This is a genomic window from Clostridium sp. JNZ J1-5 (assembly GCF_053901425.1).
Genome location: NZ_CM132773.1, coordinates 2,148,701 through 2,206,371, shown reverse-complemented (window position 1 = coordinate 2,206,371; position 57,671 = coordinate 2,148,701). Strand labels below are relative to the sequence as shown.

The 57,671-nt window shown below is 29.6% G+C and carries 55 protein-coding genes and 2 CRISPR repeat arrays (2 of these 57 running past the window's edge); of the genes, 23 read left to right on the top strand and 32 right to left on the bottom strand.

Translation table 11 applies throughout. The features are described from left to right. A protein-coding gene (gene ispF, locus ACWW38_RS10800) for a 2-C-methyl-D-erythritol 2,4-cyclodiphosphate synthase (protein ID WP_456257557.1) crosses the window boundary here: on the top strand, positions 1-165 show its end. It extends 309 nt beyond the left edge of the window; only the last 165 of its 474 coding nucleotides appear in the window; its start codon lies off the left edge, out of view; its stop codon occupies positions 163-165. 278 nt (positions 166-443) lie between these two features. Here ispF and ACWW38_RS10795 read toward each other — a convergent pair whose 3' ends face one another. The 5 genes from ACWW38_RS10795 to ACWW38_RS10775 are packed head-to-tail and all read right to left on the bottom strand — an operon-like array spanning position 444 to position 3,464. Then, positions 444-1,664 carry an FAD-dependent oxidoreductase gene (locus ACWW38_RS10795; RefSeq protein ID WP_456257556.1) on the bottom strand — a complete coding sequence of 407 codons (1,221 nt, stop codon included), beginning with the start codon at positions 1,662-1,664 and terminating at the stop codon, positions 444-446. Positions 1,665-1,679: 15 nt separating this feature from the next. Further along, complete coding sequence (locus ACWW38_RS10790) at positions 1,680-2,222, bottom strand: YeeE/YedE thiosulfate transporter family protein (RefSeq protein WP_456257555.1); 543 nt, start codon at positions 2,220-2,222, stop codon at positions 1,680-1,682. 20 nt (positions 2,223-2,242) lie between these two features. Continuing rightward, positions 2,243-2,470 carry a sulfurtransferase TusA family protein gene (locus ACWW38_RS10785; protein ID WP_456257554.1) on the bottom strand — a complete coding sequence of 76 codons (228 nt, stop codon included), beginning with the start codon at positions 2,468-2,470 and terminating at the stop codon, positions 2,243-2,245. A gap of 24 nt (positions 2,471-2,494) precedes the next feature. Further along, positions 2,495-2,722 carry a sulfurtransferase TusA family protein gene (locus ACWW38_RS10780; protein WP_456257553.1) on the bottom strand — a complete coding sequence of 76 codons (228 nt, stop codon included), beginning with the start codon at positions 2,720-2,722 and terminating at the stop codon, positions 2,495-2,497. Between the two features lie 37 nt (positions 2,723-2,759). Continuing rightward, positions 2,760-3,464 (bottom strand): YeeE/YedE thiosulfate transporter family protein, encoded by a 705-nt coding sequence (locus ACWW38_RS10775; RefSeq protein WP_456257552.1) that lies wholly within the window; start codon positions 3,462-3,464, stop codon positions 2,760-2,762. A gap of 342 nt (positions 3,465-3,806) precedes the next feature. Between ACWW38_RS10775 and ACWW38_RS10770 the strand changes: the two genes are divergently transcribed. After that, positions 3,807-4,703, top strand: coding sequence for a LysR family transcriptional regulator (locus tag ACWW38_RS10770; protein ID WP_456257551.1), 897 nt, complete (start codon positions 3,807-3,809; stop codon positions 4,701-4,703). Here ACWW38_RS10770 and ACWW38_RS10765 read toward each other — a convergent pair. Then, positions 4,700-4,918 (bottom strand): sulfurtransferase TusA family protein, encoded by a 219-nt coding sequence (locus ACWW38_RS10765; protein ID WP_456257550.1) that lies wholly within the window; start codon positions 4,916-4,918, stop codon positions 4,700-4,702. The two genes, ACWW38_RS10770 and ACWW38_RS10765, sit on opposite strands and share 4 nt — an antisense overlap. A gap of 127 nt (positions 4,919-5,045) precedes the next feature. Here ACWW38_RS10765 and rfbB point away from each other — a divergent pair, with 127 nt between their 5' ends. From rfbB to ACWW38_RS10725, 8 genes are read left to right on the top strand one after another with little or no spacing between them, the layout of a single operon-like run. Next, positions 5,046-6,035: a dTDP-glucose 4,6-dehydratase gene (rfbB, locus tag ACWW38_RS10760; RefSeq protein ID WP_456257549.1), complete on the top strand. Its 990-nt coding sequence runs from the start codon at positions 5,046-5,048 to the stop codon at positions 6,033-6,035. A gap of 16 nt (positions 6,036-6,051) precedes the next feature. After that, the gene (locus ACWW38_RS10755; RefSeq protein ID WP_456257548.1) at positions 6,052-6,792 is read left to right on the top strand and encodes a sugar phosphate nucleotidyltransferase; all 741 of its coding nucleotides are present in this window, start codon (positions 6,052-6,054) and stop codon (positions 6,790-6,792) included. After that, positions 6,789-7,955 (top strand): dTDP-4-amino-4,6-dideoxygalactose transaminase, encoded by a 1,167-nt coding sequence (gene rffA, locus ACWW38_RS10750; protein WP_456257547.1) that lies wholly within the window; start codon positions 6,789-6,791, stop codon positions 7,953-7,955. Before ACWW38_RS10755 ends, rffA begins: the two co-directional genes overlap by 4 nt. 1 nt (position 7,956) lies before the next feature. Beyond that, positions 7,957-8,694 carry a glycosyltransferase family 2 protein gene (locus ACWW38_RS10745; protein WP_456257546.1) on the top strand — a complete coding sequence of 246 codons (738 nt, stop codon included), beginning with the start codon at positions 7,957-7,959 and terminating at the stop codon, positions 8,692-8,694. A 14-nt stretch (positions 8,695-8,708) separates the two neighbouring features. Continuing rightward, on the top strand, positions 8,709-10,022 hold the full coding sequence (locus tag ACWW38_RS10740; RefSeq protein WP_456257545.1) for an ATP-grasp domain-containing protein: 1,314 nt from the start codon (positions 8,709-8,711) through the stop codon (positions 10,020-10,022). Between the two features lie 17 nt (positions 10,023-10,039). After that, positions 10,040-11,026, top strand: coding sequence for an ABC transporter substrate-binding protein (locus ACWW38_RS10735; RefSeq protein ID WP_456257544.1), 987 nt, complete (start codon positions 10,040-10,042; stop codon positions 11,024-11,026). Next, a complete protein-coding gene (locus tag ACWW38_RS10730) occupies positions 11,016-11,801 on the top strand; it encodes an ABC transporter permease (RefSeq protein WP_456257543.1) in 786 nt (261 codons plus the stop codon). Before ACWW38_RS10735 ends, ACWW38_RS10730 begins: the two co-directional genes overlap by 11 nt. Beyond that, positions 11,798-12,541 (top strand): ABC transporter ATP-binding protein, encoded by a 744-nt coding sequence (locus ACWW38_RS10725; RefSeq protein WP_456257542.1) that lies wholly within the window; start codon positions 11,798-11,800, stop codon positions 12,539-12,541. Before ACWW38_RS10730 ends, ACWW38_RS10725 begins: the two co-directional genes overlap by 4 nt. Before the next feature lie 58 nt (positions 12,542-12,599). Here the strand turns inward: ACWW38_RS10725 and ACWW38_RS10720 are convergent, their stop codons facing one another. Beyond that, positions 12,600-14,156: an ArnT family glycosyltransferase gene (locus ACWW38_RS10720; RefSeq protein WP_456257541.1), complete on the bottom strand. Its 1,557-nt coding sequence runs from the start codon at positions 14,154-14,156 to the stop codon at positions 12,600-12,602. 237 nt (positions 14,157-14,393) lie between these two features. Here ACWW38_RS10720 and ACWW38_RS10715 point away from each other — a divergent pair, with 237 nt between their 5' ends. Both ACWW38_RS10715 and ACWW38_RS10710 read left to right on the top strand, forming a co-directional pair. Beyond that, positions 14,394-15,344, top strand: coding sequence for a sulfurtransferase (locus ACWW38_RS10715; RefSeq protein ID WP_456257540.1), 951 nt, complete (start codon positions 14,394-14,396; stop codon positions 15,342-15,344). Between the two features lie 251 nt (positions 15,345-15,595). Next, positions 15,596-16,579, top strand: coding sequence for a rhodanese-like domain-containing protein (locus tag ACWW38_RS10710; protein WP_456257539.1), 984 nt, complete (start codon positions 15,596-15,598; stop codon positions 16,577-16,579). Between the two features lie 79 nt (positions 16,580-16,658). Here the strand turns inward: ACWW38_RS10710 and ACWW38_RS10705 are convergent, their stop codons facing one another. Together ACWW38_RS10705 and ACWW38_RS10700 are read right to left on the bottom strand one after the other, a co-directional pair. After that, the gene (locus ACWW38_RS10705; protein ID WP_456257538.1) at positions 16,659-16,874 is read right to left on the bottom strand and encodes a DUF2922 domain-containing protein; all 216 of its coding nucleotides are present in this window, start codon (positions 16,872-16,874) and stop codon (positions 16,659-16,661) included. Positions 16,875-16,898: 24 nt separating this feature from the next. Then, positions 16,899-17,120, bottom strand: coding sequence for a DUF1659 domain-containing protein (locus ACWW38_RS10700; RefSeq protein ID WP_456257537.1), 222 nt, complete (start codon positions 17,118-17,120; stop codon positions 16,899-16,901). Between the two features lie 217 nt (positions 17,121-17,337). Between ACWW38_RS10700 and ACWW38_RS10695 the strand changes: the two genes are divergently transcribed. After that, positions 17,338-17,721, top strand: coding sequence for a winged helix-turn-helix transcriptional regulator (locus ACWW38_RS10695; RefSeq protein ID WP_456257536.1), 384 nt, complete (start codon positions 17,338-17,340; stop codon positions 17,719-17,721). A 53-nt stretch (positions 17,722-17,774) separates the two neighbouring features. On the opposite strand, the gene ACWW38_RS10690 is transcribed toward ACWW38_RS10695, so the two are convergent. The 3 genes from ACWW38_RS10690 to ACWW38_RS10680 form a co-directional block, all read right to left on the bottom strand. Next, positions 17,775-18,122 (bottom strand): hypothetical protein, encoded by a 348-nt coding sequence (locus tag ACWW38_RS10690; protein ID WP_456257535.1) that lies wholly within the window; start codon positions 18,120-18,122, stop codon positions 17,775-17,777. A 15-nt stretch (positions 18,123-18,137) separates the two neighbouring features. After that, positions 18,138-19,184 (bottom strand): ParM/StbA family protein, encoded by a 1,047-nt coding sequence (locus ACWW38_RS10685; protein ID WP_456257534.1) that lies wholly within the window; start codon positions 19,182-19,184, stop codon positions 18,138-18,140. A gap of 281 nt (positions 19,185-19,465) precedes the next feature. Next, entirely contained in the window at positions 19,466-19,801 is a 336-nt protein-coding gene (locus ACWW38_RS10680) for a hypothetical protein (protein ID WP_456257533.1), read from the bottom strand. Between the two features lie 137 nt (positions 19,802-19,938). Between ACWW38_RS10680 and ACWW38_RS10675 the strand changes: the two genes are divergently transcribed. Then, positions 19,939-20,223, top strand: a complete 285-nt coding sequence (locus tag ACWW38_RS10675) for a hypothetical protein (protein WP_456257532.1) — start codon at positions 19,939-19,941, stop codon at positions 20,221-20,223. A 75-nt stretch (positions 20,224-20,298) separates the two neighbouring features. On the opposite strand, the gene ACWW38_RS10670 is transcribed toward ACWW38_RS10675, so the two are convergent. The 4 genes from ACWW38_RS10670 to ACWW38_RS10655 form a co-directional block, all read right to left on the bottom strand. Continuing rightward, the gene (locus ACWW38_RS10670; RefSeq protein WP_456257531.1) at positions 20,299-21,738 is read right to left on the bottom strand and encodes an alanine/glycine:cation symporter family protein; all 1,440 of its coding nucleotides are present in this window, start codon (positions 21,736-21,738) and stop codon (positions 20,299-20,301) included. A 104-nt stretch (positions 21,739-21,842) separates the two neighbouring features. Continuing rightward, positions 21,843-23,057 carry an MFS transporter gene (locus tag ACWW38_RS10665; protein ID WP_456257530.1) on the bottom strand — a complete coding sequence of 405 codons (1,215 nt, stop codon included), beginning with the start codon at positions 23,055-23,057 and terminating at the stop codon, positions 21,843-21,845. Positions 23,058-23,402: 345 nt separating this feature from the next. Further along, positions 23,403-24,293 carry an AEC family transporter gene (locus ACWW38_RS10660; RefSeq protein WP_456257529.1) on the bottom strand — a complete coding sequence of 297 codons (891 nt, stop codon included), beginning with the start codon at positions 24,291-24,293 and terminating at the stop codon, positions 23,403-23,405. A 136-nt stretch (positions 24,294-24,429) separates the two neighbouring features. Next, entirely contained in the window at positions 24,430-25,011 is a 582-nt protein-coding gene (locus ACWW38_RS10655) for a zinc dependent phospholipase C family protein (protein WP_456260452.1), read from the bottom strand. A gap of 355 nt (positions 25,012-25,366) precedes the next feature. Here ACWW38_RS10655 and ACWW38_RS10650 point away from each other — a divergent pair, with 355 nt between their 5' ends. From ACWW38_RS10650 to istB, 3 genes are all read left to right on the top strand, one after another. Further along, positions 25,367-25,951: a helix-turn-helix domain-containing protein gene (locus ACWW38_RS10650; protein WP_456257528.1), complete on the top strand. Its 585-nt coding sequence runs from the start codon at positions 25,367-25,369 to the stop codon at positions 25,949-25,951. A gap of 510 nt (positions 25,952-26,461) precedes the next feature. After that, positions 26,462-27,739: a CRISPR direct-repeat array (repeat unit 30 nt; unit sequence ATTTAAATACATCTTATGTTGATGTTCAAC). 162 nt (positions 27,740-27,901) lie between these two features. Beyond that, on the top strand, positions 27,902-29,374 hold the full coding sequence (gene istA / locus ACWW38_RS10645) for an IS21 family transposase (RefSeq protein WP_456260407.1): 1,473 nt from the start codon (positions 27,902-27,904) through the stop codon (positions 29,372-29,374). After that, positions 29,367-30,134: an IS21-like element helper ATPase IstB gene (istB, locus tag ACWW38_RS10640; RefSeq protein ID WP_456257365.1), complete on the top strand. Its 768-nt coding sequence runs from the start codon at positions 29,367-29,369 to the stop codon at positions 30,132-30,134. The genes istA and istB overlap by 8 nt, the downstream gene beginning before the upstream one ends. Before the next feature lie 68 nt (positions 30,135-30,202). After that, a CRISPR array of direct repeats spans positions 30,203-33,116; the repeat unit is 30 nt; unit sequence ATTTAAATACATCTTATGTTGATGTTCAAC. A 190-nt stretch (positions 33,117-33,306) separates the two neighbouring features. Here the strand turns inward: istB and cas2 are convergent. The 11 genes from cas2 to ACWW38_RS10585 all read right to left on the bottom strand — a co-directional run bounded on the left by cas2 (position 33,307) and on the right by ACWW38_RS10585 (position 43,913). Beyond that, complete coding sequence (gene cas2, locus ACWW38_RS10635; RefSeq protein ID WP_456257527.1) at positions 33,307-33,597, bottom strand: CRISPR-associated endonuclease Cas2; 291 nt, start codon at positions 33,595-33,597, stop codon at positions 33,307-33,309. Continuing rightward, positions 33,598-34,596 carry a type I-B CRISPR-associated endonuclease Cas1b gene (cas1b, locus tag ACWW38_RS10630; RefSeq protein ID WP_456257526.1) on the bottom strand — a complete coding sequence of 333 codons (999 nt, stop codon included), beginning with the start codon at positions 34,594-34,596 and terminating at the stop codon, positions 33,598-33,600. 9 nt (positions 34,597-34,605) lie between these two features. Beyond that, entirely contained in the window at positions 34,606-35,097 is a 492-nt protein-coding gene (locus tag ACWW38_RS10625; RefSeq protein ID WP_456257525.1) for a CRISPR-associated protein Cas4, read from the bottom strand. A 36-nt stretch (positions 35,098-35,133) separates the two neighbouring features. Then, a complete protein-coding gene (gene cas3 / locus ACWW38_RS10620; protein ID WP_456257524.1) occupies positions 35,134-37,737 on the bottom strand; it encodes a CRISPR-associated helicase Cas3' in 2,604 nt (867 codons plus the stop codon). A 51-nt stretch (positions 37,738-37,788) separates the two neighbouring features. Then, complete coding sequence (cas5b, locus tag ACWW38_RS10615) at positions 37,789-38,529, bottom strand: type I-B CRISPR-associated protein Cas5b (protein WP_456257523.1); 741 nt, start codon at positions 38,527-38,529, stop codon at positions 37,789-37,791. A gap of 2 nt (positions 38,530-38,531) precedes the next feature. Next, positions 38,532-39,530, bottom strand: a complete 999-nt coding sequence (locus ACWW38_RS10610) for a type I CRISPR-associated protein Cas7 (protein ID WP_456257522.1) — start codon at positions 39,528-39,530, stop codon at positions 38,532-38,534. A 1-nt stretch (position 39,531) separates the two neighbouring features. Next, positions 39,532-41,253: a type I-B CRISPR-associated protein Cas8b/Csh1 gene (gene cas8b, locus ACWW38_RS10605; protein ID WP_456257521.1), complete on the bottom strand. Its 1,722-nt coding sequence runs from the start codon at positions 41,251-41,253 to the stop codon at positions 39,532-39,534. A 12-nt stretch (positions 41,254-41,265) separates the two neighbouring features. After that, positions 41,266-41,973 carry a CRISPR-associated endoribonuclease Cas6 gene (gene cas6 / locus ACWW38_RS10600; protein ID WP_456257520.1) on the bottom strand — a complete coding sequence of 236 codons (708 nt, stop codon included), beginning with the start codon at positions 41,971-41,973 and terminating at the stop codon, positions 41,266-41,268. A 507-nt stretch (positions 41,974-42,480) separates the two neighbouring features. Continuing rightward, a complete protein-coding gene (locus ACWW38_RS10595) occupies positions 42,481-42,714 on the bottom strand; it encodes a DUF2164 domain-containing protein (protein ID WP_456257519.1) in 234 nt (77 codons plus the stop codon). Between the two features lie 18 nt (positions 42,715-42,732). Beyond that, complete coding sequence (locus tag ACWW38_RS10590) at positions 42,733-43,062, bottom strand: DUF6054 family protein (RefSeq protein ID WP_456257518.1); 330 nt, start codon at positions 43,060-43,062, stop codon at positions 42,733-42,735. Between the two features lie 20 nt (positions 43,063-43,082). Beyond that, positions 43,083-43,913 (bottom strand): CPBP family intramembrane glutamic endopeptidase, encoded by an 831-nt coding sequence (locus tag ACWW38_RS10585; RefSeq protein ID WP_456257517.1) that lies wholly within the window; start codon positions 43,911-43,913, stop codon positions 43,083-43,085. Positions 43,914-44,116: 203 nt separating this feature from the next. On the opposite strand from ACWW38_RS10585, the gene ACWW38_RS10580 reads away from it, so the two are divergent. Then, the gene (locus tag ACWW38_RS10580) at positions 44,117-44,785 is read left to right on the top strand and encodes a hypothetical protein (RefSeq protein WP_456257516.1); all 669 of its coding nucleotides are present in this window, start codon (positions 44,117-44,119) and stop codon (positions 44,783-44,785) included. A gap of 277 nt (positions 44,786-45,062) precedes the next feature. Beyond that, positions 45,063-45,251: an asparagine synthase gene (locus ACWW38_RS10575; protein ID WP_456257515.1), complete on the top strand. Its 189-nt coding sequence runs from the start codon at positions 45,063-45,065 to the stop codon at positions 45,249-45,251. A gap of 83 nt (positions 45,252-45,334) precedes the next feature. On the opposite strand, the gene ACWW38_RS10570 is transcribed toward ACWW38_RS10575, so the two are convergent. The 5 genes from ACWW38_RS10570 to hsdR form a co-directional block, all read right to left on the bottom strand. Continuing rightward, positions 45,335-46,546 carry a hypothetical protein gene (locus ACWW38_RS10570; RefSeq protein WP_456257514.1) on the bottom strand — a complete coding sequence of 404 codons (1,212 nt, stop codon included), beginning with the start codon at positions 46,544-46,546 and terminating at the stop codon, positions 45,335-45,337. Positions 46,547-46,567: 21 nt separating this feature from the next. Next, positions 46,568-47,812, bottom strand: coding sequence for a Fic family protein (locus ACWW38_RS10565; RefSeq protein WP_456257513.1), 1,245 nt, complete (start codon positions 47,810-47,812; stop codon positions 46,568-46,570). Between the two features lie 74 nt (positions 47,813-47,886). Then, the gene (locus ACWW38_RS10560) at positions 47,887-49,137 is read right to left on the bottom strand and encodes a restriction endonuclease subunit S (protein ID WP_456257512.1); all 1,251 of its coding nucleotides are present in this window, start codon (positions 49,135-49,137) and stop codon (positions 47,887-47,889) included. Positions 49,138-49,173: 36 nt separating this feature from the next. Then, positions 49,174-50,589 (bottom strand): N-6 DNA methylase, encoded by a 1,416-nt coding sequence (locus tag ACWW38_RS10555; RefSeq protein ID WP_456257511.1) that lies wholly within the window; start codon positions 50,587-50,589, stop codon positions 49,174-49,176. A 1-nt stretch (position 50,590) separates the two neighbouring features. Beyond that, a complete protein-coding gene (gene hsdR, locus ACWW38_RS10550) occupies positions 50,591-53,836 on the bottom strand; it encodes a type I restriction-modification system endonuclease (protein ID WP_456257510.1) in 3,246 nt (1,081 codons plus the stop codon). A 230-nt stretch (positions 53,837-54,066) separates the two neighbouring features. On the opposite strand from hsdR, the gene ACWW38_RS10545 reads away from it, so the two are divergent. The 4 genes from ACWW38_RS10545 to ACWW38_RS10530 all read left to right on the top strand — a co-directional run. Further along, entirely contained in the window at positions 54,067-54,936 is an 870-nt protein-coding gene (locus ACWW38_RS10545) for a GDSL-type esterase/lipase family protein (protein WP_456257509.1), read from the top strand. A gap of 76 nt (positions 54,937-55,012) precedes the next feature. Further along, entirely contained in the window at positions 55,013-55,519 is a 507-nt protein-coding gene (locus tag ACWW38_RS10540) for a DUF4358 domain-containing protein (RefSeq protein ID WP_456257508.1), read from the top strand. Between the two features lie 28 nt (positions 55,520-55,547). Then, the gene (locus ACWW38_RS10535) at positions 55,548-56,954 is read left to right on the top strand and encodes an MBOAT family O-acyltransferase (protein WP_456257507.1); all 1,407 of its coding nucleotides are present in this window, start codon (positions 55,548-55,550) and stop codon (positions 56,952-56,954) included. A 24-nt stretch (positions 56,955-56,978) separates the two neighbouring features. Continuing rightward, positions 56,979-57,671, top strand: partial view of a DHHW family protein gene (locus tag ACWW38_RS10530; protein ID WP_456257506.1) — the 5' portion only. It continues 420 nt past the right edge of the window; 693 of the gene's 1,113 nt are visible here — the first part of the coding sequence; the start codon lies at positions 56,979-56,981; its stop codon lies off the right edge, out of view.

Here is a 57,671-nt window from a genome sequence, read left to right as displayed (position 1 = left end):
AAAATGGCACCTTATATCCCTAAAATGATAAAAAATATATCTAGTACTTTACAAATTGATGATAACTTAGTTAATGTTAAAGCTACCACAGAAGAAGGGCTTGGTTTCACCGGAAATGAAGAAGGTATATCAAGTCAGAGTATATGTCTGATTAATAAAAAATAGGCTATGTTTTAAGAGATTTTTGATTTCGTATAATATCGAAAATAATTCTAAATTTAGTATAACAATTATAGCTAAACTTTCATTAACTCGCAAAGCTCAGACAAATGAAAGTTCTTAACGCTACAATGGTTATACTAAATAAGAATTATAATTTCTCATCATAATGAACTCAACAATCTTTAAAACAGCCTTAACCTACTAATGGACTAATGGAAAGTTTTAAATGAATGTAGAAATCAACATTCATTTAAAACATATCCAATAAACTACCTATTCCCTTAAATTTGTTCTAATATGCTTTCTTTAGTTAAATTTTCTTTTATAACTTTATCTACTTTTCCATCTTTAATAGTTACTACACAAGGGAACTCTTTAACTCCTAGCCTATCTGCTATTCCAGTTGATTTATAGATATCAACTTTATTAACTCTTATCTTACCTTGGTTTTCTCTTTCTATACATTCAATTTGTGATAAGCATTCTATATCTTTTGGATCTATAGCATTGTATATATATATAAGTCCTGGTATATCGCCCTTCATTATTTGCTCATTGAAAGCTTCACTTTCAGCAATATACTTCTCAGCTGCAAAACCTGCTATAGCTCCATCTCCAACTGCAGTTGCTACTTGTTTTAAGAATTTGTCTCTTACATCACCAGCAGAGAATACTCCTGTAATATTAGTCTCCATCTTCTCATTAGTTACGACGTAACCTCTATTTGTTAGCTCAAGTTGATCTTTATATATTTCAGTATTTGGTATATATCCAATGAATTCAAAACATGTATCAATTTTTACAGGTATTTTTTCGTTTGTCTTAACATTTTTAAGTACGACTTTTTCCAATCTTTCATTTCCTTGGAATTCATCTACAACAGTGTTCCATATAAATTCCATCTTAGGATTAGCAAGAGCTTGCTCTTTAGCAATTTCATTACAGTCCATTTTTCCTTCATCATGTAATACAGAAACATACACCTTATTTGCAAATTTAGTTAGAAACATTCCTTCTTCTATAGCTGCATCTCCACTACCTATAACTAGAACATCTTTTCCTGTATTAGCTGCAGCATCACATGTTGCACAGAAAGAAATACCCTTATCAAATAGGAAGCCCTCTTCCCCCTTAGCTCCTGTAACTCTTGGTCTTCCACCTGAAGTTACTATAACAACTTTAGCTTCATAGTTCGTCCTAAATGTTTCAACTACCTTTGTTTCACCATCAAGCTTAACTGATTTTACATCTGTTAATTTAAATTTTACTCCGAATTTTTTGGCTTGTTGTTGAAATAGGTTCATAAGTCCTATACCAGTTGTTCCTTCTGGGAATCCTGGGTAATTTTCTATTTCATTAGTATAAGTTGCAAGTCCACCTACTAGGGCTTTTTCTATCAATAAAGTTTTTAATCTCGCTCTTCCACAGTAAATACCAGCAGTTAAGCCCGCTGCTCCCCCACCAATAATTACTACATCATATTGTTCAACTCTTTTTTCCATAACCGCCCTCCTAAACTACATAAAGAATTTAACTAATAGTTTACTTCCAATCATAGCTCCTAAAAATAAGAATAATCCAAATACCCATCCTGATAATGAAAGGGATGCTATTCCACTATATAAAGCACCTATATTACAACCGAAACTTATTCTTGCACCATATCCCATAAGCAATCCACCTATAATAGCAGCAACTACTTGTTTTTTTGATTTTATCTTTTTAATTTTGAATTGAGAAGCAAGTAATGTAGCCATTAATGCTCCTAAAATTATTCCTAAGTTTCTTATGGAACCAGGATCATTTAAAAATCCACCATTTAAGGTAGCTTGAGCTCCTGGAGTGCTAAAGTAATACCATTTATCAACGTTCCCGCCTACTGCTCTATAGAGCCAAGCTCCCCAGTTTGCAAAGGCTCCTGATACCCCCCAAGGATTTCCAGTGGTAGCTAGGGTAACTATTTGGAAAACAGATAACAATATAGCTCCAATTACATATGTCCATGCATTTTTAAACCAACTTTTATAAAACTTATTCTTTTCTAACTTCTTAAAGTCCAAAGTTACACCTCCTAACTAGGCTATTTAACTTTTTCTATAATAACTTCCCATTCGCCATCATCAACTTCTTCTATTTCTACATTGTGTCCTTCTTTTCTAGCCCATTCTGGTACGTTTTTCATTGCACAGCTATGATCTATTTGAACTACTAATACATCTCCTAATTCTAATTCTTTTAATTTATTTTGAGTTTTTACTAGAGGCACTGGACAAGCTTCTCCTAAACAATCTAACATTACTTCTTTCATTTCTATTCCTCCTTAAAATCTATCTTATTTATTTTTTTCAATTATAACTTCCCATTCACCATCATCAACTTCTTCTATTTCCACGTTATATCCTTCTTTTCTAGCCCATTCTGGTACGTTCTTCATTGCACAGCTATGATCTATTTGAACTACTAATACATCTCCAACTTCTAATTCTTTTAATTTGTTTTGAGTTTTTACTAAAGGCACTGGACAAGCTTCTCCTAAACAATCTAACATTACTTCTTTCATTTTTATTCCTCCTTAAATATTAAAATTAAATTTTTTACTATTCTTCTGAACTTTGATTTCTATATTCCCATTTATCTGCAACAATATATAAAACAGCTATTACTATAAGTTGAACTGCTACTGCACCAATCCATCCAAGTATATCTGGTAAAAATATTGATTTACCCTTTAGCATAAAGTTTAGTTTCCACCATCCAAAATCGTGAGCACCCCATAATGATCCTACAATGAAGAAGAATAATGATAATATTTGCATTGTAAATCCTTCTCCAACTCTCATTAAAGTTCCTGATGCACATCCTCCTGCTATAACCATACCGATACCAAACATTATTGCTCCAACTACTGTAGCAAAGCTTATAGGAACTACATAACTTTGTCCAGGTATTGGAAGTCCCTTAGAAAATGCTCCATACTTTATAGCTGTAAATCCTATTGTAGTTACTGCAAATGCAATAAGTACTGCTCTTGTTACTGAAGTACTTCCTGTTAACGCAGGATCTCTCATAGAAGCTGTAAAACAAAATCTTGATTTTTGAAGAATAAACCCAAAGCAGATACCTGTAACCCAGAACAAACCTAAACTTGGTGAAATATTAGATAAGAAGATACCTATTCCGATGACTACTACTAATGCTATAATTCCATAAGGAATTTGACTCTTCTTAGGTTTTCTAGTTCTTGTTCTGGATGACGTTCCTGATCTTCTTATTGAAGTCTCATTGCTATTTACTTCTGCCATAACATCACACTCCTCACTAGAATTCGATATAATTTTAACAATCTCTTCGATATAATTTTAGCATATAAAGTACAAAGTTAAGTATCTGAAATCGTTATACAATATCAAAATAAATTATAGCACATACCTTGATATAAGATTTTTTTATAGCAAAACATATGTTATAATTATTTTGAAATCAACATTGTTATAAAAGTAACAATGTTAATTTAATTAATATTGTTCAAGAAATTCATAATTAAGTAAAAATAAATGAATATTATTATTCTTAAGAAGGATTTTTCCAAAATAAATCTAAATCTTAATTATATGTTAATAATAAAGATTAAAGGATGGTGCTCTATGCATATTGAGTGTTTTAAGTATTTTTATGAAGTAGCTAACACTAAAAGTATTTCAAAAGTTGCAACTAACTCTCATATATCTCAGTCTGCACTAAGTCAACAAATACAAAAACTAGAAGATACTCTTGGTCATAAACTATTAATACGTAGTAATAAAGGCGTTGTTTTAACTGAACAGGGTAAGATTGTAAAAAAACATGTAGAAATTATGATGAAAACTTATTATAAGATGTTAGATGACTTGAGTAATTTAGATAAAAATAAAAAGACTATTCAAATTGATTCTTGTTGGACTTTGTCTACCTATGCTCTACCTTGTACTCTGTATAAAATGAAAAAGAAGTTCCCCAAGCACAACTATAGCTTAACTTCAGATTTTTCTGATACCATAGAGCAAAATGTACTAAATGATATTCATGATTTAGGATTTATATATGGTAAGCCTAGAGATGAATCTTTAGAATTTTATAAAGTAGCTACTGATGAGCTAGTATTAGTTGCTGCATCAAGCTTTGATGTACCGAAAAAAATTAAACTGAAAGATTTATTAAGATATCCTTTAATTATGCTAAATGATAAATTAGATATTGTTTCAACATTAAATGAACGCTTAAATGAAATTGGATACAGTTGTAATGACATAAATATTTTATTCAACCTTGATAGTGCTGAATCTGTTAAATCTTCTGTACTAAAGGGACATGGACTAGCTTTTCTTCCTTATTTGTCACTTAAAACTGAACTATATAATAAACAGATTAAATTAATATCAATTGAGGATGCCCCTATTTATTATGATATATATCTGATTTATAAGAAAAACATCTGCAATTCAACTTCAGTAAAAGAGTTTATAGAATACTTTAAAAAAATAGGTTATAAAAGTTTTTGCTAAAGCTTAGTAACTACAATTTCCCATACACCATTAATTACTTCTTCAATTTCAAAAATAACTTTTTTGTTCTTAAGAAAATTTGATAGTTCTTCCACAGTACAACCATGATCAGTTATAACTTTAAAAGATTCTTTAGCTTTTGTAGATTTAAGTTGTTGCTGAGTTTTTATCACAGGTACGGGACAAATTTCTCCTAAACAATTTATTTCTTTCATATTTTCACCTCATTTAGATTGAAAATAATAATTATTTAATATATTTATATTGTAACATTATTAAATTAATTATCAATTATTAGTTTTGTTGTAATTAAATCTTATAAATGTGAATGTGAGGATAACAATGAGCACTTACTTAATTACTGGTGGAGCTGGTTTTATAGGTTCTAATTTTATTAAATATTTATTTACCAATTACAAAGATATAAAAATCATAAACATTGATAAACTGACCTATGCAGGAAATCTAAAAAATTTAAATTGGCTCAATTTAAATTATAATTATACATTTATTAAAGAGGACATCTGTAATAGAACCTCCATACATGATATTTTTGATATTTATAAGCCAGATTATGTAATAAACTTTGCAGCAGAATCTCATGTAGATAGAAGTATCCAAAAGTTAGATAGTTTTTTAACCACAAATATTCTTGGTACAGAAGTATTGATGGAGGCATCCCTAAAATACAAGGTAAAAAAATTCCTTCAAATTTCAACTGATGAAGTTTATGGCTCCATAGAAACTGGATACTTTACAGAAGACTCTACTATAAAACCTAATAATCCTTATGCTGCAACTAAAGCCTCTGCAGATTTATTAGTTCAATCTTATTATAATACCCATGGTATACCTGCTTTAATAACCCGTTGCACTAATAATTACGGACCTAGGCAGCATAAAGAAAAATTAATTCCTATGATAATCAGTAATTGTCTAAGTTCCCATTCAATTCCTATATATGGAGATGGGAAAAATATAAGAGATTGGATTTATGTATTGGATCATTGCAGAGCCATAGACTTAGTACTTAATAAAGGAACTTTAGGGGAGATTTATAATATAAGTGGAAATAATGAAATCTCAAATATAGAAATAGCAAACTTAATTATTGAAAAATTAAACAACCTATTTCCATATAAGAATATAGACAATAGTTTAATAAAATATGTGGAAGATAGAAAAGGTCACGATAGAAGGTACGGAGTTAGCTCAGAAAAAATACGAACTCAGTTAGGGTGGAATCCAGAATATGGTTTTAGTAACTCTTTAGAAAAGACAATAAACTGGTATGTTAAAAATAGCGTAAGTTATAAAATTAATTCATACTAAACTTTGGAGGAATAAAATGAAAGGCGTTATATTAGCCGGAGGTAAAGGAACTCGACTATATCCATGGACTAAAAAAGTCAATAAACATCTGCTTTTTCTTGGAAATGAACCTATGATTTTTAATCCCATAAAACAATTAATTTCCTCAGGAATTCAAGATATATTAATTGTTACAAATAGAAATCATTTAGATTCTATGGTGGAAATCTTGACAAATGAAAACAATTTTTCCTGTAACTTTACTTTTAAGATCCAAGAAAACCCTAAAGGTATAGGAGATGCCCTTCTCCTAGCAGAAGACTTTGCTAAAGGAAATCCTATTACTGTTATTTTGGGTGATAATATAACTTCTCATAGCATAAAAAAATATGTCCAAAACTTCAAACTTCAAGGTACAGGCTCTAAAATACTTATAAAAAGAGTTCCTGATCCCTATAGATTTGGAGTAGCTACCCTAAGAAACAATAGAATTGTTAAGATAGAAGAAAAGCCTTCAAATCCTAAAAGCAATTATGCTGTAACTGGAATTTACATGTATGACAATCAACTTTTTGACATTTTGAAAAGTTTATCTCCTTCTTTTAGAGGAGAATTAGAGATAACCTCTGTAAATAACTTTTACTTAAACAGAAATCAGCTTACCTATGACATCTTGCATGGAGAATGGGCTGATGCTGGTACTTTTAGTTCCTATGCCTTTGCAAATAAACTCCTTTCGAGTATAAATAATAAAATCTTAGATGGTGATAAATTATGAACATTCCCTATAATAAATTGTACTTTTCAGGAAAGGAAATTGAATATATAAAAGATGCTATGGAAAGACAGAGTTTAAGTGGTGATGGATATTATACTAATCTTGTTACTTCTTCTTTAGAAAAGAACTTTAACCTAAACAAAGTATTAATGACCACCTCTGCCACTCACGCTTTAGAAATAGCCTTAATGCTAATTGATCTAAAGCCCGGAGATGAAGTTATTATGCCTTCATTCACCTTTCCTTCAACAGCCAATGCAGTCATGCTTCAAGGTGGTAAACCTATATTTGCAGAAATTAAAAAAGAAACTTTAAACATAGACCCAGAAGATATTAAGCATAGGATTACTCCAAGAACTAAGGCTATAATTCCAGTTCACTATGCTGGTGTAAGCTGTGACATGGATGAAATTATGTCTATTGCAAACAGACATAACCTTTATGTAATTGAAGATGCTGCACAAGGTGTTAATTCTAAATATAAGGATAAATTTTTAGGTTCCATAGGCCATATTGGATGCTTTAGTTTTCATGCTACTAAAAACTACATCAGCGGTGAAGGCGGTGCTTTAGCCATAAATTCTGAGAAGCTTTCCGGGGACAGTCCCTTAAGCTATTTAATTGATAAAGCTGAAATAATACGCCAAAAGGGTACTAATCGACATAGATTTATACGTGGAGAAATTGATAAATATTCTTGGGTTGATGTAGGCTCTAGCTACTTACCATCAGATATTTTGATGGCTATATTATACGCTCAACTAGAAGAAATAGATGAAATTAGAAATAAAAGAGAAATAATATACTACTATTATGCTGAAAAGCTATCAAAACATTTAGACAGAGGAATTATAGACAGCATATCTTATATTCCTCCTTACTGTAGTTCCAATTATCACTTATTTTATGTGATATTTCATAGTGAAACCATTAAAAACGCAGTAGTATATAAACTAAAACAGAGAGGAATAACTGCCTTAACACACTTTGTTCCTCTACACAGTTCTCCCATGGGAGCGAAACTTGGCTATTCCCCTTCTGATTTTAAAAAAACTGATAAACTGGCTAACTGTCTTCTTCGCTTACCCCTTTACACTTCTATGACTTTAGAAGAAGCTAGTTATGTAATAGAATCTCTAGAAGAAATTATAAAGGAGCTTTAAAATGAAGCCTAATATATCTGTAGTAGTTCCAGTTTATAATAGTGAATATTCTTTAGATGAATTGTGTGGAAGGCTTATATATATCCTTAGGCAAATGTGTTTTAGGTACGAGCTCCTTCTAGTTGATGATGGAAGTAATGATAAAAGCTATAATAAAATGCTGGAACTCCATAAAAATAATAATCATATAAAAGTAATACAGCTTAGAGGAAACTTTGGACAGCAAAATGCTTTAATCTGTGGCTTTCATTACGCTGTTTTGGACTACGTAGTGACAATGGATGATGATTTACAGCACCCTCCAGAAGAAATTCCTAAACTTTATGAAAAAATTCTTGAAGGTTATGACATAGTATATGGAATTCCTATAAAAAAGCAGCATTCATCCTATAGAAATCTTGGAACTAAAGCAACTGATTTATTATTTGATAAACTCTGCTCTAAACCTCACAATATAAAGGTTAGCAGTTTTAGAATTATGAAAAAAGAACTTGTTCAGAGAATCATATTGGACAAGACATCCTTTGTATATTTATCCGCCATGACCTTTAAAAATACTAATAAGGTAGCTAATGTATATGTAAATCACAACTGCAGGAAATATGGAAAATCAAATTACACATTTCTTAAATTATTTAAGTTATACACTAAGCTATATATCTATTATTCCTCTTGTTCATTATTTAAGATTTTTAAATCCAAAAGATCTCAATTTATAGTAAAAGATATCCAATTATAAAGGAGGAATGCTCTATGAAGTTATTAATTTTAGGTGGAGGCCACTGTCAACTTAACGCTATTTTAAGAGCCAAAAATCAGGGACACACCCTTATAGTTTCTGATTATTACGATGATGCTCCTGGCAAAAACTTCTGTAACCATAAGGAACTTATAAGTACTTTTGATATAGATGGAAATATCCAAGTGGCTAAAAAACATAATATTGATGGAATACTTACCCTAGGGACAGATCAGCCAGTTTACACAGCTGCTAGGGTTCAAGATACATTAGATCTTCCTAAGCTTATAGATGTACCTACTTCAAAAGCAGTAACCAATAAAAAAGTGATGAAGACTATTTTTAAAGAAAATAATATACCAACTACTAACTTTGTTTTTATAAAGAAGAATTTTTGTGAAAATGAATTAAGCCATTTAAACTTTCCTATAGTGATTAAACCATTAGATAGCCAAGGTCAAAGAGGAATTTATAAACTGGATTCTGTAGAAGAAATTAAAAAGTATTTAGATAGTACCTTAAGCTATTCGAGAGAAGAGGAAATTCTAGTTGAAGAATACTATGAAAATGATGAAATTACAGTAAGTGGATGGGTAGAAAATGATAATGTTCATGTGCTTACAGTTACAGATAGAGTTACTTATGATAGCTACCCTCACATAGGGGTTTGCACCGCTCATAACTTTCCATCAAAACACCTGTACTCAAATTTTACTGAAATAATGAAAATAACGGAAGATCTAGTTGAATCTTTTAAAATACATAATGGTCCTATTTATTTTCAAATGCTAGTTGGAAAAGCTGGTATAAAAGTTAATGAAATAGCCTGTAGAATCGGTGGCGCCTATGAGGACATATTCATCCCCCTTTTAACAGGAGTTGATATACTAGATATGCTAATCAATGCCTCCTTAGGCAAAGAATTAGACTACACAGCTCTAAGAAATTATGATTTATCAAAGAATAGCAAAACACTTTCTGTACAGCTGCTCTTTGCAAAGCCTGGAGTTGTTAAAACTATAGAAGCACCTTTTATGCCTCTAATAACTCCTAATAGAGAAGATTATTTCGGGGACAGTCCCTTAAATTGTCCTTTAAACTCTCCACTTCAGCCCCAGTACCTTCCTGGAGTTAAAGCTTTATACTTTAATATTAAGCCTGGAGATAATATAAAACCAATAACCAACGCTACACAAAGAATTGGATATATGATTGTTGAAGGCAACGATTATCAAGATCTACGTAAAAACTTAGATGGAGCTTTTGACAACTTAAAAATATACGATGATAAAGGCAATAATTTAGTCATTAAATTTGATAATTACTAAGAAAGAAGGATTGCTTTATGAAAAAAACTTTTTCGCTTTTTCGTCTACCAGTAATATTAATGATATTAATTCTTCCTCTTAATTTTGTAGGATGTAAAGGAAAAAGTGCTAATGAAAACACCAATTATAAAATAAACATAGCAGAACAATATGGCTTAGCCTATGCTCCCCTACAAATTATGAAAGCAAATAAGCTTCTGGAAAAAAACTTACCTGTTATAGAAGTTAATTTTCAGCAATTAGGAAATACTGCAGCTATTCGTGAAGCTATGCTTAGCAATAAGCTTGATGCTGGTTTTATGGCTATCCCTCCTTTTTTAATAGGTACTGATAAAGGAATGGATTGGAAAATCGCCTCTGGTTTATCATCTTCCCCAACCCAGCTTATTACATATAAAAACAATATAAAATCTCTAAAGGATTTTTCATCTGAAGATAAAATAGCTCTCCCTCAGCCTGGAAGTGTACAACATATACTCTTATCTATGGCTTGTGAAAAGGAGTTTGGAGATTCTCATAAACTAGATAATATAATCACCACTCTATCCCATCCAGATGGAATGAGCTCCTTGATGTCAAAAAAGAGTATATCTGCTCACTTTACTTCCCCTCCATATATTTATAAGGAACTGGAAGATAAAGCTATGTATGTTGTATTAGATGGAAAGGATGTAATGGATGGAGATTTTACCTTTATTGTCGGAGTTACAACTAAAGAATTTTATAATAAAAACCCAAAAGTATATTCAGCTTTTGTTAAATCAATACAAGAAGCTATAGACTTTATAAATAAAAACCCTGAAAAATCTGCTGAAATTTTATCCCCTATTTATAATTTATCAAAGGAAGATACCCTAAAATATTTAACTTGGTCTGGAAACAAATATAGCTCTGAAGTTCAAGGTCTAGAGAAGTTCAGCAAATTTATGGTTAAAAATAAATACATCTCAAAAGAGTATGCTCTTAAAGATGTTAAATGGGAAGATGTTAAAAATGAAAAATAAATTTTCAAATAATAAATTAGTAGTGCGTATATTTTGGATTTTAATATTTATTGTAGTCTGGGAGATTACGGCACGTAGCGGTAGTTTTTCTCCTTTGATTTTTCCTACTATAGAGGTTATACTTTCATCTCTATATTCTTCTATTGTAAATGGAGAAATTATAAAGGAAACTCTGTATTCTTTAAATTTAATTTTTAAAGGTCTTAGCCTAGGAATTTTGATAGCTCTCATTTTATCTTCCATGGCATCTGTATCAAAGATATTTGAGGGATTCGTTGAAACTCTGACTTCTATTGCCCATCCATTGCCGGGGGTTGCCCTGCTTCCCTTAATTATACTTTGGCTTGGCTCAGGACCTAATTCTATTATATTTATTATAGTTCACTCTGTACTTTGGCCCATGGTTTTAAACCTTACCGCAGGCTTTAAATCTATACCAAAAATATATAAAGAAATTGGAGAAAACTATGAACTAAATAGCCTTAAAATTATTTACTACATACTCCTTCCAGCCTCTTTACCCTATTTTATAACAGGTATAAAAATTGGTTGGGCAAGATCTTGGCGAGCTCTTATAAGTGCTGAAATGATTTTTGGTGCTGCCGGCGGAATAGGCGGCCTTGGCTGGTTTATATTTAAGAGAAGAGTTTTTATGGATACTCCAGGAATTTTTGCTGGTTTAATCGTAATAATATTCATAGGTATTATAGTAGAAGACCTATTCTTTTCTAAACTTGAGAAAATAACATTGAAAAAGTGGGGAATGACTTTATGATACTAGAAATAAAAAATTTATCAAAATCCTTTGGAAAAGCATCTTCAAAATCTCTAATTCTAAAAGATATAAACTTTTCTGTAAATAAAGGTGAATTTCTATGTATAGTTGGCCCCTCTGGTTGTGGTAAATCAACACTTTTAAGACAAATAGGAAGCTTTGATGCTGCTGATAGTGGTCACATATTGCTTAACAACAAATTGGTAACTAAACCCCAGCTTAATCGTATTATGGTGTTTCAAGACTTTAATCAACTCTTTCCTTGGAAAACAGTTATGGAAAACATTATTTTTCCTCTAAAAACAAATAACCTAATAAAAAATAAGAAAGAACTATTAGAAATGGGAGAAAAATATCTTTCCATAGTAAAGCTTGAAAAGTTCAGCAAATATTATCCTCATCAATTATCTGGAGGCATGAAGCAAAGAATAGCCATAGCCCGTGCTCTTGCCATAAATCCACATATACTACTTATGGATGAACCCTTTGGAAGCCTAGATGCACAGACTAGATCTGAACTACAGGATATGCTTCTTAATATCTGGCAAGAAACTAATATAACTGTTATTTTTGTCACACATGATATTCAAGAATCTATATTACTTTCTGATAGAATAGTAATTATGGGGAAGAATCCTGGACATATAAAAAAAATTATTGATAATCCTCTTCCAAGACCTAGAAGCTTAGAAAATGGAGAATTATCATCAATATATAAAAATATATACAATGAATTATAATAAACCATATAATAAGTATCCGCTATCCATATGTTAAGTATAAAAAAATCTATAAAGTCTATTTGACTTTATAGATTTTTATTTTCCACTCTTTATCATTTACATATCTAGCTATTCTATTGCCATAAGTCTTGTCCCTAAATTCATACTTAAGCTCACATCTATTTTTTAAAAAGATTTGCATATCTTCATAATAATTCAGCTTTCCATATAATCCATCCCATCTAGGCTGTTCTTTATAAATCATGTCCATCTCTTCAGGATAAATTATATACTTTATATTATTTTTAATTATATAATCCTTAAAACTAATATTATTATCCTTTAGAAAAGCTAAGTTCCTATAATCATAGAGCTTTCCATTATCAAAATAAAACTCTAGATTTAAATTAGCTAAAACTACATCGTCTTCTTTTACAACTTTAGAAACCTCTTTTAAATACTTGCTGTAGCTATTATCTAAATAAGGTTTTATGTTTAACACTGAATTAATAATAATAGCCACCCATAATAAGCCCATAAAAATATATTTATAATTTTTCTTAAGCCCTCCTACAACATAGGTTAATAGCAAATAAAATAATGGAAACTGAAAAACTATACTAGTTTGATTGTATCTTCCTATCAATATTATTCCAATGTTTATAGCTACTATAGCTAACATTACAGGTGGAATAACCTCTATATAGTATTTCTCTCTCTTATAAGCCAGCTTAAAAATTGCAGTAATAAACACTGCTCCAAATATCCAAAATTGCAGTTTAATATTAGGTAGATAATAAGTTCCTCCTATACTGTGATACAATTTATAATAAAAGTATTTTACACCTGAGATTTTATCTGATAGAGAATAATCTACGCCAAATTCTTTTCCATAATTAAAATAATCCTGAAAAAAATTTGAGTTAAATGATAGACTTATAAGTACAAAAATCCCAGCAAATATACTCACAATAGTTCCGTACACAATCAAGTTCTTAATTTTTATATCTTTATTTATAAAAATGCTGTAAACATATATTAAACCGAAGCAAATAGATATTATAAAACTATTTGGATGAATGCCTATGCTTAACCCTACTATTGCCCCTAGCACTATATCATCTTTAATTTTATGTCCTTCCCTATGAGTATAAAAGAAATACAGTCCTACTATTAACGCAAACAAGATTACTATCTCTTGCCTTGCAAAATGTGATACGTATATAAACTGTATGTCTGAAACTAAAAGTGTTAAAGAGATAAAAGCTATTTTACTATCTTTTAAAATATTTTTACTTAGTTTATAGAAGAAATAAATTATAAACATGGAAAATATTAAGGACATGAATCTTACTGAAAAAATCCTATATCCAAATATTTTAATAAATAGAATTTGTATTGTATGAAATATTGCTTTTATGGCATGGGGATATCTAGGGTATAAATCAAAGAATGTTTCTGTTACAGAGTAATCCCCTTTCTCCATAATATTTCTCGAAAGTCCACCAAGCCAAGATTCATCTGAATGTACAAATGGAAATTTAGTAAGATAACTGATATTTATGATAAAATGTACTAGAAGTAAGCTTAATAGAATTTTATTTTCCTTTATTTTTTTCACTAAAGCTTCCATATTCTCTCCTTAATTCTAAATTCAAATTATGCTGTAGTTCTTATTTATCAACCTTCTTAGATTATATCATATACCCCATAGTATAAATTAATTACTCTCTTATCTGATAATCCAATGCTCCATTAGAAATTTAAATATCTAAATGCATCATTAATAAAGTATAATATAATTATAATTGTATATAATTTAACAAACTCTTCAGATTAATAAATATTTTAAAAGGATGGGAGGAAGAACATGCAAAAGCAAATTAGAAAACAACGTAAATCTAAACTATTAGCTTTGCTTATGTTACTATCACTTACTTTTTTTGCAGCTGGATGCAGTAGTTCATCATACACATCAACTGACAAAAGTCACTATATAATTGAAGCAAAATCAGCCATAAAGATGCTTGGTGAAAAAAATGTAATCCTTGTAGATGCCCAAACACCAGATGGCTATTCTAAAGAACATATTAAAGGTGCTATAAATATTGATAAAGACGAAGTTAATATTAAAGTTCCTGTAGCTGGAATACTTGGACCAAAAGACTTATTTGAAAAGGTTATGAGTGCAAAAGGTATATCTAATGACTCTACAGTAATTATTTATGACAATCAAAATAATTCTCATTCTTCAAGACTATTATGGGCTATGAAAGCTTATGGACATGAAAATCTTAAAGTAGTTAGCGGTGGTATAGAAGCCCTAAAAAAAGCAGGTGCAGAAGCTAGTACTGAAGTACCTAGTATTACCGCTACAAACTATAAAGCTAAAGATTTAAATAATGAGATGATAGTTACAAAGGATGAAGTTAAAGCTCAAGTTCAAAACCCAGATAAAAACACTATACTACTAGATGTTCGTACTCAACAGGAATATGATGAAGGAACAATACCAGGATCAATATTACTAAACTATGAAGACAATAACTACAGTGATAAAACCTTCAAATCATCTCAAGATATAAAAATAATGTATGTTGAAAATAACATAAAACCAGATAATAAAATAATATTATTCTGTAAGACTTCAACTAGAGCAGCTGAAACTTATCTAGCTCTATATGAAGCTGGTTATAAGAACATTAGAATTTATGATGGTGCTTGGTTAGAATGGGATGCTGATAAATCCTTACCAATTCAAGTTAAAGATGACGGCAATAAAGATACTGCTGCACCACAAGGAAACCAAGATAATTCCTAAAATTCAATATAATCTTCTCACAACTTATTATATATAAGTTAAGTACAAAAATAGCTGCATAGTTTATATGCAGTTATTTTTATATTTATGCAATAATTTTCCCCTACAAACTCAGCAAATTCAACTATATCTTATCATTACTTTTTCTTATACAGTATAACAAAATCCATTTATCTATGTGATTTATTATTTGCTATAATTAAATTGTAAATGTTAAAAAAATAACAAATCGTAAGGGGGATTAATAAAATATGAAAAAGAACAAAATTATATCAAGCATTTTAGCCCTAGCCCTTGCAGTATCTCTAGCTGGATGCGGTACAAAAAATGATACTGCAAAAGATACTAAACAAAATACAAAAATTGTACAAAGAGATCAAGGAGCTTCTGACAGTTCAGCTAACAAGAGTTCCGATGCTGTATCTACTGCTGTAAATGGCTATTTTGCTAACATGCCTCAAGATATCTATAAGATCCCTGAAAAGGATTTCATTGAAAAAGTAAAAGCTAATGAAAACATCTTTGTATTAGACATAAGACAAGCTGATGTATACGGAAAAGGTCACATAAAAGGTGCTGTTAACCTTCCTTGGGGAATTGCTATAAGTGACAATCTTGAAAAATTGCCTAAAGATAAGCCAATAATGGTTTACTGCTATACAGGTCAAACTGCTGGCCAAACTGTTGCACTTTTAAATATGGCAGGCTTTAACGCTAAATCGGTAAACTTAGGATGGGATTTAGGAATCTCTAAGGTTCCTGGAGTAGAGGCTGTTACTGAAACAAAAGAAAATACTTTACCAGCTGATGCTAAAAAGGTAGAAATCAATCCTGAAATTAAAAATGCTATAGCAAAATACTATGCAGGATTAAAAGATGTTAAAGGTACTACTTATGCAAGCTATAAAATTAGTGAAGATGATGCTAAAAAATTACTAGATGCTAAAGATCCTAAGATAGTTTTCTTATCTATAAGAAGTGCAGAGGACTTTGCTAAAGGTCACATAGAAGGTGCTCTAAATATTCCTTGGGGAAAAGGTATGGAAACTAAATTTAACACATTACCAAAAGACAAAAAAATCATAGTTTATTGTTACACAGGACAAACTGCCGGTCAAACTGTTGCAGGTTTAAAATTGCTAGGATATGATGCTGTATCACTAAATGGTGGTATGGGAACAAAAGCTAATGCTCCAAGTGGTTGGGGTAATAAGTCTTTCCCAGTTGTAAAATAAACTCTTAAATTAGACTTTTCAATACTCTAAAATAATTAAATTAGGGGCAGCAGGTAACCTGCTGCCCCTAATTATTTAATTATATGTTTAATTCCTGGGTTGTTGTATCAATGATTTCAGCTGAATCTTTAACTTTTAACTCTCCAGTAGATGTAGAAAAGATATTCTTTTCGATAATAGCATCCATAACTGTTGACACCGCAAGCTCATCTACCCCATCTTTAATCTCCTTAAACCTTATAGATGCCTTCCTGCCTTGTGCAGTTAAAAAATTCATAACTAATGTTTTACTCATAAAACTCCCTCCTTAACTCTAGAATTACTCATTTACTATTAAGCTATCATTTTCTCTCATAACTTCAACATTAGGATTTTCTAAAAGATTTCCTAGTGCCTTTGCTACTGCAAATAAATCCTCATCCTTAGCTGTAGTTTTTACATTTGCAAATCTCTGGCTTTTGAATAGATCCTTCCCATTTTTGTCCTGCCCTGCTAGGTACTTAACTACTAATGTACTTTTGATTCCTGTTGAATTTATCATTATTACCAACTCCTTTCATAAGGTAGATATGCATTTCCTAAATAATATCTACCTTTTTTGTTAGATATTTTTAGTGAATGAATTAGCCTTTGATTTTTGTATTTATATACGTTTTGTAGTATAATAACTAGTAGCACACAGATACTTTTCGTAATGTAGTAGCAAGAAAAGCATATAGTGTACAAAAATATACTATATATGTCCGGAGGTACTATAAATGTCAAAGATACAAGAAAGAACTTACAAATGCGGTATGGAGCTTACAATGGACGTAATAGGCGGAAAGTGGAAGACAGTTATTCTCTGGCACCTTAGAAATAGGACCCTTAGATTTAGCCAATTAAAAAGACGATTACATGGCATAACACAAAAAATGCTTACCCAACAGTTACGTGAACTAGAGGAAGATGGTTTAATTGATAGAACTGTTTTTCCACAGGTTCCGCCAAAAGTTGAATATAATCTTACAGACTATGGCAAAAAAATTATACCTGTTCTTTATTCAATTTATTGTTGGGGAATACACTACGCTGAAGACTTTGATTTGGACTTAGACATAGACAAGCAGATACTAGAACAAATCTTAAACAGAGAACTTTAAATTAATAAGGGATTACCTCAAAATACTTTAATTTTGAAATAATCCCTATTTTTTTATATTCTATTTTCTAAATCATCATCAATAATTTTTCTTCTTTTAACCTTAATCTTACTAAAATCAGGCTTTTCATTTTCAATATTTTTAGGTGCTATTGCTGGTTCTTTTGCAAAAGCTTCCACAATAGGCGGTTCCTCTATGGTAGCAACAGTAAAATGGCTGCTATAGGCATATCTCATATCTAAAAGGTTTTCATCAATATTCTTTTTACCTTCGAATATAAGCCCTTTCAATATTAAATCCTTTATCCTATCACTACGATCTCCTTCAACATACTTTAAAAGTTCCTCATTAACTATTTTATCTTTCTTTTTTCTCTCTCCTATATATAGTGATATTTGCATAATCAGCCTCCCTTTCTAAACAGCTTTTCTCTTCCATTTTCTTACCCCTTGTTTAAATAATCCTGATGGATTTTGAGTCCTATTTAAATACATTGCATTTTTAAACTCTTCCTCAAGGTAAGGTTTAAGTATTGTAGCTCCCCCTCCAGTAAATATAATATTATCAATGAAAGGAAATGCATTTTCCCAAACTGTTTGTATTTCTAAAATTATTTTTCTTGCAAGGCTTCTATATGCCTTTTGAATTACTGGCGCTAAATCATATCCTTTAATCTGTCCACTAGCCACTATATATTGAATTTGTCCATCTGATACATTAAAGTGTAACTCTTGTTCTATGTAATCTTTAATCCACATGTAAGCCACATACATGCCGCTATTTTTAGTATCACAAAAATCTGCTAAAGGCTCTAGAGCATCTACTAAATATAAATTATGAGTTTTTCCTCCTATGTCAGATATAGCGTTAACCTTTCTTGCTACATCTTTATTTGTTATATTCCCATTATTATCCAATATTAAATCACATAATGTACCATGGGGTTGAGCCTTTATTATTAGGTCTTCAACCTTTATTATCCTATTTTCAAACTCTTTTTGACCGTATAATCTCATGCCCAAATTATGTTGTCTTATAACTTTAGCTTTCATTTTTTCTATTTTTTCTTTATCTAAACTAGATTTTACTGGTAACCCCATAACAAGCTTAACCCTACTTATAGGTTTCTTAGACATTAAGCTTAAATGAGTTTTTAAAAGAATATCAAAGGAAGTGTCATTATGCTTGTCCGATGCTCCATTCCACTGCATATTTCTATCTTGCTTAACAGCGCATTCTCCAACTAGATACCTGGACCCATTAACTTCAACTTCTATTCTACTTAAAGGATTTAAATTAGTTTCCTTTAAATCATTGTCTTTGTTATAAGAAGGTCTCCATGCGGTAACATAAGATGGTGTTATAAACATCTCACTATCCTCTGATCTTGATTTAGTATCTGCATAACCATCATCAATCACCTGTACTGAGAAAGTATCTACTATGTTATTTGTTTTAGTCATTAAAAGTTCCTCCCTTAAAATATGTTGTACTATAGCTGAATATATTATATTGCAACTTCATTCCATTTTATTCCATTATAGTATACTGGTAAAAAATAGTAAATACCTTTTGGGATTTTTTTTACTTTTAATTGTCATAAACACCATCTCTTATTAATATAATATAGGTTAAAAAGGGTTAAATGAGAGTTAAAAAAGACTATCTTCAAAACAAAGTTTTGAAGATAGTTCCTCTCTAAAATTCATTTATAACCAATATATTTCTCATTAACTCTTATTTTTTATTTAGTGCTGGAATTTTTAATTACATACTTTTTTTCAATTCTATAATTTATGCCATATCTGATAGCTATATATCCTGTCATAATAAACATTATTTCATGCATTTTTAAATTTTTCAAAACTCCAAGGATTAGAATTATGAGTACACCGTAAATAATACTTTGTATGATAACAGCTTTCTTTAAAGCCTTAATATACTTATCTTTATTTAATATTGTTTTGTCACGGCTTTCATGATGACCTATCTGTTTCGGTATAGTTCCCCAAAAAAGAAAAAAATCAAAAATTACTACCAATATACATATTACTATTATAAAAAAATTATTTTTAATCATTTTTCCCCCTATATAATAAATTAGTTGATATAATTATTCTTTAATTAATAACATAATACCATAACAGTATAATTTTACAATATAAGTTCATATATGGTATGATTAATTATATACCATTATAGTTAGGAGGAATATTTTTGGATTGGGTTATTGTAATTCTAGAAATAACATGTTTCGCTTTTGGATTTTATTATATATTTAAAGGCCTAAAATTAAAAGAAGAATCTTTAAATGATGAAAAAAGAAATGTTATAAAAAATATTAAAGGATATATTTTAGCAAATAGAATACTTAATATTTTAGTAGGAGTTATTCTCATTGTTATTGTGGGAGTGTTTAATTATCCTAGAATAGCTACAATAATTTTTGTTATACTAGGAATTATATATAATATAATAGAAAAAAGGTATTTAAAAAAATAAAAAAGGTGCTATCTCAAAATAATTTTTAAAAGTTATTTTGAAACAGCACCTATATTATTCCTCGCCTATTTTATACTAAGAAATTTGTTCAGATATATCATTTACTTCCCAGCACTCAGCATTCTTTAGACCAGGAATCACATCTGCAGTAAATACAGGATTTTTTCCTTCTTTTTTCTGTCTATCATAATCTTTTAATGCTATAAAAGCTATTTTACTTAATCTTGAAATTGAAATTAGATTTATTATAGCCATTACACCCATAAATAAATCAGCCATATCCCAAACAATTTGAATTTTAGCTACAGATCCAAATATAACCATACCAATTACAGCTAATCTATATACAAATAACCATACCTTACTTCCATTTAAGAACTCTATATTTGTCTCTCCATAATAGTAATTTCCTACTACAGAGCTAAATGCAAATAAGAAAATACATATTGCTATGAAAGTGTTTCCCCAAGGACCTACTTGAGAGCTTAAAGCACTTTGGGTTAATTGTATTCCTTCTAAGTTAGTATTTGTGTACACTCCTGAAATTAAAACAATGAAAGCTGTACAACTGCAAATTAAAAGTGTATCAGTAAATACTCCTAAAGTTTGAATAAGTCCTTGCTTTACAGGGTGAGTTACATCAGCTGTTGCTGCAGCATTAGGGGCACTTCCCATACCTGCTTCATTTGAGAAAAGTCCTCTTTTAATACCCATCATAATAGCTCCGCCTATTCCTCCACCAGCTACAGCTTTTATTCCAAAAGCATTGGTAAAAATAAGGGCAAATACTGATGGTATATGTGTTATATTCTTTGATACAACGAATAATGCAACTAAGATATAAGCTATAGCCATAACTGGAACTATTACTTCTGCAACCTTAGCAACTCTTTTTATTCCTCCAAATATTATAATAGCTGTAAGTCCTGTTACAACTAATCCAACTATAAGTCTTTTAACTCCGAAAGCTTGCTCAAAGGCAAAAGAAATTGTATTAGCTTGTACGGAATTAAATACAAGTCCAAAAGATACAGTTATAAGAATTGAAAAGATAACTCCAAGCCATCTTTTATTTAGGGCCTTCTCCATATAGTAAGCAGGGCCCCCTCTAAAACCATGTTTATCTTTAGTTTTATATATTTGAGCTAAAGTACTTTCAACAAAGCTTGAACCAGCTCCTACTAACGCAATAATCCACATCCAAAATACTGCACCAGGTCCTCCTAAGGAAATTGCAATAGCTACTCCTGCAAGGTTTCCTGTGCCTACTCTAGAGGCAGTACTGATACAAAAAGCTTGGAAAGACGAAACTCCTTTACGTTCTTCTCCATCATCTGAAACAGATTTTATTGCTCCTTCCCCTAATAGCCTGAACATCTCACCAAAAAATCTAAACTGTACAAAATTAGACTTAATAGTAAAATATAGTCCTAATGCTATAAGCAATACAATAAGAACATAAGACCACAGTATTGTATTACTTACTGAAATCATCTTCTGCAAAAAATTAAGCATTAAAATCCCCCTTCTTAACTTGATATAAATTTATATACAATAATAAGATTTTATCAGAAAAACGGCCTTATATCAATTTGTTTGAACATTCCAAATAGTGGAGGCTAACTTTCAGATGTACTTGTATTTGACAACAAAATATAAATATTTATTATAACTAATACACTTCCTACTACCGCCATAAATATAAAAGATGTATTTAAAGAAGTTGCATCTCCTATTTTCCCTATCAAAGGAAACAGTAGTATCATAAAAAAACTAAATATCATACTTTGAAAAGATAAAATAGTAGCTCTGCTTTTGCTAGGAATTAATTTATTAATATAATCCCCTGTAGTTACACAAACAATTGAATCTGCAATTCCAATTATTACATAGAAAACTTCAGATGCATTGGTTAATGCAATTCCCCAAATGGATAGTACAACTACTATAGGCATAAAAATAATTATTCCCTTTTCCTTTAATATTTCTCCCAGCTTATATACTTTTGTAGCTACCATTCCTGCTAATAAAGATGCAATTGATAGGCAAATTCCTATTTTAAACTCTGAGCTGCCTTGAGCTTTCCAGTAATTTTGCAAATAATAAAACAAGCTTGTTACAAATAATGATATTATATTAACAAAAATAATTAGAAATCCAACTTTTTTATTATCTTTAAATATCTTTATACTTTCAGCAATCTGACTTAACAGTAAATTTTCAGATTCTTTTTTAGCTTTTTTAATTATTTCATCCTCTTCAATTTCTACAGGCTCAATAAAGGTAAAAGCTTCTATAAAAGTTATTACGGCTATTATAGCACTGACCCCAAAGGCCAATAAATAATCCTTTGATCCTAAATATCCTCCTAAAATCAAAGCTGCAACACTACCTATCTGCATAAACATTTCATTTTTGCCATTAATTTTTATATAATCTTCTTCCTTACCTATTACTTTTAAAGAATCATAGATTAATGCCTCTCCAGCTCCTGATTCCAAATTAAAGGATATTGCCAAAATTCCAAAGGACAAGGCAAACATATAAAAACTATTAGATACTATCAACACTATCACACTTATCATTGATAGTAATCTTCCAAGTATCCTGCTAATCTTTCTTCCCCACAAATCAGCAATGGCACCTGTAGGCACTTCCATAGAAAAAGATACTAAGTGGAAAATCCCCTCTAAAGCTCCAATCTTGCTTAAGCTCATTCCTTTTGTGGCTAAATATATCATCCATATTCCTTGAGTTAAATCTAATCTACTTAAAAAAATAAAAATATAATTTTTAATTATGTTTGATTCTAACTTGCGTTTATCTATTTTCATAAAAAGTTTCCCCCGTTAATTTTTTAGTATATCAATTCATTTTCTATTCCCTCCCACCAAAATGCGCGCAAAAAAGCCTAAGCAGATATATTTCCACTTAGGCATCATTACTATTGTTTATATTAAATGTTCTATTCTAAGTTTGAAGGATTATATCTTCAGTCAATTCACAATATATTCAATTTTGGACGCACTTTCCCCTTGGTATCCAAAAGTGAATGTTATATTGCATACTACACTCAGATAATCTCGAATGTATGAACTAACTGATATGCTCATGTTTACCCTCCATTTAATTTATTTCAATCTAAATTATATCATATCTTGGCAATTATACCAAATTAATTACACTGGAAATAAAATTCTTGCTATATATATTACAAAAACAAGAGTTATAGCTCCAAATAGTGTAGAAGTCATTACCACTTGAGAAGCAAAATCAGGGTAATTATCACATTCAACTGCAATTAAAGCGCTATTAACTGCAGTAGGTAAAGCTGAAGAAATCATTATAACTTGAGCTATGATCCCCTCTACAGCAAATACTTTCACAAGAATGAATCCTATAATAGGTCCAACTAAAAGTCTTATAGCTGAAGCTATATATACCTCTATATTTTTAAGCTTAATAGATGTCTTAGAAAGCTGAACTCCCAATGTAATTAAGGCAACTGGCACAAGTCCCTTTGAAGCATATTCAAAGGCTGGCCAAATAGGTATATTAGTCATATCATAAGGTATAAGTTTTAATATAAAAGCTAATGGTATTATATAAATTGAAGGCATCTTTAAAACTTTAATAAAAGATTCTCTCCAATGAGTATTAGCCTGTCCAGCATTTACAAACCCTAATGTATTGGTTGTAATATCTTGTATTACTAAAACCATTATTTGAGCAGTTAGTGCAACACTTAAATATGGCTTTTGTCCATTTATTATAAATGGAGCACTGCTAAATACTAGAGTCATTAGAGGAATACCTATATTCCCTGAATTGTAAAACATAATTGAATTGGCAAAAGCATTTTTCATACCTTTATTATACTTTCTTTTTTTAGCAACTATAGAGGATAATAAGGTATTTATGATTAAAATTAAAGCTGTTATAATCATAACTTTTACCATTTCCAAATGAATTTTAGTAATATAAAGATTTACAAAAGTAAATGCCGGTACAAATATATAAAAATTCAGTTTAGTTAAAGTAAATATATCCAGGTTAAACTTCCTATTCATTAAATATCCAATTATAATTAGTACGAAAATTGGCACTATGTTATTTGTTAATATGAAAAAAAATACATTCATCTATATATAATTATTCCTTTCTTTCAATTAATATTGCATAAAGAACCCAATATCCATAACTATTTTAAATTACATTAGATATTATATTATTATTTTCAACTGCACTATTTAGAATCATAGCTAATATACTTCCACAAACATAATAGGAAAATGTCAAATCATTATTACAATCTAGTGTTCCATCATATTGCTTTTGTAATTGTAGTATAAAATCTTTGATATTTTCTAAATCTAAAGTCTCATTTATTATAACAGTTGGTATAAACTTTTTAGCTACTTTAGCTAATTCATTTTCATACATTACATGGTTTTTTATAGCATTAGGACTTTTAAACTCCCATCTATAATAATGAGGTGCACAAAAGAAGTCACATAAAAAGTGGCATAAAACCCCAAGTTCTTCACTAAACTTTTCAATTACTTGCTTAGAATAAAATTCTTTTGATGAAAATAGTGATAAATATTTTATTTTTTCTAATACCATATCTATACTTTCATTAAAGTAATGTTTCTTAAAAGTATATTTAGGTACAAAGTCCGGTTTAGCATTTCCCCATATAAACTTTGAACTATTAATTAAATATATGTTTTTATTATTACAATATTTAATTATATTGTCACCAATTAACCTGTGAGTATTAATCATCAAAATATGAACAACCCCTCTAAAAATTATTTAATAAATTTACTTTCCTTTTTTATTATAATACATAGTTATATTATGTTTCCACATGTTATATATTTCCTTACATATTTTTCATAAAAATTAATCAAATAATCATAAGCCTTTTATACTAGGATAAACACTAAATTTAAATTTTATCCGATGACTACCCGCTCTAATACTCCCATCTTATTCAAAGTGGGAGTAAAGAGCGGCTACGTCCCTGGATAACGATTTCTAAGCTTCAGTGTGAGTAAGAACTCCCTCTGAAGCCAAGAACTCTGTTTATGTAGATATTTTCTTACAAGTGCATATTTGCCTATTGGAGGGGATTAATATGACAAACTTTACAATGATACAAAATGAAATTTTAAATTTAGAATTAAGTGGACAAGCTTTTAAATTATATTGTATTCTAAAAAGCTATTGCTTTAACAATAAAACTACCTGCTTTCCATCTCAAAAGACTTTATCAGAAAAACTTAATAAAAGTGTTAGAACTGTACAGAGATCATTAAAGGAGTTATGTGACTGCGGCCTTATAACTGTAAAAAGAAGAGGTTCTATTAGTAATGTTTATGAGTTGAGTTCTTCTAAATCTGAGGTGAACAAAGATATTAATGATAATATTGATAGTTCTGCTAGTGCTAATACTAATGCTAGTATTGATAGCACTAATGCTAGAAAACATGACAATGTACATAGTGAATTGAGCTATATTTATAAAGGATTAGAAAATAAATCTAATAATAATCTACCAAAATATAACTTTAAGCCTCAAAATAATTGGAATAAAAAAGAAGATTCCTTTAATGATTTTCATCAAAGGAACTATGACTTTGATAAACTAGAAAGCCTTCTTCTGAGACAAGCTACCGTGCCAAATAATTTATATGAAATACTAAACTCAGTTGAATCTTAACTCGCTATATTTTTTTCAGACTTTTTTGTCATATCTAATGCGACAAAATGGTGTCTTTTGATATGACATAACTTACATTTCTTATGCGACAGTTTTTTAGTCTAAAGAATACTAAGTTAAGAATATAGTTGAAGAATACTAACTTAAAGTTTGATGGCGGTGGTTTGTTTTTGATTTATTAGATTTAAAAATTGAATTTTTAATATCAAATTTAAATTTTGAAAATTTTAAGTATATACTATGAAGTTCTCATATATACAAATTTTACATTAGTATATTTAGCTAATATCATAAACTCCTAATAGTTCCGTACAATTATATGTTTATCTACTTATATAGTTAAGAAATTCAATTATCATTATAATCTAAAAATAAAATTCAATACTAATGATTAGAAAGTAAGTATCTAAAAGTTATAGTTTTAGGGAATATAATTATATATAGGTATGATTTTTAATCCTTATTTCATTTTTAATATCATAGCATTTATAATAAGGTTCTAACTCATAAATTTATATACATCTTATGTTGATGTTCAACCAATGCAGATTTATTAATAATAGATGATTTAGGATCATTTAAATACATCTTATGTTGATGTTCAACTATATGTCAATATATCTCAAACCAAGGATAAAGAATTTAAATACATCTTATGTTGATGTTCAACAAAACAAGAACTTCCTCTTGAATTTGAGGAAGCTCCATTTAAATACATCTTATGTTGATGTTCAACAGTACTTACAACAGGATTTGGACTTCATAAAGCTAAATTTAAATACATCTTATGTTGATGTTCAACTTTTTCAAAATTGTTTTCTGACGTTTAACTAATTTTATTTAAATACATCTTATGTTGATGTTCAACAGGTCTACTAAATATACTAAAGATTTAGTTAAACATTTAAATACATCTTATGTTGATGTTCAACATTAATTGGTATAACCAATGCAATAATTTTGATTGAATTTAAATACATCTTATGTTGATGTTCAACTAAATGACTTGTCAACAAATGTTGGACAAAGCATAAAATTTAAATACATCTTATGTTGATGTTCAACTTAGAAAAACAAGCAGAGGAACAAGGCTATACACATTTAAATACATCTTATGTTGATGTTCAACATGGCCTTAGTAAACTTGGAATAGTTACTGGTGCTGGATTTAAATACATCTTATGTTGATGTTCAACTCTAATAAACAGTACAGGGAATTCAACAATTGTAACATTTAAATACATCTTATGTTGATGTTCAACGAACATATATGTGGATTTAGGAACGGGAATGAGTAAATTTAAATACATCTTATGTTGATGTTCAACTTAGAAGATATACCCGATTATATACCTTATGTTAGATAATTTAAATACATCTTATGTTGATGTTCAACACCTTACATATGTACATGTTGGTAATAGAATCTTATTTAAATACATCTTATGTTGATGTTCAACAAGAAGAATCCACAAAGAACAGAAGAAGATTTTCTTATTTAAATACATCTTATGTTGATGTTCAACTGTTTTCATATGTCAAACCTCCTGTTATTTGACTTATTTAAATACATCTTATGTTGATGTTCAACATAAACACTATTAGATCAGGGGATAAGATAAGTCTATTTAAATACATATTATGTTGATGTTCAACCTTTACTATACGGATACCAAAACTTTAGAAAGTAGGATTTAAATACATCTTATGTTGATGTTCAACATCTAATGTAACTATATTATCTACAGGTTGGGTAAAATTTAAATACATCTTATGTTGATGTTCAACAAGCTAAACCATTTACAGGTCCTGCACTAGTTGTGTTAATGGTAATATAAAAATACCCACTTATGGGATTAAAAAATCCCCACCTATCTTTAAAAATATTGTCCTATGTAGTTAAATTATTTTAACAAGTACATAGGAGGAAAGGATATGTTGGGGATAGCAATGCATACAACAATTGAAACACTTTATAAAAAAGGATTGAATAAGTCTCAAATATCAAGGATGTTAAAAATTGATAGGAAGACTGTAAGAAAGGTTTTGACAGCAATAGAAACCGAAGGTGAGGTTATTAAAAAGACTAGGCCATCAATTTTAGATCCACATAAGGAATATATTCAAATTCAAGCAAATAAAGGCCTGACGGCCAAAAGAATACATCAAGACTTAATAAGAGATTTTAACTTTGATGGAGGTTATGACACTGTTAAAAAATATGTTAAAACAATAAAGGATATCCCTTCTAAGGTATACATGGTTCTTCATTCGCAGCCTGGTGAAGAAGCTCAGGTAGACTTTGGTTATATAGGGACTTTAAAAATAAATAACACATATAAAAAAGCTTGGATCTTTGTAATGACATTAAGCTATTCAAGGTATATGTACGTTCAAATAGTATTTGACCAAAGCGTTAAGACCTTTATTGAGTGCCATAAGGCTGCTTTTAAGTATTTTGGAGGCATCCCACAAAATATAAAAATTGATAACTTGAAGGCTGGTATTTTAGAAACCGACTTCTATGAGCCTGTAATTCAAAAAGAATATGCTGTATTTGCATCTTATTATGGATTTTGGGCGGAGCCCTGCAGAGTTTATACTCCTACGGATAAAGGAAAAGTTGAATCATCTGTTAAATATGTAAAAAATAATTGCTTTAAAGGAAGAGAATTTAAGGATGCTGACGAAGCAAAGACTTTCCTAAAAGAGTGGCTTGATAATATTGCAAATAAAAGAATACATGGAACTACTAAAAAAACACCAATAGAAGTATTCACATCTACAGAAAAGAATAGATTATCATCCCTACCAATTGAGGACTTCGTCCTATCTCACAGCAGTGAGTGTCTTGTAAATACAAACTGCCATATCTCCTATAAAGGTAATTACTATTCTGTACCTTATGGGTTTATCGGACAAACTGTTAAAGTAATAGAAATGAATGGACTTTTAAGGATATTTTTATCCGAAAAAGAAATCGCCCTCCATAGTTTGCAGACCAATGAAAAGGGCAACTTTATAACAGATATAAACCACTATCCTAGAAGTAAGAATATCTCTATTAAGGACATTTTGTCAAGACAAAAATTAGAAATGAGTGAAATAGGAATTCATGCACTGGAATTTTATGAGAAATACTTAAATACCAATCTTAAAAATAGAAAATATGACTATAGAGCAATTTCTGGAGTACTCTCTTTAAGAAAAAAATATGATAGTGGAACTATAAATGAAGCCTGTAAAAGAGCTATAACATTTAATGCTATAAGTTATAAAATGATAAAAAACATCTGTGATAAAGGTGTAGTTTGTGATGAGATACCAGCCCAAAGCTATGTTAACTCTGAAGCTACAGAAATCGCAAGAAGTTTGCATGAATATAATAAATTACTATCAGGGGGAGTAGGAAAGAATGAATGATTTACTTTTATCTAAACTAAAAGATTTGAAACTCTCAGGGGTGATTAAAACCATCGATATGAGGAATGAAGAAGCCATAAAAGATAATTTATCTTTCATGGAGTTTATTGAGTTATTGATAAATGACGAGGTATTAAACAGAAAAAATAATGGTAATACTAAGAGAATTTCTAAGGCAAAGTTCCCACAACATAAATCTTTGGAAGAATATAATTTTAATTATCAACCTACGGTTAATAAAAGATTTATTTATAATTTAGGGACTTGTGAATTTATAAGAAAAAAAGAGAATATAGCATTTATTGGCCCACCCGGAACTGGCAAAACTCATTTAGCGATAGCTTTAGGTTTTAAGGCTATCGCCCAAGGATATAATGTTCTATTTACTACAGTTAACCAAATGCTCGAAGAGCTGTATATGTCTAGAGCAGATAACTCTTTTAACTCAAAAATAAAGAAGTACATATCACCAGATTTACTAATATTAGATGAGCTAGGTTTAAAAAAGCTCACACAAAGCAATGTAGATGATTTTTATGAAATTATCGCTCGAAGATATGAAAATGGCTCTATTATCATTACTACAAATAAGGTTTTTGATGAATGGGGAAGGATTTTTTATGATCCAGTTTTAGCTACTGCTATCTTAGATAGATTCATACATCATTGCCACTTTGTAGTTATAAAAGGTGAGAGTTATAGGATGAAACAAAGAGAAAGTATATTAAAAGAAATCTCCTGTGACGAAAGTCACAAATAATTTTTTATCTAAAGTGGGGAATTTTTAGTCCCATTTTTGAGGAATTTTTATTGACAATAACAAGTTGGATTTAAATACATCTTATGTTGATGTTCAACAGAACCACAAATGTCTTTAAGTTTAGCATTTTATTCATTTAAATACATCTTATGTTGATGTTCAACTTGATTTAGCTAATTATGCAATTATGGCATTAATATTTAAATACATCTTATGTTGATGTTCAACTTTATAGCTCATATTCAATATATTTTTAATCTCTAAATTTAAATACATCTTATGTTGATGTTCAACGGAATATTAGTAAAGTTTAATGCAGTTCCGCCAGCCAATTTAAATACATCTTATGTTGATGTTCAACGCTATAATAATAAACTAAAGGAGGTTTTAGCATAATTTAAATACATCTTATGTTGATGTTCAACGGATAAGAAATTAAAAATACATGACTTAAAAATTTAATTTAAATACATCTTATGTTGATGTTCAACAATAAAATTGCTTCCAACTGGTATTACTATATATTCATTTAAATACATCTTATGTTGATGTTCAACTAAACCAAGAGGTTGAAGAATTATATAAACAAACTGGATTTAAATACATCTTATGTTGATGTTCAACACCATTTAAATCGACACACATTTTATGCCCACTTCTATTTAAATACATCTTATGTTGATGTTCAACATGCACTAGCCTTATTTACGCCTTTAATCAATCCGATTTAAATACATCTTATGTTGATGTTCAACTAGTCATTCTTTTTACCTCCACCGGAAGCAGGATCTATTTAAATACATCTTATGTTGATGTTCAACTGTTAGTGTTCCAACTTCTGCCTTAGTCGCTTTATCATTTAAATACATCTTATGTTGATGTTCAACAAGGATAAGGAGCTTATTGAAGTAACATATGAACCTATTTAAATACATCTTATGTTGATGTTCAACTTTCAAGGAAACTACCATGTTCTAATGTTACCAGAATTTAAATACATCTTATGTTGATGTTCAACGGGTTTTCCAAGGATTTCTGATGGAGATTGCTTCATTTAAATACATCTTATGTTGATGTTCAACTTATTCATTTCTTCCTCAAACATTCCGCTTGACCAATTTAAATACATCTTATGTTGATGTTCAACCGAACAATTTCAAGTAAATCAGTATCAATTACGCCGATTTAAATACATCTTATGTTGATGTTCAACTTGTGGAGAGTTCATATATGATGGTGACGAGTACTAATTTAAATACATCTTATGTTGATGTTCAACCACTACACCCTATCATTCTTTGTATTTTCTTAGGATTTAAATACATCTTATGTTGATGTTCAACAATGAAATGTCGGCTCAACGTGCTAAATCACTTACATTTAAATACATCTTATGTTGATGTTCAACGGAGGTAAATATGAGTAACATTATTAAAATTTTAAAATTTAAATACATCTTATGTTGATGTTCAACATTTAATTTAGGGAGGAATTTAAGTGTATTTTTAATTTAAATACATCTTATGTTGATGTTCAACCAGTTACCTTATACTTTTCTATATTTTCTAATCTACATTTAAATACATCTTATGTTGATGTTCAACAATCATCTAGATAGTGTTCGTAAGCTCTATTACACATTTAAATACATCTTATGTTGATGTTCAACAAGATACTACAAATGGTATTCAGCGAAGATTTATATTTAAATACATCTTATGTTGATGTTCAACTTACAAATATGGTTTTGATATGAGCGTTAGAGTTTCATTTAAATACATCTTATGTTGATGTTCAACCTAATAGGTTTATTAGTAGGCTTAAATTTACCGTTATTTAAATACATCTTATGTTGATGTTCAACGCTTCTTGTCTTATGTTTTTAACCAAATCTCTATAAGATTTAAATACATCTTATGTTGATGTTCAACAGATGATAAATTACCACTTAGTAGCAATATTATTAGATTTAAATACATCTTATGTTGATGTTCAACAAACGAAGCTATACAGACACAATATAAGCTGTTTAATTTAAATACATCTTATGTTGATGTTCAACGAATTAATTAAATACATGGAACTCAATGGATTCTTATTTAAATACATCTTATGTTGATGTTCAACCTTTACACCTTTTCCACCGTAATATTTATATATCTTATTTAAATACATCTTATGTTGATGTTCAACTTCCAGTACCGACTTTAATAACAAGTATTATAAGAGATTTAAATACATCTTATGTTGATGTTCAACTAGCAAAGAATATCTTTTCAATTAGCTTTCTCATGTATTTAAATACATCTTATGTTGATGTTCAACAAAACAAGGATTGTCTAGTACTGGTTATTATAATGATTTAAATACATCTTATGTTGATGTTCAACCAATTTATATTACTGGGTACTTAAAAACAAAGCTAAATTTAAATACATCTTATGTTGATGTTCAACGGCTTATCTGTAGCCTTTCTTTTAGCCTTTCATTTTCATTTAAATACATCTTATGTTGATGTTCAACTATCTTTGAATTATGCCTATAGACTTACAACATCGTATTTAAATACATCTTATGTTGATGTTCAACCGGTACTAGGAGATATGTAACTGAGGTTGTAGCAAAATTTAAATACATCTTATGTTGATGTTCAACTGTAATTCTTATAGAGTTCTTCAATTTCTTTTTTAGATTTAAATACATCTTATGTTGATGTTCAACAGCAATTATGGTGGAAGAGGAATAAAAATGTGTTCATTTAAATACATCTTATGTTGATGTTCAACCAGCTTAGAAAAATGTGTAAGAAATTAACTCTACAATTTAAATACATCTTATGTTGATGTTCAACGAAACAGTAGAGGATCTATTCAATCAAGATGAATTATTTAAATACATCTTATGTTGATGTTCAACGAGTAAGAAAGAAGCAGAGCCAAAAGAAAGATTACTATTTAAATACATCTTATGTTGATGTTCAACCCCATGGAAACTAAGCCATTCTTATATTCAAATTTATATTAAAAACTTAGTATTAGTCAATGTTTCCATAGATTTTTACCAAGTTAATTTATAAAAATCATATTTCTTATGTAAAACCACTTTAGCTGCTTATATTCAGTATATTTCATGTGGTTTTGAAATTATATAACCTGGTAAAAATCTTACTATTTTATATTATTAGATCTTCACCTGTATTATTTTGCTTGTTTCCTAACACTTCTTCTCCATAAATATTATTATTCATTAACTTTATAATACAAACAAAATCTTCATTTTCATCTATTACTTTTTTCAAGTCTTTTTTCAATAAAATAAGATTTGCTGGTGTTATCTCTCCTCTAAAAACAGACTTCTGAAAATGAGATAAATATTTTTTACACACTTTGAATACCCTGTTTACTCTTTTTTCTTTAACATCATAAAAGAGAAATGCATAATTATAGTTAAGATTTTTACCCATCTACATCTTCTCCTTTATACTGAAAGGTTTAAATTCCTTATCTTCTAATATAAACTTAATAAGCTTATAACAATCTAACTTTATAGCAGTTCTATATGTTACCTTTCTTCTAAGCTTTTCATGTAGAAATACACTTTCCAATCTTTCTTCAAAAGCAGTTATGAATATCTTTCTTCCTTCATCATTAAGCAGACAATAATTCACCTTCTTATCAAAATGCTTGGCTACCTGAAGTTTTTTATTGTTAACTAAATCAAATATAGTTTTAAAAACCAAAACAGGTTTAAAGGATTCACTTATATCTAAGCTAAGAGAAAATCTTCCTTCTGAAGGTTCATGTAGAAAGCTTATTCTTTGATCTAAATGGGTGTTATATATTGTTGTTATGGTTTTTCCATATAGTAATGTATTTCCAAAAGAAATAAGGGCGTTTATAGGATTATCAGGAGGTCTTTTTACCCTCTTATTCATAATAAAATCTTCTGGAAGTATATGCTTAAACTCCCCATAAAATCTTTGCCAAGTTTCACCCTCTACTTGCATTACTTGTTTAATATCACTGGCTTTATCAAGATTTATTTTCATATACCTTCTTATCCAATCAATAGTTCCTTTAACTTCCTTTTTATCATGTTTATAATAATGGTATAGAACCTCGTATATATTTTCTCCAATAGCTTCTACTATAGCTTTAGCTACTAACAGCCTCTTATTGCTATAAGCCTCCACTTGCTTAACTAATATTTTTCCACTATTATACTGCTCTCTTGGGTAGAAAGTACCACTATAACCTTCATAATAGTTAAAAAAGTGCATAACTATGTTATTTTGGGCCAAAAAATCTAGAAGCTTACTATTTACACTTACTTCCGACATGCAATAAATTTCTCTTGTGTTTTCTACCGGTATATAAACATTTTTATTATCTTTTCTAAAACATAGAGAGTTATCTTTTCTTGTTAACTCCCCCATAGATGTAATGTATCTGGTGCTCCCCATTTCTTCCTCCTAAATATAGCAATATTCAAAGTATGCACATTTTTTACACTTGGCTTCATTAATAACTTTTGGTGCATCCTCTTCTAATAACAAGTTTTCAATGTTATTTTTTATATTCTCTAATTCTATTAAATTTTTATCGTCTAACTCGACAATGATTGTATTTTTAGTTTTGTTTTTTTCCACAAATTCTAGTTTTCCTTTTCTCTCTATTCCTTTATCTTTTAGTACTTTTAAATATAATAACACTTGCCATTTGCTAGCTTCTATATCTGCGTCAGATTTCTTTATTTCTGTTAAATATTCTGATGTAAGTTTATCGATTTTTATATTATCAATACTAATCTCTGATTGTTTACTTTTCTGACTTTTCACTTCATGAATAGCTTTTCCTATTTTTACATCCTGACTGTTATCCTCTAAGTTAACCCTATTTCCATGCAACCAACATTGTCTTTTGCAATGAAAATAATAATTAATTAGTGTACCATTTACTTTCATAAATCCTCCTAAAAAACCTTAGCATCTTTAATTAATTTAAATAAAATCTCCTATACCACTTTTAAAACTTTTTCTATCAAATTTTCCATTCTTAAAATACTTTTCTCCATCATGTATGTAGTACAAGTCTCCCACTCTCTCTTCATAAGTAAAGTCATTATTTTTTACTTTATATATAAAATAATTTAGCTTAGATGTAATTTCGGATAATTTTACTTTCCTTTCCGCATAGCCTAGACTACTATCTTTCAATAAATTGATATACTCAGACCAAACCTTTTCACCTTCTAGTAAATCCCCATCTTCTAATGTTATTGTTCTATTTAGAAATACACTGTATTCATAATTTTCGTCTATAAGTTTCATTCTTTCTTCTACTTCTTTAAAGTCTAACTTATTAACAGAGTTACTAATAAAATCATTAAAATTCTTTTCATTACATTTATTTGCTTCTTTATTTAAGTGTTCTAAAACATAATCATAAAATTTCTCAAAATTCTTATCCTTAAGTATTTTCCTTATGTTTTCAGATTTTAAATTTATACTTTTTTCTTTTCTAACGTCATTTCTATAGATGCTAGCAGCAGAGTCTAAATCAAAGAAATACACTTTGCACCCTGGCTTTTTGCAGGAACGATTAACTCTTCCTAAAAATTGTTCTTCTGAATCTAGCATAGATATATCCTTATATCCTATATCCATGTCTATATCAACTCCAGCCTCTATAACTTGTGTAGCTACCAAAATTATTTTTTCAGTTCTTTTTTCATCCTTAATTTTATTTATAATAGTATTTCTATCTATGCTATTATCGTCTCCTGTCATAAGCTCTATCTGTTTCTTTTCACTACCTTTTAAAGAGTTATTATATTCATTTAACTCATTGAAAAACTCCATTGCCCTATCTTTACTTATAAATTCAATTAATATATCTTTCTTATTTTCACTTGATGTTTTAATAACATGTGCTAATAACATATCTAGTACATTTTCTTCTACTTCCAATAGAAAAAAGTCTAATTCTACTCTATCTTTAAATATTGGATTACTGAAATATTTTTCTCTATTGTCTATTAAATCTACTGTTTCAATTTCACCTTCTATGAGCTTATTTAGATTTGGTAGTGTGGCTGACATTATTACAAATTTTGTATTTAGAAGTTCTGAGTAGTGCTTTAAAAATGTTATTATCTCTTTCCAAATGCTATTTTTGTAACTTTGTATTTCATCTAATATCACAATACTATTTGCCATTTGTGCTAAAGGGAATAAGTTGTCTTTAGAAGTTCCAAATAGATAATTAAATATACTTACATGAGTAGTTAAAATCAGTGGATAATGTAAAAACTGCCTATCAAGTAGAGCCTCTTCATAATTTATCGCATAGCTATCCTCATTTTTATCTATGTCTTCTTCGTGTTTTTTCTTTGTTTTTATTGGTACTACTGAATTTATTATGGCTATGTCTTTCATAACATGGCTGTTTTTAAATATTTTCTCTAAAGTACTTATATTTTGTTCTACTAGGGTATTAAAAGGATATACATAAAATATCTTGTTTATAAATTCATTATTTTCTATCATTCTAAAACTTAAATTTAGACTTACATTACTTTTGCCGCTGCCAGTTGGAGCCTCTAGATAAAATATATCTTTATCAATATTTCTTAAGAAACTTTTTTCTGCATCTAGAAACATTTCATTTCTAAGTATATTAATGTCTTTTACTTCCCTTAGATCTTCCTTCTTGCCATAGCTCTCTTCTTCATATTTTCTTATTCCTTCATGAATTTCTGTATCTCTAAAAATCTTATAAAACTTATCTATATTAGTTATTTCTCCTAGACTTTCTACCTCTTTTTTATTTATAAAGTGAGATGTGGAATAATAGTCACAGCCTAATAATAGGGAACTTAAAAATCTTCCATAGATATAAAAATCCAAAGAAATGCCCTTCTGTTCTTTTTCTTTATTTGATAAACCTTCTTCAACTTTTTTAAATAATACTTTAAGCCACTCCGGCTTTACCTTAAATATTACATTTTCTTTATATAGGCTTTCAAATATTGAAAGCTCATCTGTGTATAATTTTTTACCTTCTCCATCATCACTTAAAAATTTTTCTTTAAACTCATTAAAACTATCCAGGTTACCATGATGTTTTGATATTATGTAGGAATTTATTAACATAAATATTCTTAAAGTATTTTGTTCACTCTTAATGTGGTGTTGATTTATTTTGGAGAAATAATGATTTAAATATATTAAAGAAGAAAGCATGGAGTGATTTGAGTTATTGAAATTTAAATTTACAGCATCTTTGAATTCTTTATTATTCATCTTCAGATATTGGAAGTTACAATTTATCTTTCCTAGATCGTGCATATATATCGTATTAAGAAGCATTTCCTTGTATAGTAATTTTCCTTCTGGGCTAAAACTTTTTATAAATCTATTTTGAAAGTTTAAAAATACATTATCTAGATTTTTACTTGAGATTATCTTGTATAAATACTCTAACGCTAAATCCATATGTTCTTTTAATCTTTCTTTTTTCTCATCTATAATATGAGCATAAATCTTATTACTATTTTCTATCAATCCTTCTAAATTAAATTTATTTACTCCATCAAAATACATTTCTCTTCATTCCTTTATCTAATAATAAGGAGGGTTTCCCCTCCTAAAACACTAAAAGAAAAATATTATATTTCCATTACAATCATATACTAGCGAATCCTTTATACATTCTAATTTTGAATTAGTATATATGAAAGTTTCTAAATTATATTTATTAGTTGTTTCTTCTAAACCTATTGGAAGCATCTCTTCATATTTATATGGAAAAATATATTCATCATCAAATTCATCTTCAACTACCAAAGGTTTAAAATTATGTTTTATAAATAGACTATATATCTTACTTACATTACTTACTTTCTCAATATTTCTAATAAGTTCAACTTCTTTAATATCAGCAATATGGTTATTTTTCCCCAAGTAAGGTATATAGCTAGTCCTGAAATTTAATATTCTGTCTACTAATTCTTTTTCAGCTTCTCCTTGGATAAGAATATATATGTCCCACTTCGGGCTTTCTAGCCATTGCTCTTTAACAATCAGGTTCCCTCCCATTTCTTTTGAAGCATAACCTACTGAATTATTAAATACTTGAACTTTCTTAGGAATGTATCCATTTTCATTTTTAGGAACTATTCCAACCTTAATATCCTTAAGTTTTTCATAAAACTCCGGATATGTTGTCCCTTCAGCCTCTTGCTGATTATATCCTTTATATCCTCTTATAGCTCCCAACATACCTAATAAGGCTACTTTATGGATATTACCATAAGTGAAGTAATAGTAAGTGTTAACATCAGGCTTTTTGAAGAAAGCTGTTTTTCCACTTAAGGTAAATTTTAAAGCATCCATTTTTATACCTCTTCTTTAGTGAAAATATTGAATTTCTTAGCATTTTCTATATCAGCTTCAATTACTGTAGTATATGGGTTATAGTAAATTTCTATATTTCTAATTCTATCTTTTAATCTGTTAAAAAGCTCATCACATTTTAATATTATAGTATTTTTATCTTCCTCCTTTTGAAAATCAACATATTGAGATAGGTCTGGAAGATATAAATCAGGTTCTGTTTCTACAAATAGTGCAAACTCATTTTCACAGCCTATTTTTGAATTTGTGCTAAAAGATGTGGCTGCCACTAATGACGCCTCTTTAAATTTCTTATAATCTTCTTCTGTATAACCTTTTGTAACTCCAAGCTCCTTAAATTGATTGTATGCAAATGGATTTATAGTAAATGGGTAAAAGTAATGAGCTTCATTACTAACTATTTTAGACCCTAATGTAGATGCTTTAGCTTCCTTTTTTTCATCTTCTTCATCATTATTTTTATCCTTCTTTTTGTCGGGCTTTTCTGAAGCATCCCTAAAAGGAGAAAGTATTTGCTGCTCTTCTGCATTAGTTTCATCATATTTATTAAACCCTTGACCAATTTGAACAGCTCCAGTTATGGAAATGTTATTTCCTTCTTCAGCGAAGGTAGCCCCAAAGTTCTTAACATCAATAGCACTAAATAAATTTTCTAGAACCTTTTTACTATCCTTGCTCTCTTTTAGGTCTTCTTCATTGAAAATATATTCATATCTCTCTTTAAGAGATCTTGGTATAAGTTCTACTACTATCTCTTTTTTATTTCCTTTTTTAACTTCTTTTTCTTGCAGCTTTACTGATTTTATATATAAAACTTTTTCTCCTTGCTGTTCCCACATCTTTTTCATAGGATATTTAAAAGCTTTATCACTTCCAAAAACCTCCCCTGAAGAGATGGTCTTTGGATATCCAGTAAAATCAGCATTCCAGTTACCCATTCTTGAAGCTATACCTAAAATTCCGTATACTCTCTTATTCATCTTAATTCTCCTCCTCAATTGACTTTTCATAAATTAAGTTACTATGTAAATATCCAGCTATAATTAAGTCTTTTTCAATTTTTCCATCAGGCTCATAAGATACAGTCATTGCATATAAGTTCTTAAATTTCTTGATACGATCATCAATATCATAATTATACTTATTAAACATTCTTTCTAATTGCTCTTTTATTCTTTTATCTGTTTTAGCATTGATAATTGGATTAGCTAGAGAATGTACCTTCTTTTTACTTTTGCTTAACGAGATAAAATAGCTAGCTAATTGTCCCACAGCAAAATAATACTCTCTATCATTCTCTATAGACGCCGTTTGATTTTGACTTATTTTTTCTCTCAATGAATTTTTAACATTCATTAAAACATCAGCCATGTTTTTCCCTCCTCCAAAATAACTTTTTAAAGAAATTCTTAAGTTAAACTGCTCACTAGCTTTTGATAAATATCCATTATTTATTGAACCTTTTATTAAATCTAAACTAGTAGTGTCCAATACCTTCCATACGCTATTCCAATTGCCTTTATAAAACCATCTAAACAAAGTTGTTCTTGCTAACAGTAAATTCCTCTTTAAGCTAATATCATTTATATTTAAGTCTTTTGCTTCAGTAAAATAATTTGAAGCTAAAAATTTACTGAAAAATACTTCATTTATTATATTTTTTAAGTTATCTAAGGTATATATATTTCCGTAGTTGATTTTTGATTTTTCAAGTTGCAAAGCATTTATTAAGCTTAATGGATCAATTTTAGATTTATAAAGTCCTATGGTATCAAAATCATGAATTTCAACCTCTTTGCCTTTTTTTATTCTTAAATAATAACCACTAAAATCTTCATTTAATGTTTTATCATTAGAAAGTGGCTTTATGTCATCTTCATTTATATAAATATTGGTATTCCCTATGGATACTTGATTCATTAAGTAGTCGAAGAATTTTTTTTGTATTAAAACTTCATCTTGGGATAATAAGTAAGGTACTTTTGTTTTTCTGCTTTTATTTTCTAGATAGGGTTTTTTAGAGTTTAAACCCATATTATCATTTGGAAGTCCGTAGATATGCTCGTCTATAGTTACATTGAAATCATTGCTATTATATATGTTAGTTAGTATATACTTCTCACTTTCTTTTCTGTATTCTTCTAAATCATAATCAAAGAAAATTTTTAAGTATGTTTTATCTTTGCTATCCTTAGCTACTAAATCATAGATATTATTTTTAATCCACTCTTTGATTTTCTCTATTCTCTTTTCATCAGCTTTACCATTCTTATTTTCAAGTTCTATATAGAGTTTTTTCGCATTAGATTTATTATATTTAAGTAATGGATTTTTCAATATATCGTAATAATCATCTATGATTTTATTGTTTAACTTACCATTGTTTACATTTTCTTTTTTTACAAAAAAGCTTAAATAATTATTACTATGTATTATTTTTTTTGAGTCAATTGGCTTATTCATGTCTATAAGTTTACTCATATAATCTGCCTTGCGTATAAAATCAAAATACGGGTTTGTTCCATCAATTTCTTTTGTCTTTTTATCTTGTTTAATATTAATCCTATCAAGTATATTAAATTCTTCTCCACTAGTATCAATAATTATATATTCTCCATCTGCTGGAACATAGGAGTCAGTTATATAAGCATCACCTTTTTCTTTATATTTCTTATTAAAGGTTTTTATAACATCCGCTAGCACCCTCTCACCTCCTTAGAGCCATTTATAATTTGAAAAACCAAACCCTCGCGATCCCATCTCACCTAAACCTGTACCTATGGCTAAGTATGCCAATTCCTGAGCAGTTTCATTTTCTGCAATATTTAAAGTAAGCTTGTCCCCTAAAATAGATATAGATTTATACTTGCAGGAAATAGGTTTAAGATTATCAAACTTAATCATATTGAATAATTGAAAATCTTCATTTAATTTAATATCAAAAAAATTATTATACTTTTTAATCAGATTCTCTTTTATCCTTCTTTCAAATTCGTCTATTGATAAATTACCTTTCCAGTAACCCTTATCTGTTTTTATAATACAAGGTGTTATAGAATATATTTTTTCTATATATCTTTTATCTATAATTTTACTTTCTATTGTTAATGCTTTTATATAATCTGTATATTCATTTACAAGGCTCTTTTTAAAATAATCTACTAATTCTTCATCTATAGTACGTATTTTTATAGAATATATATTTCCTTCTTTGTAAAGCCTAGTAGATGTTTCTACTGGAAAGAAGGAATTGTACGTATAATTTTTAAACTTATTGCTTGTGTGAAATTCCAAAAACTTTTTGTTTTTGGCTAAAGATTTATCTATGAGCTCTGATATCTTTTCTAAGGCATCTTCTCTCCGAATATTTTTTAATAAGAATACTTTCAAAGTTAATTCATTAACTCTTATCTTATTATTCAACATACCACCCCCTAATAAATACTATATTACTAATATTTTACTTCATCAATAGTGACTTTTTATTACATACATTTTAAAACTGAATTTAATACATCATACTACCTTGTTGCCCCATACTCTCATTAATTATTTACAGATTTTTCAACTATATACCAATGGCTAAAAATTAATATAAAATCTATATTAACTTTTAGCCATTGGTAATTCCCTCCTAATAACTACTATAATACTATTATTATTTATAGTCAATGCTAATTACAATATTTATTATTGATTAACACCCTATTTGGTTCAAATTATTTGTATTAAAATAACTTGAACTACATCCCATGTTACGGTTCAATAAGCAATTACAATATTAATTATATTTAAATACATAAAAATGTTATGGTTAATGTACTATAAGATTGTATCACACTTTTAATTATATGTTTATATTTAATATTACTTTTAAAATTATGTTTATAAATTTCTAATTCTCTTTCTAACTCTTCTCTACATCCCCCTCTACCTCTGCAACCCCAACACATCATCCATCCTATCATTTATATATTGGTATGCATCATATACGCCCTGATTATAGAACGCAGGTGCTAATTTTTCTATAATAAAGTCTAAAATCAAAGAAGCCCCTAAATCTCCTAAGTCCTCATCTCTTTCCTTGGAAAAGTAAGTCTTTATTTCATTAATCATTTGTTCTCTTTTTTGCTTATCTAATTTCATTTTATTTGTGTTTTTCATTTTCTTCTCCTTACTGTGTTATTTTATAATATAATCCTTCAGTATTTCCTTCACGCTGATGGCAAAGTCATCTGCTGCTCCCCAGTCAAACTTGAAGAAAAATCCCTCCGAACTTCCTGTTGCTATAGCCCTTACTTCTGTTTCCCCATTAAGATTATCACTAGTAACCACCAAAGCTGCCCTATTGCCTACTCGCATGAAGTACTTTTCAAATACCAAGGTTCCTATATATTTTTTATTTCCTAAATCATGAATCTCTTCATGTATTAAGTCAGCATCCTGCTGAGTTTTTACTATATGCAGCGCCTCTAATGGTGATACACTTACCTTAAATACACATTTACTCATGCTATTATCCCCCTTACTAACTAAATCCCCATACTTATAGACCTATCCTTCTTATCTTGATTGTACATCTTTTTTAAAAGAGCAGCACCAACTACTAAAATTATTGCTCCTACAATTGTAATATAAATAGATTGATCTCCTGCAGTTGTAAAATCTAAAGTACCTTCTCTTAAACTTAGATAATTAATACAAATAGCAAAACCGTTGTTGACTGCATGTACCCAAATACAAGCTAAAATAGATCTAGTTTTCAAGAATATCCATCCTATAAATATCCCAGCTAGGAAAGCATCTACAAATTGCCATATATTAAGATGAAGTATTCCCCAAATTAATGCTGAAAATATAATGGCACTCTTTGCGGAGTAGTTATTTAAAAATCCCTTTAGTATAATACCTCTGCATAATACTTCTTCTACAATAGGAGCAATAATTACTGCACCTATGAAAGACCCAATTAAACTTACTTTCCCTGAAAATAGGTTAGTAAAAGTCTCCCCAACCTCCTCAGACATTGGAATAATCTTTAGCACCAATTCATCTACCTTCCCTAGACAAATAATAAGCCCTAGAGTTGTAAAAGTAATAACAAGAAACTTAGATATAGAAATACCTTTGATATAGAACATATCCTTTGATAAAGTTAATCTATTCTTTCTCTTTAACCATAAAAGAGTTAATCCAAGAGTACCTATTTGCATAATTCCATTTAAAATTGGATGTTCATCTGAAAGGTTAAAGATGCTACCAATAATAAGAACAAATAAGTAGGGTACTATAGATATTATTTCATAATAAATTATTAGAAAAATTGACTGTTTTAAGTTAGGATATCTTTGATTATTCTCCATATACATTCTCCTCACAATATCTAGTATGTTACCTGTGTATTTATTACATATACAATAGAACAAATATAACCTAGAATCAAGTATTTTAATATACAGGTATCATATTATATACTATATTGTAATTTAATTCTATTAATGTTATGATTTATAAAATAACCTTTCATATTAATAGCATCAGGTCTAATAATTAAGGAGGTGTCCTTATGAAAATAAAGAAAAGATATATAATCATCACTTTTATAATACTACTCTTTGCTAGTACAGCAATTTTAAAATATTATAGGATTCCTAGACATAAAACTATTCCTAGTGTTAAACTTGAAACTTTTTCTTTTGAAAAACAGTGGGAACATATTAAGAAAACTGCTTCCATAAATGGGGATGCTAGATTAAATTCCTTTTCATTGGAGCTTTCTAAGGATGGCAAAATAATCAGATCCATGACCTCTTTTTATGTAAAAAAGAAATCAGGAAGATTAGAAGAATTTTTCTTAGGTGATTCTGGTGATACGATTGATATTACTATATGTCCACTTAAGAAAGACTCAGTAAATATTGAAGAACATATTAGCATGGATGAACTCACAAAAGTCTCGGATAAATTTCTTGAAAATCTTAATACTATTTTCCAAACTCCTGGTGAAAAGTACGAATTTTTATCTGATGTCAAATTATGTGAATATAATAAGCTGGATATAGATAATAAAGTTCCAATGAAGGTTTATTATCTTGATTCAAAAAATAATGGGCTAAAAGTTCTATCAAAAGAAGATTTGCCCATAAAAAATACCATATCCATCGTGTGTATTAAGTCAATTGAAGCCTATCCCTCTGAGGAGAGAGCAAAGGTAGTTTATCAAATACTCCCGTAGCTTAGCAATTAATTGAAAAACACTGTTTCCCTGCTTTTTATTAAACCCATTGAATTTTTTCCATTTTACAGTACAACCGTTGTAGTTTACCAAGTCATGTAATGTACTTTATTTTTAGCATAATATAAACCTTAAATCAGCTATATTACTATAATAAATTTTTAAAAACTACACAAAATAATAAAGAAATAAAAATGAACTTTAGCTGTTTTTTAATTTTGTAAGTAATTAAAAATTCACATTTCCCTAAACCCTAATAATGGAGGTGCTTTGTGAAATGAGAGAAGGAGTAATTCCAACAGCTTTAGGTACAGTAGTAACAGGCGCTGGAGCTACGATGGTAATGGTAGGAATGGCTCCAATGGTAGCAGCAGGAGTAGTAGGTTTTGGTCTTGCTCATATAGTTCTTGGCTCTATTGATTTAGTTGAGCATAGACGTGGCGGCAAGTTCTCTAAATTCAAATAGATAATTTTACCAAAAATCCACCAGTTTATTTGGTGGATTTTTGTGATGTTATTCTCATAAATTCATTCTTTTCCTCTAAGCTCTTAAATACCCTTACTGGAATAATATACTCTACTATAATTTTCTAAAATGTATTCTAAACAAGGATCTTCTTTACTTACATATTCCTCTATACCTATCTCCACATTTATATCTGGAATAAATGAAAGCACCTTGTCATCTTCAATAACTCTATAGTATTTAGTTGAATAAGCTATTTGGAGTCCTGAGTTTTTCAGCTTAAATCTCTCCACTTCTCCATAGCAGTTTGGTTTTCCTCCTGTAGGTTCCCCTATAAAAATTGCATTAGTTTCTTTTTTTAATGAAAGGGCATTTAATAGAGCTGAAGAAAAGGTCTCACGTCCTACTATTACAAATAGCTTGCCCTTTTCATTCAGCTTTTCACAAGCCTTTAGTTTCTCAATAAAAGGGTCTAAAAGAGTAGAGTCACCGCCAAAATTGTTTCTTAAATCTATTACAAGCTTCTCTACAGAATTTTTATTTATAAAACTGATTAACTTTTTTCCAAATTCATGTACACTTTTATTTCCCATATTTCTGCAGGCATTATATTTAAAATAGACAGTTTTAAAATCCTCTAAATATTTAAACCAATAATATTTATCTAGGTTTTGTCTATAGAGAGGCAGGCTAATACTTTCAGTTCCATTGTTTATCTTCAATTTCAGTTTTTCATTTACCTCATTTATTGGAAGTGCTTTTATAGCCAGCGTTCTTATATTTTTACACCTGTCTTCAAAAGTAATGTGGACATAATCAAATTCATCTATAATTTCAAGTCCATAAAGTAATTCTGTAGCTGGCAAATATTTTGGAAGTTGTGATTTAAGATAGCTTTCGTTTTCGTAGGATATAACTTTACTTAAAGTCCCTATAATCTCTTCTATAGGTATATGGTTTATGGCTAACACCTTGGAATATAGGAGGTCTTGTTGTTCCTTTAAAGTATTTATTACATATACCCCATCTTTAAACCAGTAAAACTGAAGTGGACATAAAACCCTTACAGGGAGAGTAACAAATGTATGGGCATCTTTAATAGATGCCACTATCTTTGAGATTTCAACTTTCACTTCATAGTCATCATAGTAATTTATATCTCTTTTTAAGATCTCTATTTCTCTGTAAAATTCATCTCTATCTTTATAAAAGAATAAATTCTCGTGTCTTTTGGGAAGTTCTATTGACAGCATATCTAAGTCTTCAATCCATCTTTTGTTTCTTATATATTCCATAGGCTGATCTCCTCATAATTACTATGCAAAGTCTTTAAAATTGTTCTCAATACTTTTTATAATATCCTCAAGTGGATTGAATCTGTATATATACTTCTTTCCTATCTTTGCTTTTCTAAAGAAGCCAAGATCAACTAAATCATTTAAGTCTGTTCTAGCTGTCTCGTAGGATATTTTATTTTTCTTTTTGTATTCTTCAGCAGAAATTATATTTTTATCTGCAGTTATGAAGAAGTTAATTATTTTTGTTTGTCGTGGATTTAGAAATATACCTGCCTTATCCATCATATCCTTTATTAGCTTTTTACCAAATTCTTTTTTAAAGTGAACTTTAATTCTTTCTATGGACTTAACTATCATACTTAAATAATAATCTATAAAATAAGTCATATCACTATCATATATTTCAGTATTTTCAATAGCCTCATAATATTTTTTTCTCTCCTCATTAATTAAACTTGATATTGAGAAAAATTTAAAAAATTCATATCCTTCCTGAATAAGATACATATATGATATAGCCCTAGTTGTTCTTCCATTTCCATCAAAGAAGGGATGTACATATACAAAATAAAAATGTATTATGCAAGCTTTTATTAATGGATGAAGTTCAGTATTGTTTCTAATAAAACTTATCAAAGAATCCATAAGCAATTGTACTTCAGTGTGGTGTGGAGCCTTGTAACTGTAGTTTCCTTTGCTAAGATCCCATACCCCTACAAAGTCATTTCTATATTTTTCAACTATTTCATCTTCCTCTAAGGTTCCCTCAGTAAGAATTTTATATATATTAATTATCATGTTCTCATCTAAGGGAGTGGTTATATTTTCAATTATATATTTTAATGCATAAAAATTATTTAAAATCATTTTTTCGCTTTTATCTTTAGGTTCTAGGTTTTTCTCTACCATTTCTTTAGTTCTTCTTTTAGTAGAAAAGGCTCCTTCAATAACACTTGAACTGTACGCTTCATCTATAAGTGAATCTATAATTACAGAAACTTCTATATTAAAAGGAACAGATTTGAATAAATCTTCTGTAGCAGATTTCTCTATTATTTCTATATTTTTTTTTATATTTTCCGTTATGTTGAACCAAAAATTCTCATTCTTTTGATCCTTAAGCGGAATTGAAATTGAGCTCTTCTTTCTCTCTTCCATTAAAGTTTCCCAAAACTCATCAATATCTATATCTTTTGGTAACCTATATTGAAGTTCTTTTTTAGTTAAATATCTAGAATTAAATTCACTAATCATATTATCCATAATACTAGTCACCACCTTTGTTTACAGTATTGACTTTATTAAATATTTTATACTATTTTACTACTAATTTATTACTAATACAAGGAACTTAAATCCCCTCTAAAAGCCTTAGATAGTATAGAACTTTTAATTAATTCTATCTGATTTTCAAGATTTATAATTTCCTCTGCTCTAGTTTCTAATGTGAATATGCTGTGAAGGGTATCCACTAACCTTCTTTGGGTTTCTAAAGGTGGTAGCTTTATTATCTTATCCCCTATAGTTTTTGCAGATACTCTAGGTAAGTTTATTCCATTTGAATTTCCTACTGCATAATCAATAAACTCTATTGTATCAAAATAATAATTTATGTATTCAGGTAAAACTTCTTCCTTAGCTCTTATAACCAATATGTCAGTGGAGCATATGCCGCTAAACTCAGCTATATCATGCTTATTAAGATAAGGTCTCAGCCTTCCGTATAATACGTCTCCCTCTTTAAATACATTCTTAGCGCTCTTTAACCCCTTAGAACTGCCAACACTTGTAATTCCTTTACCAGATTCAAAATTTTCCAGTCCTAAATACTTAACTTCTTCAGCTTCACCTGGCTCCCACTTCTCACTTACGAAAGTTATACAATCTTTTAGCACTATTTCTCTAGCTTCTTTAAAATCTATAAGCTCTCCATTAAAAGCTTTGTATAAAATCGCTGCCCTTCTCTTTTCTATTCCTTCTCTTGCTTCCTCTAAAATCTCTTTTGTTTTATGGAGCTTTTCAAAAATGTTCTCTATTATTTTGGATATTCTTCTTTGTTCTTCTATTGGAGGCAGAGCAATATCTAGTCCTTCAATTATTGCAGCACTAATATTGGGCTGAGCTCCACCATAGGCTAAGTCTAATATTTCTCTACTTTTATATGCTATAAAATAATTTCTAAACTTCTCATCTATTAGCTCTTCATCTATAATCTTAATATTTCCTACCCGTTGGTTTTGCAGGGCTGTATCCTTCAAACTGTATACCCCAGTTTTACCTGTGGTAGCCCCTGACATAGCAATAAGTAAGTCTCCACTTTTCACAATGAACTTTTCATTTAGTTGTACTTCATCTATATAAACTGTATTGTCTTCACTAAATACTACTTTAAAGTTATCAATATTTGATATCCTAACTAATGGTATACCTTTTTCTCCGTAATCCTTACTTTTGAAAGCATATCCATTATATAGCTTACAGACACTTCCAAACTTCGCCCAAGTCCAGTGTTTAGGTATCTCATGGAGTATCTCTTTTATTTTATTAGGATCTTTAGTCTCTTCTAGTATGTTTTTCCCTTTAGCCATATTATCTCTCCTGTCTATGACACTTAAACTTTCAAATTATCTATTCTCTAAGCTCTTTAATTCTTTAATTACACTCATAAGCAAATCTGTTGCCTCTTCAAGCTTTGTTACTGCATCTTCTGCAGATTCTATTGGATCTGGAAGGTTTTCATAGTCCAGTATAGACTCATCCTTTATAAGTCCTAAATCTAGGCTATCTCCCTTTTTCTCTACTTCTTCCCTTGTAAATACGGACCATCTTTCATCTTGAATTGCTCTTCTATCCTCTGCAGTATATGCCTTTATAAAGCTTTCAAAATGTTCTTCCTTTAATGGATTAGTTTTACCTAATGAAGGCATATTAGTTCTCAAATCATAAAACCATATCTCTTTTGTATTGTCTTTATCCTCTCTTCCCCTTGTAAAAAATAAAACGTTAGTTTTAACTCCTTGAGCATAGAATATTCCTGTTGGAAGTCTTAATATTGTGTGAAGATTGCATTTATCCATTAAGTCTCTTCTTATATTAGCTCCATCACCTTCTTGGAATAAAACATTATCTGGAAGTACAACTGCTGCCCTTGCCTTTCCATCTTGTTTTAATGAGCGATATATATGTTGAAGGAAATTAAGCTGTTTATTTCCGCTTATATATGTTAAGTCATCTCTTGTAGCCCTCTCTCCACCTTTTTTAGTTCCAAAGGGAGGATTTGACAGCACCACATCATAGTTCTTCATTTCCTTACCCAAGTTAGAAAGGGTGTCCCCTAAATATATCTTTCCTTCAATATCATGAAGCATAGCATTCATAAGGGCTAATCTATGAGTATCATGTACTAGTTCACATCCTGAAAGTGCTTCTCTTATCTGAAATTCCTGTAGATCCAAGTCCAAGTCATCTAAGTTATTAGTATTTTCTTTTATATAATGATCTGCTGCAATCATAAATCCAAAGGTCCCTGCTGCAGGATCATTACATCTTTCACCTGGTTTTGGGTCCATAAGCTTTACCATAACATTAATAAGTGCTCTTGGAGTAAAGTATTGCCCTGCCCCAGATTTTTTCTCAGAAGCATTTTTTTCAAGAAGTCCTTCATATAAATTACCTAGTCCCTCTTCCTTTGCACTATACCAATCTAGAGCATCTATAGATTTAATGATCTTTTCTATGTTCTTAGGCTCATCTATATTTGAAGCCGCCCCGCTATATATCTCGCTTATTCTTCCTTGGCCATGATCTCCAAGGTAATTTAATAACTCTTTATAAAATTTCTTAAGTTCAGTTCCATCTCTTCTAACTAGCTCATCCCATCTATACTGCTCTGGAATTTTCCCTTCTGCTCCTGTTTCTTTTGCCATCTTTAAGAATAATATATAAGTAATCTCTGTAACATATTGATGATAAGTTATACCATCGTCTCTTAGCACATTACATAGATTCCAAAGTTTATTTACAATCTCTCCGTTATTCATATTACGCAAGTCCCCTTTCGTTGAACATATTCTCCTTAATGTCATCAATTATTTGTTCAAGCTTTCCATCAAATATTTTATTGAATCTGTTAAAACCGCCTTGTCTTTTGAAATTACCTATTTCAAATACTTCACTATCTATTATAACTTCCTTTATCATAAATTCCTCAATTCTTTTAAGCCAAGGTTCCTGCAGTGGAGTAATATTGTATTCTTTTCTTATCTTTTGAACTGCCCCTCTCACCCTTTCTTCCTTTGGAATTAAAGCACTCCCTAAGGCTTGTTGTCTTATAAAGGATATTATATCTGCTGCAATATCTTCATCTTTTAAATCTTTCCATGCAGTTCTTAAATATTCCTCATTAAACCCATTATAATCAAGTACAGTCTTTAAGCCTTTTAATGATTCCCTTGTTAAATCCTTAGGTTTTGTGCATACAATTTCAAGAGCCAAAATTTTGTTTTTATTCTCTTCAATAAATGCCTTAAACTCTTCTAAATAGTCCTCTGGTCTTTTGCCATTTCCATAGCCTCTTGAGTGCTCCACTAAAACATCCTCTTCTTTTGATACATAGGTATAGCTGTGACTTATACTTTTTTCATCTAAATATTCTATTAAGCTGTTTCTTTCTATAATAAGTTTCATGCCATCTTCTACTGATAGTCTTTTTAAATCCTCAATAAATTCATCTGGCGTCTTATTTTCGCTTAAACTTTTGAATATTTCTCTTTCTTCATTTCTTATGAGTTTTTTCTTTCTTTGAAGTTTTGCTATTATCTTGTTCATTTCATTTTTCTTCTCCTCATCTGAAGAAGCTCTTTTTAAATTTTCTATTAAGGTCTTAAAATCTTCCTTTTTATCCACTACAACTGGCTTCATGTTTGTAACCTCTGATAGTGCTTCATAAATATTTACACAGTCAAAGATTTCAAAGTGAGTCTTATTTATATCTTCACACAGTCTTGTAGCTCTTCCAAGCATCTGTTCATATAGGATTCTTGATTTAACTCTTCTTAAAAATACTAGCTTTGTTATCTTTGGTACATCTATTCCTGTAGTGAGCAAATCAACGGTTACTGCAATAGTTGGATATTTCTCATTCTTAAATTTCTTTATAGCAAGATCAGTGTCTTTTATAGAGCCTGTTATCTTTTGAATTGCGTCATCATCTACTCCACCTAAAAGTTCATCATAAATCTCTTTTAAAAGTCTTACTATTATGTCCGCATGAGCATCGTTAGAGGCAAATATTAAGGCCTTCTCTTCTCCATCAGGACTTAAATATTTAGCCACTTCTCTCAACACTTCTCTATTAAAGCTTTCTACTATTACTTTTCTATTAAAATCATCTATATCAAATTCCAGATCATCAGGAATTTCTTCACTATTTATAACTTCTCCAGTTGTGTTATCATATTTAGGTACCACTACCCCCTTATTATAATGCAAACCTTCTTCCATAAGCTTAGTTTTTATTATATGTGGCGGCTCGTGATCTACTAAGTATCCATCTATTACTGCATTTCTATAGGTATAGTTATAGACAGGTGCTCCAAATATTTGAGTAGTATGGAGGGCTGGAGTGGCCGTTAACCCTACTTTAAATGCATCAAAATATTCTATAACCTTCTTATATTTACTTACAAAATCCCTATTATCTCTAAACTCAACTTCTCCATCAGTCATTTCCCTATCTAATATATATCCTCTGTGTGCTTCATCCACGATAATACAATCATAGTCTCCAACAGATGGTATATTATTCTCTGATGAATACATAATCCTTTTTACCATAGCCTGTACTGTGGCTATATGGACTTTAGTCTCTCTTTCCATAGTTTTATCTTCTAAACTATTTATATTATATATTTGATTTAAAGTCTGTAGATTTTCAATTTTAACTTCATCAAAGGTTTCCTTTGCCTGGATTCCTAATGCCGTTCTATCAACTAAAAATAAAATCCTTTTAAATCTTTGAGTATATAACAACCTGTATATAAGCCCAAGAACTGTTCTTGTCTTTCCTGTACCTGTAGCCATAGTAATTAATGCGGACTTTCTACCTTCTATTATTGCTTTTTCTACAGCTCTTATAGCCTCTACCTGATAATATCTAAGGCCTACCCCCTCCTGATTTATCAATAGATTAAAAGACAAATCTTCTAATTTTTTATTTGATTTATCTAAATCCTGTGCAAGCATATCCTTAAGCTTTTCAGGTGAATACCATCCATGAAGTGCTTTAGGATGATTTGTGCTCTTTCTGCAATCCAAAAAATGAACTCCACTCTTTTCTTTTATTTCACTTATATATTTTCTACCATTACTCACGAATAAAAAGGGCACTTTGTACTCTCCCCAGCTAGAGATTACATATTCATTATGTTCAGCCTTTATTCCTTTAGCATAAATCTTGCTTTCCACCATGTTACCAATAACATCCTTTGAGCTCTTCTTTGCTTCAATAACTGCTGCAAGTTTTGTTCCTATAAAAAGAGCGTAATCTACAAATCCATTAGTCTTTTCTTTTGAAGAAGTAGGCCATTCTGCAATAGCCATATTTCTTCCTTTTTCTGGCCTTATTCCTTTAGAGTATCTTAATTCTTTAGTATCTGCTTCCCATCCAGCTTCTCTTAACTGTGCATCAATAAGATTTCTTGTTTGAGCTTCTGTAAACTCTATGCTCTGTGCTGCTATTGAAGATTTCTTTCTTCTCTCAAGAATCTCTTTCTGAGTTTGGGCTTCTTTAAGTTCTTCAAGTTCTACTTGGAGTTTGGCTAGTCTCTCTTCATAATCCTTAGCTATCTCATTAAATTCCTTATATGTTTGCTCTTCTCTAGGCATAATAAATTCTTTTGGTTCAAAACCCCAATCACCATAAACCTGCATAAACCATATTCCTAGTTTATATGCTAAATTTAATAGCTCTTTTGCCTCTTCTATAGATTCATAGCCTTCATGGGCAGCATCGTTTCTCTTTCTCCTCAACATATATAAAATATTATCTATTTCATCAGGTAAAAGCTCACCCTTCTTCAAAATCCTAATTCTTGCGACATGCGTATTATCCTCATTTGGTTCATCTATTCCTTCAAAAGCAAATATGTATTTTACTATAAGTTCACCGAACATACCAAGTTTTATTAATGATGTATTTGAATCTCTATAAAGATTTCTCTCTGCTAGACTTCCAAGTTCACTTAGTATGGACCATTTGTCATTTAGAAACTGAAAGTTACTCTCCAAGATAATACCCCCTAAATTAGCACAATGTCATTTCTGTTATTTATTAATTATAGCAAATAACCGTATGGATTCATAACTTGTATATACTGGCATCTGTAATGAAAATTTCACTATATAATAAAAGTTTTAAAAAGCTCTAATCGGTAACTCTTTTGTTACTTTATATTAGCTTTATAGTAGTATAATTTAAAATTGGTAAAAACATTATTTTGGAAGGAAGATGAACATCTATGAAAGGACAAAGCAAGAGAGCAAAAATAAGGATTAAACAAAAGAAAAGATTTATGACTTCTACCACTTGTCTATCTATTTTAATACTTTTAACTTTCACTTTAATAAAGAATCCCGGAATAGCTAAAAGTCATTCTGATGATAGTGCAGCTGTTAATTCTAAAACTACTGTGCAAAGTGAAAAAAAACTTCTTTCAGAAAAACCAAAAGTATCTTCTAAGGCTGAAGAAACATCAAAAAATAAGGCATCCACTGAAAAGCTGCTAACTGAAAAGAAAGTTACTCCAGAACCAGAAACTACAGTGAAAGCAGCTGATCAGAATATATCAAATAAATCTAGAGCCAATAAGAATGTGCTTAATGAATCTATGTTCTTAGGAGATTCCATTACAGAAAGCATATCTTTTTATGATTTCCTAGATGAATCTCGAGTTGTTGGAATAAAAGGACTTGCAATATATGATGCAAAAAATCATTTAGATAGCATAATAAAATCAAAACCTAGGTATTTGTTTATACTTCTTGGGTCTAATGATTTAGAAGGTGGTATGGACAGTAAAGACTTCAAAAAAAATTATAAAAATCTTATAGAAATAATCAAATCAAAATCACCAACCACAAACATTTATGTTCAGTCTATTCTTCCAGTAAAAAAATCAGTAGAAAATAAGCAGCCTAACCTCTCAACTACTAGGGTTAATTCATTTAATGAGACTTTAATTGAACTTGCTGAGGAAGAAAAAATAAATTATTTAGATGTATCAGCTATATTAGACTCTTCAAATAAAGATTTATATGAACCTGATGGAATACATTTTAAATATAATTTTTACGAATTATGGACCAATTTCATAAAAAATAACGTATAAAATTATAGGCAAAGTATTCCTCACCTTATACAAAACTAAAATCGCAGCATTATTAATCATAGAAAGGAAGCTAAATATGAAAAAAAGTTTAAGCCTAACATTAAAAAATTTTCTAGCACTAGGAGTCATATTAATCGTTGCTTTAAGTTCCTTAACTGCATGTTCAGGAAAAAAAGACAACTCTAAAGTTAACAAAACCCCAACTGTAGCAGCAATAGAAGCTACGATAAAAGAAAATGTTGATATTAAAGAAATGAGAAAAGCAGATGAAAATAAATTAAAAAAGCTATATAACATAGATTCTAAGGACATAGCGGAATTTGTTTTGTATACAGCACCTTCAAATTTAAAGGCTGATGAAATTGCCATTATAAAAGTGAAAGATCCTAATCAATTAGATGATATAAAATCAAAACTAGAAGAGAGAGTTAAAGCTCAAGGTAAGAGTTTTAAGGATTATCTTCCAGAAGAATATTACATTATAGAAAAAAATCAAATAAAAATAAAAGATAATTATATAATTTTAGCTATATCAAAAGACGTTGATAAAATAGTAAACTCTTTTGAAGCTTCTTTTAAATAATAATTAGACAAACTGGAGGTAGACAAAGTTGGTTTTTAGTAGTCTTATATTTCTATTTATGTTTTTACCAATAACCCTGTTACTATATCACCTAGCACCAAAATCTTGGAGAAATTTAATACTTTTTATAGCTAGCCTTATATTTTATGCTTGGGGAGAGCCTGTATATATTTGTATTATGATATTCTCCACAGTATTTGACTATTTTAATGGACTATTAATTGAAAAGTATAGAGAGAAAGGCAAAATAGCAAAGCTTGTTTTTATAAATTCTATAGTAATAAACTTAGGAATACTAGGATTCTTCAAGTACTATGGATTCCTTGTAGACAACCTAAATAGTTTATTCAACTTAAAATTAGCTGTTAAAAGCCTTCCCCTTCCAGTTGGAATCTCCTTTTATACCTTTCAAACTATGTCCTATGTTATAGATGTATATTTAGGAAAGGTGGAAGTTCAGAAGAATATAATAAATTTTGGAACTTACGTTACTATGTTCCCTCAACTAGTTGCAGGACCTATTGTAAAGTACGGAGACATTGCAAAGCAGCTGTATAAGAGAGAAGAGAGCATTTCTAAATTTGGTGCCGGAATTGAAATATTCACGAGAGGTCTATGTAAAAAGGTACTTCTTGCAAACAATATAGGTATCCTTTGGAGTTCTATAAAAGCAACTCCTCTAAATGAGCTTTCAGTATTAACATCTTGGCTTGGTATAATGGCTTTTACCTTCCAAATATATTTTGATTTTAGTGGTTATTCAGACATGGCTATAGGTCTTGGAAGAATGTTCGGCTTTGAACTTATGAAGAACTTCAATTATCCCTATATTTCTAAAAGCGTCACTGAATTTTGGAGAAGATGGCATATCTCCTTAGGCTCTTGGTTTAGAGAATATGTGTACATCCCTCTAGGAGGAAATAGATGCGGAAATTTAAAACAATATAGAAACCTCTTTATAGTATGGTTTCTAACTGGACTTTGGCATGGAGCCAGTTGGAACTTTGTATTGTGGGGAATATATTTTGGGGTATTTGTTACATTAGAAAAGATCTTCTTAAAATCTTTTCTAAGTAAACTGCCATCTTTTGCAGCTCATCTATATACCATGATTGTAGTAATAATAGGATGGGTATTCTTTGAATTTGACAGCATAAGAACTGGCTTCAGCTTCATAAAAACTATGTTTGGACTTGGTGGAAATAATTTAGTAGACAACACTGCTCTTTACTATATTTCTACTAACTTTATTTTATTTATAATCTTAATACTATTCTCAACTCCAATACCTGAAAGGGTAATGAGAAATATTAAGAAAAATTTATCTCTGTGGAAAGCAATTGCTATTCCCTTAGTTTACTTAGTTCTTATTTTTATATCTACATCATACTTGGTTAATGATACCTATAACCCTTTTCTATACTTTAGATTTTAATCACCACACAGGAGGGACATTGCTTTGAATGCCTATGAAAAACTTTATAAACGCACCATAATTATTGGATTTACACTATTTTTAATCTCTATACTTATATTGAATACTATAAATGTAGATATAAATTTTTCAGAACTTGAAAATAGAAAATTAGAACAAAAGCCTCAGTTCTCTTTTAATAAATTATTGTTTAATGATTATACCTCAGACTTTGAAAAATACATATCAGATCAATTTATAGGAAGAAATTTGTGGATAGGACTAAAATCTAGTGCAGATAGAACTTTGGGCAAAAAAGACAGCAATGGAGTATTTTTAGGAAAGGATAATTACCTGATTCAAAAATTTTCTGCCCCGAGTGAGGATATGCTAGATAAAAAGGTTAGAGAAATAAACTCTCTTGCTACAAATCTTCCATCAGTTAATAAGTACTTTATGTTAGTTCCTAATAGTACTGAAATTTTAGAAGAAAAGCTTCCTGACAATGCTCCTGTTGACGAGCAGCTTGTTTATATTCATAAGGTTAAATCTTCTCTAAATGACAGTATTAAATTTGTTGATGTATATGATACTCTTTATTCTAAAAAAGATGAATACATTTTTTATAAAACAGATCATCACTGGACTACAAAAGGTGCTTACTATGCCTATAAAAGATTAGCTGCTACCTTAGGAATTACACCCAATACTGAAGATTATTATAATATTACAGATGTT

What these genes read in the sequence shown, in the direction of transcription:
- ACWW38_RS10795 (WP_456257556.1), bottom strand. Translation starts at nt 1,664, where the DNA reads ATGGAAAAAAGAGTTGAACAATATGATGTAGTAATTATTGGTGGGGGA.
- ACWW38_RS10785 (WP_456257554.1), bottom strand. Translation starts at nt 2,470, where the DNA reads ATGAAAGAAGTAATGTTAGATTGTTTAGGAGAAGCTTGTCCAGTGCCT.
- ACWW38_RS10780 (WP_456257553.1), bottom strand. Translation starts at nt 2,722, where the DNA reads ATGAAAGAAGTAATGTTAGATTGTTTAGGAGAAGCTTGTCCAGTGCCT.
- ACWW38_RS10775 (WP_456257552.1), bottom strand. Translation starts at nt 3,464, where the DNA reads ATGGCAGAAGTAAATAGCAATGAGACTTCAATAAGAAGATCAGGAACG.
- ACWW38_RS10770 (WP_456257551.1), top strand. Translation starts at nt 3,807, where the DNA reads ATGCATATTGAGTGTTTTAAGTATTTTTATGAAGTAGCTAACACTAAA.
- ACWW38_RS10765 (WP_456257550.1), bottom strand. Translation starts at nt 4,918, where the DNA reads ATGAAAGAAATAAATTGTTTAGGAGAAATTTGTCCCGTACCTGTGATA.
- rfbB (WP_456257549.1), top strand. Translation starts at nt 5,046, where the DNA reads ATGAGCACTTACTTAATTACTGGTGGAGCTGGTTTTATAGGTTCTAAT.
- ACWW38_RS10755 (WP_456257548.1), top strand. Translation starts at nt 6,052, where the DNA reads ATGAAAGGCGTTATATTAGCCGGAGGTAAAGGAACTCGACTATATCCA.
- rffA (WP_456257547.1), top strand. Translation starts at nt 6,789, where the DNA reads ATGAACATTCCCTATAATAAATTGTACTTTTCAGGAAAGGAAATTGAA.
- ACWW38_RS10745 (WP_456257546.1), top strand. Translation starts at nt 7,957, where the DNA reads ATGAAGCCTAATATATCTGTAGTAGTTCCAGTTTATAATAGTGAATAT.
- ACWW38_RS10740 (WP_456257545.1), top strand. Translation starts at nt 8,709, where the DNA reads ATGAAGTTATTAATTTTAGGTGGAGGCCACTGTCAACTTAACGCTATT.
- ACWW38_RS10735 (WP_456257544.1), top strand. Translation starts at nt 10,040, where the DNA reads ATGAAAAAAACTTTTTCGCTTTTTCGTCTACCAGTAATATTAATGATA.
- ACWW38_RS10730 (WP_456257543.1), top strand. Translation starts at nt 11,016, where the DNA reads ATGAAAAATAAATTTTCAAATAATAAATTAGTAGTGCGTATATTTTGG.
- ACWW38_RS10725 (WP_456257542.1), top strand. Translation starts at nt 11,798, where the DNA reads ATGATACTAGAAATAAAAAATTTATCAAAATCCTTTGGAAAAGCATCT.
- ACWW38_RS10720 (WP_456257541.1), bottom strand. Translation starts at nt 14,156, where the DNA reads ATGGAAGCTTTAGTGAAAAAAATAAAGGAAAATAAAATTCTATTAAGC.
- ACWW38_RS10715 (WP_456257540.1), top strand. Translation starts at nt 14,394, where the DNA reads ATGCAAAAGCAAATTAGAAAACAACGTAAATCTAAACTATTAGCTTTG.
- ACWW38_RS10710 (WP_456257539.1), top strand. Translation starts at nt 15,596, where the DNA reads ATGAAAAAGAACAAAATTATATCAAGCATTTTAGCCCTAGCCCTTGCA.
- ACWW38_RS10705 (WP_456257538.1), bottom strand. Translation starts at nt 16,874, where the DNA reads ATGAGTAAAACATTAGTTATGAATTTTTTAACTGCACAAGGCAGGAAG.
- ACWW38_RS10700 (WP_456257537.1), bottom strand. Translation starts at nt 17,120, where the DNA reads ATGATAAATTCAACAGGAATCAAAAGTACATTAGTAGTTAAGTACCTA.
- ACWW38_RS10695 (WP_456257536.1), top strand. Translation starts at nt 17,338, where the DNA reads ATGTCAAAGATACAAGAAAGAACTTACAAATGCGGTATGGAGCTTACA.
- ACWW38_RS10690 (WP_456257535.1), bottom strand. Translation starts at nt 18,122, where the DNA reads ATGCAAATATCACTATATATAGGAGAGAGAAAAAAGAAAGATAAAATA.
- ACWW38_RS10685 (WP_456257534.1), bottom strand. Translation starts at nt 19,184, where the DNA reads ATGACTAAAACAAATAACATAGTAGATACTTTCTCAGTACAGGTGATT.
- ACWW38_RS10680 (WP_456257533.1), bottom strand. Translation starts at nt 19,801, where the DNA reads ATGATTAAAAATAATTTTTTTATAATAGTAATATGTATATTGGTAGTA.
- ACWW38_RS10670 (WP_456257531.1), bottom strand. Translation starts at nt 21,738, where the DNA reads ATGCTTAATTTTTTGCAGAAGATGATTTCAGTAAGTAATACAATACTG.
- ACWW38_RS10665 (WP_456257530.1), bottom strand. Translation starts at nt 23,057, where the DNA reads ATGAAAATAGATAAACGCAAGTTAGAATCAAACATAATTAAAAATTAT.
- ACWW38_RS10660 (WP_456257529.1), bottom strand. Translation starts at nt 24,293, where the DNA reads ATGAATAGGAAGTTTAACCTGGATATATTTACTTTAACTAAACTGAAT.
- ACWW38_RS10655 (WP_456260452.1), bottom strand. Translation starts at nt 25,011, where the DNA reads ATGATTAATACTCACAGGTTAATTGGTGACAATATAATTAAATATTGT.
- ACWW38_RS10650 (WP_456257528.1), top strand. Translation starts at nt 25,367, where the DNA reads ATGACAAACTTTACAATGATACAAAATGAAATTTTAAATTTAGAATTA.
- istA (WP_456260407.1), top strand. Translation starts at nt 27,902, where the DNA reads ATGCATACAACAATTGAAACACTTTATAAAAAAGGATTGAATAAGTCT.
- istB (WP_456257365.1), top strand. Translation starts at nt 29,367, where the DNA reads ATGAATGATTTACTTTTATCTAAACTAAAAGATTTGAAACTCTCAGGG.
- cas2 (WP_456257527.1), bottom strand. Translation starts at nt 33,597, where the DNA reads ATGGGTAAAAATCTTAACTATAATTATGCATTTCTCTTTTATGATGTT.
- cas1b (WP_456257526.1), bottom strand. Translation starts at nt 34,596, where the DNA reads ATGGGGAGCACCAGATACATTACATCTATGGGGGAGTTAACAAGAAAA.
- ACWW38_RS10625 (WP_456257525.1), bottom strand. Translation starts at nt 35,097, where the DNA reads ATGAAAGTAAATGGTACACTAATTAATTATTATTTTCATTGCAAAAGA.
- cas3 (WP_456257524.1), bottom strand. Translation starts at nt 37,737, where the DNA reads ATGTATTTTGATGGAGTAAATAAATTTAATTTAGAAGGATTGATAGAA.
- cas5b (WP_456257523.1), bottom strand. Translation starts at nt 38,529, where the DNA reads ATGGATGCTTTAAAATTTACCTTAAGTGGAAAAACAGCTTTCTTCAAA.
- ACWW38_RS10610 (WP_456257522.1), bottom strand. Translation starts at nt 39,530, where the DNA reads ATGAATAAGAGAGTATACGGAATTTTAGGTATAGCTTCAAGAATGGGT.
- ACWW38_RS10595 (WP_456257519.1), bottom strand. Translation starts at nt 42,714, where the DNA reads ATGAAAAACACAAATAAAATGAAATTAGATAAGCAAAAAAGAGAACAA.
- ACWW38_RS10590 (WP_456257518.1), bottom strand. Translation starts at nt 43,062, where the DNA reads ATGAGTAAATGTGTATTTAAGGTAAGTGTATCACCATTAGAGGCGCTG.
- ACWW38_RS10585 (WP_456257517.1), bottom strand. Translation starts at nt 43,913, where the DNA reads ATGGAGAATAATCAAAGATATCCTAACTTAAAACAGTCAATTTTTCTA.
- ACWW38_RS10580 (WP_456257516.1), top strand. Translation starts at nt 44,117, where the DNA reads ATGAAAATAAAGAAAAGATATATAATCATCACTTTTATAATACTACTC.
- ACWW38_RS10575 (WP_456257515.1), top strand. Translation starts at nt 45,063, where the DNA reads ATGAGAGAAGGAGTAATTCCAACAGCTTTAGGTACAGTAGTAACAGGC.
- ACWW38_RS10570 (WP_456257514.1), bottom strand. Translation starts at nt 46,546, where the DNA reads ATGGAATATATAAGAAACAAAAGATGGATTGAAGACTTAGATATGCTG.
- ACWW38_RS10565 (WP_456257513.1), bottom strand. Translation starts at nt 47,812, where the DNA reads ATGGATAATATGATTAGTGAATTTAATTCTAGATATTTAACTAAAAAA.
- ACWW38_RS10560 (WP_456257512.1), bottom strand. Translation starts at nt 49,137, where the DNA reads ATGGCTAAAGGGAAAAACATACTAGAAGAGACTAAAGATCCTAATAAA.
- ACWW38_RS10555 (WP_456257511.1), bottom strand. Translation starts at nt 50,589, where the DNA reads ATGAATAACGGAGAGATTGTAAATAAACTTTGGAATCTATGTAATGTG.
- ACWW38_RS10545 (WP_456257509.1), top strand. Translation starts at nt 54,067, where the DNA reads ATGAAAGGACAAAGCAAGAGAGCAAAAATAAGGATTAAACAAAAGAAA.
- ACWW38_RS10540 (WP_456257508.1), top strand. Translation starts at nt 55,013, where the DNA reads ATGAAAAAAAGTTTAAGCCTAACATTAAAAAATTTTCTAGCACTAGGA.